Annotated in this window: 50 protein-coding genes, 3 pseudogenes and 1 riboswitch (1 of these 54 running past the window's edge); of the genes and pseudogenes, 17 read left to right on the top strand and 36 right to left on the bottom strand. The window is 71.5% G+C overall.

Going from position 1 to position 56,043, the window contains the following annotated elements:
* Nucleotides 1-974, bottom strand: partial view of a PLP-dependent aminotransferase family protein gene (locus tag ACFY1J_RS19975; protein ID WP_390712494.1) — the 5' portion only. 535 nt of this gene lie to the left of the window's left edge; 974 of the gene's 1,509 nt are visible here — the first part of the coding sequence; the start codon lies at nt 972-974; its stop codon lies beyond the left edge, outside the window.
* 64 nt (nt 975-1,038) lie between these two features.
* Here ACFY1J_RS19975 and ACFY1J_RS19970 point away from each other — a divergent pair, with 64 nt between their 5' ends.
* From ACFY1J_RS19970 to ACFY1J_RS19955, 4 genes are all read left to right on the top strand, one after another.
* Nucleotides 1,039-1,731 carry a YitT family protein gene (locus tag ACFY1J_RS19970; protein WP_390731594.1) on the top strand — a complete coding sequence of 231 codons (693 nt, stop codon included), beginning with the start codon at nt 1,039-1,041 and terminating at the stop codon, nt 1,729-1,731.
* Entirely contained in the window at nt 1,728-2,495 is a 768-nt protein-coding gene (locus ACFY1J_RS19965; RefSeq protein ID WP_390731593.1) for a glycerophosphodiester phosphodiesterase, read from the top strand. Before ACFY1J_RS19970 ends, ACFY1J_RS19965 begins: the two co-directional genes overlap by 4 nt.
* Before the next feature lie 60 nt (nt 2,496-2,555).
* On the top strand, nt 2,556-3,929 hold the full coding sequence (locus ACFY1J_RS19960; protein WP_390731592.1) for an MFS transporter: 1,374 nt from the start codon (nt 2,556-2,558) through the stop codon (nt 3,927-3,929).
* 278 nt (nt 3,930-4,207) lie between these two features.
* Nucleotides 4,208-4,582, top strand: a complete 375-nt coding sequence (locus tag ACFY1J_RS19955; RefSeq protein ID WP_003977404.1) for an RNA polymerase-binding protein RbpA — start codon at nt 4,208-4,210, stop codon at nt 4,580-4,582.
* Between the two features lie 214 nt (nt 4,583-4,796).
* Here ACFY1J_RS19955 and fxsA read toward each other — a convergent pair whose 3' ends face one another.
* From fxsA to ACFY1J_RS19935, 4 genes are all read right to left on the bottom strand, one after another.
* Complete coding sequence (gene fxsA / locus ACFY1J_RS19950; RefSeq protein WP_390731591.1) at nt 4,797-5,360, bottom strand: FxsA family membrane protein; 564 nt, start codon at nt 5,358-5,360, stop codon at nt 4,797-4,799.
* A gap of 78 nt (nt 5,361-5,438) precedes the next feature.
* Nucleotides 5,439-6,233 carry a polyprenol monophosphomannose synthase gene (locus ACFY1J_RS19945; protein WP_390712490.1) on the bottom strand — a complete coding sequence of 265 codons (795 nt, stop codon included), beginning with the start codon at nt 6,231-6,233 and terminating at the stop codon, nt 5,439-5,441.
* A gap of 534 nt (nt 6,234-6,767) precedes the next feature.
* Nucleotides 6,768-8,381, bottom strand: a complete 1,614-nt coding sequence (locus ACFY1J_RS19940) for an amidohydrolase (RefSeq protein ID WP_390731590.1) — start codon at nt 8,379-8,381, stop codon at nt 6,768-6,770.
* A 50-nt stretch (nt 8,382-8,431) separates the two neighbouring features.
* Nucleotides 8,432-8,872 carry an Lrp/AsnC family transcriptional regulator gene (locus ACFY1J_RS19935; RefSeq protein WP_263206489.1) on the bottom strand — a complete coding sequence of 147 codons (441 nt, stop codon included), beginning with the start codon at nt 8,870-8,872 and terminating at the stop codon, nt 8,432-8,434.
* A gap of 268 nt (nt 8,873-9,140) precedes the next feature.
* Here ACFY1J_RS19935 and ACFY1J_RS19930 point away from each other — a divergent pair, with 268 nt between their 5' ends.
* Nucleotides 9,141-9,581 (top strand): hypothetical protein, encoded by a 441-nt coding sequence (locus ACFY1J_RS19930; RefSeq protein ID WP_390712488.1) that lies wholly within the window; start codon nt 9,141-9,143, stop codon nt 9,579-9,581.
* Between the two features lie 27 nt (nt 9,582-9,608).
* On the opposite strand, the pseudogene ACFY1J_RS19925 reads toward ACFY1J_RS19930, so the two are convergent.
* The 3 genes and pseudogenes from ACFY1J_RS19925 to ACFY1J_RS19915 form a co-directional block, all read right to left on the bottom strand.
* A pseudogene (locus ACFY1J_RS19925) lies at nt 9,609-10,639 on the bottom strand (phosphotransferase family protein).
* Nucleotides 10,640-10,650: 11 nt separating this feature from the next.
* A pseudogene (locus tag ACFY1J_RS19920) lies at nt 10,651-11,790 on the bottom strand (hypothetical protein).
* A 395-nt stretch (nt 11,791-12,185) separates the two neighbouring features.
* Nucleotides 12,186-13,358: an acyl-CoA dehydrogenase gene (locus ACFY1J_RS19915; protein ID WP_390731589.1), complete on the bottom strand. Its 1,173-nt coding sequence runs from the start codon at nt 13,356-13,358 to the stop codon at nt 12,186-12,188.
* Between the two features lie 335 nt (nt 13,359-13,693).
* Here ACFY1J_RS19915 and ACFY1J_RS19910 point away from each other — a divergent pair, with 335 nt between their 5' ends.
* Nucleotides 13,694-14,920 (top strand): glycoside hydrolase family 18 protein, encoded by a 1,227-nt coding sequence (locus tag ACFY1J_RS19910; protein WP_390731588.1) that lies wholly within the window; start codon nt 13,694-13,696, stop codon nt 14,918-14,920.
* A 56-nt stretch (nt 14,921-14,976) separates the two neighbouring features.
* On the opposite strand, the gene ACFY1J_RS19905 is transcribed toward ACFY1J_RS19910, so the two are convergent.
* The 5 genes from ACFY1J_RS19905 to ACFY1J_RS19885 form a co-directional block, all read right to left on the bottom strand.
* Nucleotides 14,977-15,636 carry a TetR/AcrR family transcriptional regulator gene (locus ACFY1J_RS19905; protein WP_390712484.1) on the bottom strand — a complete coding sequence of 220 codons (660 nt, stop codon included), beginning with the start codon at nt 15,634-15,636 and terminating at the stop codon, nt 14,977-14,979.
* Between the two features lie 77 nt (nt 15,637-15,713).
* Nucleotides 15,714-15,854 carry an SCO1431 family membrane protein gene (locus ACFY1J_RS19900; protein ID WP_390712483.1) on the bottom strand — a complete coding sequence of 47 codons (141 nt, stop codon included), beginning with the start codon at nt 15,852-15,854 and terminating at the stop codon, nt 15,714-15,716.
* 100 nt (nt 15,855-15,954) lie between these two features.
* The gene (locus ACFY1J_RS19895) at nt 15,955-17,316 is read right to left on the bottom strand and encodes a peptidase C39 family protein (protein WP_390731587.1); all 1,362 of its coding nucleotides are present in this window, start codon (nt 17,314-17,316) and stop codon (nt 15,955-15,957) included.
* Nucleotides 17,317-17,502: 186 nt separating this feature from the next.
* Entirely contained in the window at nt 17,503-19,044 is a 1,542-nt protein-coding gene (locus tag ACFY1J_RS19890) for an amino acid permease (RefSeq protein WP_390712481.1), read from the bottom strand.
* A gap of 37 nt (nt 19,045-19,081) precedes the next feature.
* Nucleotides 19,082-20,038: a hypothetical protein gene (locus tag ACFY1J_RS19885; protein WP_390712480.1), complete on the bottom strand. Its 957-nt coding sequence runs from the start codon at nt 20,036-20,038 to the stop codon at nt 19,082-19,084.
* A gap of 251 nt (nt 20,039-20,289) precedes the next feature.
* Here ACFY1J_RS19885 and ACFY1J_RS19880 point away from each other — a divergent pair, with 251 nt between their 5' ends.
* From ACFY1J_RS19880 to ACFY1J_RS19870, 3 genes and pseudogenes are all read left to right on the top strand, one after another.
* Nucleotides 20,290-20,910, top strand: a complete 621-nt coding sequence (locus ACFY1J_RS19880) for a uridine kinase (RefSeq protein WP_390712527.1) — start codon at nt 20,290-20,292, stop codon at nt 20,908-20,910.
* Between the two features lie 429 nt (nt 20,911-21,339).
* Nucleotides 21,340-23,202 carry an AAA family ATPase gene (locus ACFY1J_RS19875; RefSeq protein ID WP_390712526.1) on the top strand — a complete coding sequence of 621 codons (1,863 nt, stop codon included), beginning with the start codon at nt 21,340-21,342 and terminating at the stop codon, nt 23,200-23,202.
* Nucleotides 23,203-23,349: 147 nt separating this feature from the next.
* A pseudogene (locus ACFY1J_RS19870) lies at nt 23,350-23,524 on the top strand (IS5/IS1182 family transposase); the annotation flags it as partial.
* 397 nt (nt 23,525-23,921) lie between these two features.
* Here ACFY1J_RS19870 and ACFY1J_RS19865 read toward each other — a convergent pair.
* From ACFY1J_RS19865 to ACFY1J_RS19825, 9 genes are all read right to left on the bottom strand, one after another.
* Nucleotides 23,922-25,007: a hemolysin family protein gene (locus ACFY1J_RS19865; RefSeq protein WP_390712479.1), complete on the bottom strand. Its 1,086-nt coding sequence runs from the start codon at nt 25,005-25,007 to the stop codon at nt 23,922-23,924.
* The gene (locus tag ACFY1J_RS19860) at nt 25,004-26,338 is read right to left on the bottom strand and encodes a hemolysin family protein (RefSeq protein WP_390712478.1); all 1,335 of its coding nucleotides are present in this window, start codon (nt 26,336-26,338) and stop codon (nt 25,004-25,006) included. The genes ACFY1J_RS19865 and ACFY1J_RS19860 overlap by 4 nt, the downstream gene beginning before the upstream one ends.
* A gap of 204 nt (nt 26,339-26,542) precedes the next feature.
* Nucleotides 26,543-27,007: a PH domain-containing protein gene (locus ACFY1J_RS19855; protein WP_390712477.1), complete on the bottom strand. Its 465-nt coding sequence runs from the start codon at nt 27,005-27,007 to the stop codon at nt 26,543-26,545.
* Nucleotides 27,008-27,027: 20 nt separating this feature from the next.
* Nucleotides 27,028-27,876 carry an ATP phosphoribosyltransferase gene (hisG, locus tag ACFY1J_RS19850; RefSeq protein WP_390712476.1) on the bottom strand — a complete coding sequence of 283 codons (849 nt, stop codon included), beginning with the start codon at nt 27,874-27,876 and terminating at the stop codon, nt 27,028-27,030.
* A 51-nt stretch (nt 27,877-27,927) separates the two neighbouring features.
* On the bottom strand, nt 27,928-28,200 hold the full coding sequence (locus ACFY1J_RS19845) for a phosphoribosyl-ATP diphosphatase (protein WP_007491392.1): 273 nt from the start codon (nt 28,198-28,200) through the stop codon (nt 27,928-27,930).
* Nucleotides 28,201-28,233: 33 nt separating this feature from the next.
* Nucleotides 28,234-28,719 (bottom strand): 6,7-dimethyl-8-ribityllumazine synthase, encoded by a 486-nt coding sequence (gene ribH / locus ACFY1J_RS19840; protein WP_363296886.1) that lies wholly within the window; start codon nt 28,717-28,719, stop codon nt 28,234-28,236.
* A 20-nt stretch (nt 28,720-28,739) separates the two neighbouring features.
* The gene (locus tag ACFY1J_RS19835; protein ID WP_390712475.1) at nt 28,740-30,116 is read right to left on the bottom strand and encodes a bifunctional 3,4-dihydroxy-2-butanone-4-phosphate synthase/GTP cyclohydrolase II; all 1,377 of its coding nucleotides are present in this window, start codon (nt 30,114-30,116) and stop codon (nt 28,740-28,742) included.
* A complete protein-coding gene (gene pnuC / locus ACFY1J_RS19830; protein ID WP_363296884.1) occupies nt 30,113-30,763 on the bottom strand; it encodes a nicotinamide riboside transporter PnuC in 651 nt (216 codons plus the stop codon). Before pnuC ends, ACFY1J_RS19835 begins: the two co-directional genes overlap by 4 nt.
* A complete protein-coding gene (locus tag ACFY1J_RS19825) occupies nt 30,760-31,365 on the bottom strand; it encodes a riboflavin synthase (RefSeq protein ID WP_390712474.1) in 606 nt (201 codons plus the stop codon). The genes pnuC and ACFY1J_RS19825 overlap by 4 nt, the downstream gene beginning before the upstream one ends.
* 162 nt (nt 31,366-31,527) lie before the next feature.
* Nucleotides 31,528-31,658, bottom strand: a riboswitch (FMN riboswitch).
* Nucleotides 31,659-31,912: 254 nt separating this feature from the next.
* Here ACFY1J_RS19825 and ACFY1J_RS19820 point away from each other — a divergent pair.
* Both ACFY1J_RS19820 and ACFY1J_RS19815 read left to right on the top strand, forming a co-directional pair.
* Nucleotides 31,913-32,803: an RNA polymerase sigma-70 factor gene (locus tag ACFY1J_RS19820; RefSeq protein ID WP_390712473.1), complete on the top strand. Its 891-nt coding sequence runs from the start codon at nt 31,913-31,915 to the stop codon at nt 32,801-32,803.
* Between the two features lie 101 nt (nt 32,804-32,904).
* A complete protein-coding gene (locus tag ACFY1J_RS19815; RefSeq protein ID WP_390712472.1) occupies nt 32,905-33,657 on the top strand; it encodes an SDR family oxidoreductase in 753 nt (250 codons plus the stop codon).
* A gap of 17 nt (nt 33,658-33,674) precedes the next feature.
* On the opposite strand, the gene ACFY1J_RS19810 is transcribed toward ACFY1J_RS19815, so the two are convergent.
* Nucleotides 33,675-35,186 (bottom strand): ROK family transcriptional regulator, encoded by a 1,512-nt coding sequence (locus tag ACFY1J_RS19810; protein WP_390712471.1) that lies wholly within the window; start codon nt 35,184-35,186, stop codon nt 33,675-33,677.
* A 122-nt stretch (nt 35,187-35,308) separates the two neighbouring features.
* Here ACFY1J_RS19810 and ACFY1J_RS19805 point away from each other — a divergent pair, with 122 nt between their 5' ends.
* Nucleotides 35,309-36,523, top strand: coding sequence for an MFS transporter (locus ACFY1J_RS19805; protein WP_390731586.1), 1,215 nt, complete (start codon nt 35,309-35,311; stop codon nt 36,521-36,523).
* On the opposite strand, the gene ACFY1J_RS19800 is transcribed toward ACFY1J_RS19805, so the two are convergent.
* Both ACFY1J_RS19800 and ACFY1J_RS19795 read right to left on the bottom strand, forming a co-directional pair.
* Nucleotides 36,483-36,941 carry an acyl-CoA thioesterase gene (locus ACFY1J_RS19800; protein ID WP_390731585.1) on the bottom strand — a complete coding sequence of 153 codons (459 nt, stop codon included), beginning with the start codon at nt 36,939-36,941 and terminating at the stop codon, nt 36,483-36,485. The two genes, ACFY1J_RS19805 and ACFY1J_RS19800, sit on opposite strands and share 41 nt — an antisense overlap.
* An 89-nt stretch (nt 36,942-37,030) precedes the next feature.
* Entirely contained in the window at nt 37,031-38,296 is a 1,266-nt protein-coding gene (locus tag ACFY1J_RS19795) for an alginate lyase family protein (RefSeq protein WP_390712468.1), read from the bottom strand.
* A gap of 122 nt (nt 38,297-38,418) precedes the next feature.
* Between ACFY1J_RS19795 and ACFY1J_RS19790 the strand changes: the two genes are divergently transcribed.
* Complete coding sequence (locus ACFY1J_RS19790; RefSeq protein WP_390731584.1) at nt 38,419-39,810, top strand: uracil-xanthine permease family protein; 1,392 nt, start codon at nt 38,419-38,421, stop codon at nt 39,808-39,810.
* On the opposite strand, the gene ACFY1J_RS19785 is transcribed toward ACFY1J_RS19790, so the two are convergent.
* Nucleotides 39,777-40,907: a glycoside hydrolase family 6 protein gene (locus ACFY1J_RS19785; protein ID WP_390731602.1), complete on the bottom strand. Its 1,131-nt coding sequence runs from the start codon at nt 40,905-40,907 to the stop codon at nt 39,777-39,779. The two genes, ACFY1J_RS19790 and ACFY1J_RS19785, sit on opposite strands and share 34 nt — an antisense overlap.
* Before the next feature lie 184 nt (nt 40,908-41,091).
* Here ACFY1J_RS19785 and ACFY1J_RS19780 point away from each other — a divergent pair, with 184 nt between their 5' ends.
* Complete coding sequence (locus ACFY1J_RS19780; protein WP_390712466.1) at nt 41,092-41,778, top strand: DUF5995 family protein; 687 nt, start codon at nt 41,092-41,094, stop codon at nt 41,776-41,778.
* 98 nt (nt 41,779-41,876) lie between these two features.
* Nucleotides 41,877-42,806 carry an LLM class F420-dependent oxidoreductase gene (locus tag ACFY1J_RS19775; RefSeq protein WP_390731583.1) on the top strand — a complete coding sequence of 310 codons (930 nt, stop codon included), beginning with the start codon at nt 41,877-41,879 and terminating at the stop codon, nt 42,804-42,806.
* Between the two features lie 19 nt (nt 42,807-42,825).
* Here the strand turns inward: ACFY1J_RS19775 and ACFY1J_RS19770 are convergent, their stop codons facing one another.
* The 10 genes from ACFY1J_RS19770 to ACFY1J_RS19725 all read right to left on the bottom strand — a co-directional run bounded on the left by ACFY1J_RS19770 (nt 42,826) and on the right by ACFY1J_RS19725 (nt 54,533).
* Nucleotides 42,826-44,538 (bottom strand): flavin monoamine oxidase family protein, encoded by a 1,713-nt coding sequence (locus tag ACFY1J_RS19770; RefSeq protein ID WP_390712464.1) that lies wholly within the window; start codon nt 44,536-44,538, stop codon nt 42,826-42,828.
* Nucleotides 44,539-44,617: 79 nt separating this feature from the next.
* A complete protein-coding gene (locus ACFY1J_RS19765) occupies nt 44,618-45,406 on the bottom strand; it encodes a carbon-nitrogen hydrolase family protein (protein WP_390712463.1) in 789 nt (262 codons plus the stop codon).
* A 245-nt stretch (nt 45,407-45,651) separates the two neighbouring features.
* A complete protein-coding gene (locus ACFY1J_RS19760) occupies nt 45,652-46,032 on the bottom strand; it encodes a DUF742 domain-containing protein (protein ID WP_390712462.1) in 381 nt (126 codons plus the stop codon).
* 7 nt (nt 46,033-46,039) lie between these two features.
* On the bottom strand, nt 46,040-46,486 hold the full coding sequence (locus tag ACFY1J_RS19755; protein WP_390712461.1) for a roadblock/LC7 domain-containing protein: 447 nt from the start codon (nt 46,484-46,486) through the stop codon (nt 46,040-46,042).
* Nucleotides 46,476-48,932, bottom strand: a complete 2,457-nt coding sequence (locus tag ACFY1J_RS19750) for a nitrate- and nitrite sensing domain-containing protein (protein WP_390731582.1) — start codon at nt 48,930-48,932, stop codon at nt 46,476-46,478. The genes ACFY1J_RS19755 and ACFY1J_RS19750 overlap by 11 nt, the downstream gene beginning before the upstream one ends.
* 138 nt (nt 48,933-49,070) lie before the next feature.
* Nucleotides 49,071-50,534, bottom strand: coding sequence for an HAD-IA family hydrolase (locus tag ACFY1J_RS19745; RefSeq protein ID WP_390731581.1), 1,464 nt, complete (start codon nt 50,532-50,534; stop codon nt 49,071-49,073).
* Nucleotides 50,535-50,592: 58 nt separating this feature from the next.
* Nucleotides 50,593-51,672: an ABC transporter ATP-binding protein gene (locus tag ACFY1J_RS19740; protein ID WP_390712458.1), complete on the bottom strand. Its 1,080-nt coding sequence runs from the start codon at nt 51,670-51,672 to the stop codon at nt 50,593-50,595.
* Nucleotides 51,673-51,676: 4 nt separating this feature from the next.
* Complete coding sequence (locus tag ACFY1J_RS19735; RefSeq protein ID WP_390731580.1) at nt 51,677-52,495, bottom strand: ABC transporter permease; 819 nt, start codon at nt 52,493-52,495, stop codon at nt 51,677-51,679.
* A complete protein-coding gene (locus tag ACFY1J_RS19730) occupies nt 52,480-53,379 on the bottom strand; it encodes an ABC transporter permease (protein WP_390712456.1) in 900 nt (299 codons plus the stop codon). Before ACFY1J_RS19730 ends, ACFY1J_RS19735 begins: the two co-directional genes overlap by 16 nt.
* Complete coding sequence (locus ACFY1J_RS19725; protein ID WP_390712455.1) at nt 53,376-54,533, bottom strand: ABC transporter substrate-binding protein; 1,158 nt, start codon at nt 54,531-54,533, stop codon at nt 53,376-53,378. Before ACFY1J_RS19725 ends, ACFY1J_RS19730 begins: the two co-directional genes overlap by 4 nt.
* 215 nt (nt 54,534-54,748) lie before the next feature.
* Between ACFY1J_RS19725 and ACFY1J_RS19720 the strand changes: the two genes are divergently transcribed.
* Nucleotides 54,749-55,504, top strand: coding sequence for a GntR family transcriptional regulator (locus ACFY1J_RS19720; RefSeq protein ID WP_390731579.1), 756 nt, complete (start codon nt 54,749-54,751; stop codon nt 55,502-55,504).
* Nucleotides 55,501-55,962 carry a hypothetical protein gene (locus ACFY1J_RS19715; RefSeq protein WP_390712453.1) on the top strand — a complete coding sequence of 154 codons (462 nt, stop codon included), beginning with the start codon at nt 55,501-55,503 and terminating at the stop codon, nt 55,960-55,962. The genes ACFY1J_RS19720 and ACFY1J_RS19715 overlap by 4 nt, the downstream gene beginning before the upstream one ends.
* Nucleotides 55,963-56,043: the final 81 nt, after the last annotated feature.

Genomic DNA, 56,043 nt, shown 5'->3' with positions numbered 1-56,043 from the left:
ACCGTGGAGCCCGCCGGGTCGAAGCTGCACACCGGGCGCGGCATCGGTCCGCTCGCGAACTCCTCGTCCAGCCACAGCTCGCTCATCGTCTCGTCGGCGACGAGCACCGTGCCCGCCGAGCGGGCCGCGTCCACCAGCCGGCGCCGCTGGTCCTCGTCCGCCAGCGCCCCGGTGGGGTTGTGGAAGTCGGCGACGACATAGGCGATCCGGGGCGCGGCGTCCCGCAGCACCTGCCGCCAGCGGTCCATGTCCCAGCCGGACAGCCCCTCGGCCATCGCGACCGGCACCAGCCGGGCGCCCGCCTCCCTCATCAGCTGGAGGATGTTGGCGTAGGAAGGGGACTCGACGGCGATGCGCTCGCCGCGGCCGGCGAAGAGATGGCAGATCGCGTCGATGGCGCCCATCGCCCCGGTCGTCACCATGATCTGCTCGGGCATGGTGGAGATCCCGCGCGCGGTGTAGCGCTCGGCGATCATCGCGCGGAGGGCCGGCAGTCCGGCCGGGTAGTCGCCATGGGTGTGGGCGTACGGCGGCAGCTCCTCCAGCGCGCCCTGCACGGCCCGGGTGAGCCAGGGCTCGGGGGCGGGCAGCGCGGCACAGCCCAGGTCGATGACGGAGCCCAGCGCCTCGGGCGGCAGCGGCTCAAGGCCCCGCGCGGGCAGCGGGTTCCCGGCGGGTACGGCCGTCCAGCTGCCGGCGCCGCGCCGTGACTCCAGGAAGCCCTCGGTGCGCAGCGCCTCGTAGGCCGCCGCGACCGTGGTGCGGCTCACGGAGAGAGCGAGCGCCAGTTCCCGCTCGGCGGGCAGCCGGGCGGCCACCGGTACCCGGCCCTCCAGCACGAGCAGCCGGATGCCGTCGGCGAGCGCGCGGTAGGCGGGCGGGCGGCGAGTGCCCGGGCCCGCCGGGCGCTCCTGCTGAGAGGTGAGCAACCGGCCGAGCTGCGCGGCACCCACCGCCGAGGTCCACTGCGCCATGAAGATCAGTCCACCTTCCCCGAATTGGCCATGGATGCCGTTCCTTCGCAAGCCACAGGGTGTCATGCGTCAGGCCACTACCACCACACCAGGGGGGCACGTCTTGTCCACGCAGGGCCGTCTCGGGCGACGGTTGATCCAGTTGTACGGGGGGCTCGCGCTGTACGGCGCGAGTTCCGCCCTTCTCGTCGAGGCGGGCCTGGGCCTGGAGCCCTGGAACGTGCTGCACCAGGGGCTCGCCGAGCTCACGGGGCTGACCATCGGCGTCGTGTCGATCGTCGTGGGCGCGGCGGTGCTGCTCCTGTGGATCCCGCTGCGCCAGCGCCCGGGGATCGGCACCGTCTCCAATGTCTTCGTCGTCGGCATCGCCATGGACGGCACGCTCGCCCTGCTCCCCGAGGCGCACTCCCTAACGGTGCGGATTCCCCTGCTGCTCACCGGAGTCGTGCTCAACGGCGCGGCGACCGGCCTCTACATCTCGGCCGGCCTCGGCCCGGGCCCGCGCGACGGTCTGATGACGGGGCTGCACCGCCGTACGGGCCGTTCCGTACGGCTGATGCGGACCGGGATCGAGGTGGCGGTCGTGGTCACCGGCTTCGCGCTCGGCGGGAACGTCAATGTCGGCACGCTGCTGTACGCGCTGTCCATAGGCCCGCTGGCCCAGCTGTTCCTGCGGGTCTTCGTGGTCCCGTCGGCATCGGAAGGCAGCGCGGTCGTTGCCAGCGGTACACCCGAAAGGGTGATACTGCGTCCGTGACCGCGCTCATACGCCACCCGTACCTCGACCATCCCGGCCCCATTCCCTTCGCCCATCGGGGCGGGGCCGCCGACGGCCTGGAGAACACCGTGGCGCAGTTCCGGCGCGCGGTCGAACTCGGCTACCGGTACATCGAGACCGATGTGCACGCCACCGCCGACGGCAAGCTGGTCGCCTTCCACGACGACACCCTCGACCGGGTCACCGACGGAGCGGGCCGGATCGGTGACCTCCCCTGGGACGACATACGGCACGCGCGCGTGGCGGGGCGCGAGCCGGTGCCGCTCTTCGAGGAGCTGCTGGAGACCTTCCCGGACGTGCGCTGGAACGTGGACGCCAAGGCGGAGCCGGCCCTGCGGCCCCTGCTGGAGCTGATCGAGCGCACCGACGCCTGGGACCGGGTGTGCGTGGGCTCCTTCTCCGAGGCGCGTGTGCTGCGCGCCCAGCGGCTGGCCGGGCCGCGCCTCGCCACGTCGTTCGGCGTCCGCGGGGTGCTCGGCCTGCGGCTGCGCTCCTGGGGGCTGCCCGCCGCGGTGCGCCGGTCGGCGGTCGCCGCACAGGTGCCCGAGTCGCAGTCGGGCGTCCCGGTGGTCGACCACCGCTTCGTACGCGCCGCCCATGCACTCGGGCTGCAGGTCCATGTGTGGACGATCAACGAACCCGAGCGGATGCACCGGCTGCTCGACCTGGGAGTCGATGGCATCATGACCGATCACATCGACACGTTGCGCAAGGTCATGGAGGACCGGGGCGTCTGGGTCTGAGCGCCCCGGGGCACGGCACGAGCCTTCGCACGGCACTTCTGCGGGGAAGCGAGGGCACGGGTGAGCACCGAGACCGTGCGGGTGGGGGCGTCCGACGAGGCCGTCGAACGGCGGCGCGAGCAGCGCGGCTGGTATTTCTACGACTGGGCGTGCTCCGTCTACTCGACGAGCGTGCTGACCGTGTTCCTCGGCCCCTACCTCACATCGGTGGCCGAATCGGCGGCGGACGCGGACGGCTTTGTACATCCGCTGGGCATCCCGGTCCGGGCGGGTTCCTTCTTCGCCTATTCGGTGTCCCTGTCGGTGATCCTGGCGGTCGTGGTGATGCCCCTGGTGGGCAGCGCGGCGGACCGCAGCGGCCGTAAGAAGCCGCTGCTCGCGGCGGCCGCGTACACCGGCGCCGCGGCGACGACCGGCATGTTCTTCCTCGACGGCGACCGGTATCTGCTGGGCGGGCTGTTGCTGATCGTCGCGAACGCGGCGCAGTCCGTGGCGATGATGCTCTACAACGCCTACCTGCCGCAGATCGCCCCGCCCGAGGAGCGCGACGCGGTCTCCTCGCGGGGCTGGGCCTTCGGCTACGCGGCGGGCTCACTGGTCCTGGTCGCCAACCTCGTCCTGTACTCGGCGCACGACAGCTTCGGCGTCTCCGAGACGACGGCGGTCCGCATCTGCCTGGCCGCGGCCGGCCTGTGGTGGGGCGCCTTCACGCTCGTACCACTGCGACGGCTGCGCGACCGCCGGTCGAAGGCGGCGGGGGCGGCAGGAGCGGGTGCGGAGGCGGGGGCCACCTCCGCCGGGCTGCGGCAGCTCGTCGCGACCGTCCGCGACATGCGCCGGCATCCGCTGACACTCGCCTTCCTGCTCGCGTACCTCATCTACAACGACGGCATCCAGACGGTGATCTCCCAGGCATCGGTCTACGGCTCCGAGGAGCTGGGGCTCGGGCAGTCGACGCTCATCGGGGCCGTGCTCCTGGTGCAGGTGCTCGCGGTGGCGGGCGCGCTGACGATGGGGCGGCTGGCCCGGGCCTATGGCGCGAAGCGCACGATCCTCGGATCGCTGGTCGCCTGGACGGTCACGCTGGGGGCCGGGTACTTCCTGCCCGCCGGGGCCCCGGTCTGGTTCTTCGTGCTGGCCGCCGGGATCGGGCTGGTGCTGGGCGGCAGCCAGGCGTTGTCCCGGTCACTCTTCTCCCATCTGGTCCCGCCCGGCAAGGAAGCCGAGTACTTCTCCGCTTACGAGATGAGCGATCGGGGCATGAGCTGGCTGGGCCCGCTTCTGTTCGGGGTGACGTACCAGCTGACCGGCAGCTATCGCTCTGCGATCATCTCGCTGGTGGCCTTCTTCGTCATCGGGTTCGCGCTGCTCGCGCGGGTTCCGGTACGGCGGGCGATCGAGGGCGCGGGCAACCCGGTTCCGGAAAGGATCTAGTACTGATTTAGCGCTCAACACGAAAGGGCGGTAGTGTACGCGTTTGGCCTGCCAGGCGTACCGTTACTGCGCGTCAAAGGTGCCGAAACGCTGGGTGACATCTGCTAGCAGATGTGACAAACCGGGCGCCGGTGGGTACAACAAGGGGCGGCTACGACGGCGACGCACGACCCGGAACGGGACACGGAACGGGAATCTTTACCGCCGACCGGACGTTGACCGGATGACGACGACAGCGACACCTGTCCTGTGGGCGACAAGCCCGGGAGGCACGATTCATGAGTGAGCGAGCTCTTCGCGGTACGCGCCTCGTGGTGACCAGCTACGAGACGGACCGCGGCATCGACCTGGCCCCGCGCCAGGCCGTGGAGTACGCATGCGAGAAGGGGCACCGCTTCGAGATGCCCTTCTCGGTCGAGGCGGAGATTCCGCCGGAGTGGGAGTGCAAGGTCTGCGGTGCCCAGGCACTCCTTGTGGACGGCGACGGCCCTGAGGAGAAGAAGGCCAAGCCCGCGCGTACGCATTGGGACATGCTGATGGAGCGGCGGACCCGCGAGGAACTCGAAGAGGTCCTCGAGGAGCGCCTTGCCGTGCTCCGCTCCGGGGCGATGAACATCGCGGTTCATCCTCGGGACAGCCGCAAGAGCGCGTAGTCCCTGCGGGGCTTGGGCCGCGACAACAGCGCACGTGAGCAACCGCGGGCGCCGTACGTGAAGTCGACGTACGGCGCCCGCGGTTTCGTTCTTTCCTGCGGCTGTGTGGTGGGTGGCCGGCCCTGGGGGCTGCGCCGCCAGACCCCGCTTCGGCCTGAACGGCCTCGTCCTCAAGCATCGGACGGGCTGGATTTGCCGACCGGAGCCGGAAAGGTCAGCTCGTCAGCGGTGGGCGCTGCTCCCATGCTGTGTCGCCCGGCTCGTCCCCGTCGTTCCTGATGACCTCGCCCTGGACGATCTTGCCGTCGGGGCGGTGGATGCGGGCCTGCTGGAAGGCGTCGCCCAGCGAGCCGGGGGCGGCTCGGCGGAGCCTGCGGTCGAAGGTGCGCTCCGCGTAGCTGCTCAGCCCCTTCTGCACCGGGGGGATCAGAAGCAGCAGGCCGGCCGCGTCGGAGATCAGGCCGGGGATCATCAGCAGCAGGCCACCGAGCATCATGAAGCCGTTGCCGCCGCCGCGCTCCGGGGAGCCGCCGCGCTGCAGCGCCTCGTTGAGGCTCTTGAAGGCGCGTCGGCCGGCCCGTTTGATGACCACGGAGCCGGCGACGACGCTCGCGAGCAGGAGCAGGAGCACCGTGAGGCCGCCCGCCGCGTTCGCGACCAGGGTCAGCAGCCAGATCTCCAGCACCAGCCACGCGGCCACGCCCAGCGGCAGGAACCTGCGCAGCCGCGAGCGCCGGGGCCGGGTGGAGGGCGAAGAGGTCGGAGCACCAGTCGTCATGCTCCCAGTGTGCCTGGGCCCGGCTCAGTGCGGGATAAGGGGGCGATCGGCGGGGCCTGTGAGGTCCCGGGGACCGGGCTATGCCTGCTTGCCCTTGCCCTTGATCCTGCCGACCCGCTCCCCCAGGCCCCACGCCGTGACCCGCCACAGGGCCTCGACGACGATGTCACGGCTCATCTTGGAGTCACCGAGTTCCCGCTCCACGAACGTGATCGGCACCTCGACGACGTGGTATCCGGCCCTGACCGCGCGCCGGGCCAGGTCGACCTGGAAGCAGTACCCCTGCGAGGCCACCTTGTCGAGCCCGAGCCCCTCCAGGGTCTCGCGACGGAAGGCGCGGTAGCCGCCGGTCACATCGCGGATCGGCACGTCGAGCATGATGCGCGAGTAGGTGCTGCCGCCGCGCGAGAGGAACTCGCGGGACCTGGGCCAGTTCACGACCCGGCCGCCGGGCACCCAGCGCGAGCCGAGCACGAGGTCGGCGCCCTTGAGCGCGGTGAGCAGGCGCGGCAGTTCCTCGGGCTGGTGGGAGCCGTCGGCGTCCATCTCGACGAGGACGCCGTAGCCGTTGTCGAGGCCCCAGCGGAAGCCCGCGAGGTAGGCGGCGCCGAGGCCCTCCTTGCCCTTGCGGTGCAGCACCTGGACGTGGTCGTCCTCGGCGGCCAGCTCGTCGGCGAGCTTGCCGGTGCCGTCGGGGCTGTTGTCGTCCGCCACGAGAACGTGCGCCTCGGGGACGGCCTTGCGGACCCGGCCGACGATGGACTTGATGTTCTCCGCCTCGTTGTAGGTCGGGATGATCACCAAGGCCGTGCCGAGCGGGCCGAACTGCCTCCCCTGGGCCTGTGCCGCGAGGGTCCCGTCGCCGTCGTTCACTGCTGCCCCTTCATGTCGTACGCAGGGGTCCCACCATAGTGGCCGCGGCCTGCGCCGACGTGACAGCTCGTTCGTATGGTGGTGTCGATTCCACAAGAGCGGGGTAAGAAGGCTCTTTTCGGCTACTGTGCGCGCTGCGGATGGGGGCCCGGCACCCTTCGGGCCGACCTGGGACCCGCCGGCTGCGGGTCGACCTGAAGCCGTTGTCTACTGAGCGTCCGGGCCCCATCCGGGTCACACCTCCCCGACCGGCCGGAACGTTCCCTCGTCGGCGCGGGCGCTGAGCCTGGCTCCCAGTGACGATGCCCCGGTGCGGCACACCGTCCCTGACCCAGCGGCGCTGCGACGAGTGCGCGGAGGTTCCCGGTCGGGCGTCCGGTGGTGGACTCGGCCGAACCTACCGGCCGCCTGCGGCTGGCTGTCAACACTCGTTTGACCTGCGAAAACACCCCTGAAGACCCGGTCGGTGCGGAGGATGCGCAGGTCGCGCGACGGGGCGGCGGCGGCCGATCCCGACCGCGCCACCCCGGGAGATCACTCGCCCGGCCGTACAAACACGGTCCGTCCGCCCACCACGGTGCTGAGGCAGACCGGGAGGTCGTTGCCCGGCGTCAGATCGGGGAGGCCAGGTGTACCCGAACGAGGGTCGGTCGACCAGCGGGCGACGCGGTCGTCGGGGGCCTGGACGACCAGTTCGTCGGTGCGCCACACGGCATAGTCGGCGGGCGCTCCGGGCACCAGGACGCCCGCGTCGTCGCGGCCGACGGCCCGCCAGCCGCCGCGCGTGTGCGCGGTGAAGGCGGCGCGTACGGAGACGCGGTGCTCCGGTGTCCGGTGGAAGGCGGCCGCACGGACCGTGCCCCACGGGTCGAGGGGCGTGACCGGGCTGTCGGAACCGAAGGCGAGCGGGACGCCGGCCCGCAGCAGCTCCGCGAAGGGGTTCAGCAGCCGCGCCCGCTCCGCGCCCAGGCGCTGGGCGTACATGCCGTCCTCGCCGCCCCACAGTGCGTCGAAGGCGGGCTGCACGGAAGCCGTCAGACCGAGCTCGGCGAAGGCGGCGATGGTCTCGGGGGTGAGCATCTCGGCGTGCTCGACACGGTGCCGGGCGGCGCGGACACGGGCCGAGCCGAGCTTGTCGGCGGCGGCGCGCACGCCCTCGACCACGGCGGTCACGGCGGCGTCGCCGATCGCGTGGAAGCCCGCCTGAAGGCCCGCCTCGGTGCAGGCCACGACATGCGCGGCGACGGCGTCCGCGTCGAGGTAGGCGGTGCCGGTGTGGCCGGCGTCGGCGTACGGCTGGTGCAGACAGGCGGTGTGCGAGCCGAGGGCGCCGTCGACGAACAGGTCTCCCGCGGCGCCGAGCGCGCCCAGTTCCCGTGCCCTGGCGACGCCCTCGTCGCCCTGCTCGGCCCAGTAGCCGACGACCCTGGGGCCTGGCATCTCGGCGGCGAGCCGCAGCAGGCTCGTGAAGTCGTCCTCGGACGAGATCTTGGGGCCGCCGCACTCGTGGACGGACCCGATACCCAGGGAGGCGGCGTGCGCGAGGGCGGTCCGCTGGGCCTCGGCGCGCTGGGCCGGTGCGAGGGCGCCGAGCGCGGCGGCGCGCACGGCGTGGTGGTCGTCGCTGGTGAGCGGGGCGTCGTCGCGGACGACGAGGCCGGGGACCAGGTCCAGCAGGGCCGTCGTGACGACCGCCGAGTGGACGTCGATACGGGAGAGGTACAGCGGGCGTCCGCCGGTGGCCTCGTCGAGCTCCGCGCGCGTCGGCGGGCGGCCTCCGGGCCAGCGGGCGGCGTCCCAGCCGTGACCGAGCAGGACACGGTCGTCGGGGCGGGCGGCGGCGAAGTCCCGTACGAGGGCCAGGGCCGCATCCAGGGACGGCGCGCCGGAGAGGTCGAGACCGGTCAGGGCCAGGCCGGTGGACGTGGTGTGGATGTGCGCGTCGCTGAAGGCCGGGGTGACGAGGGCACCGTCCAGGTCGACGACCTCGTCGGCACCGTCCGCGAAGGCGTCGGCAGCCCCCTCGGAACCGACCCACGCCACCTGGCCGCGCTCCACGACCATCGCGGTGGCGAAGGGGTCCGCGGGACTGTGGACCTCCCCGCGGCGCAGCAGAACGGTCTTCGGGTCGGCGGGGCGCTCACTCATGCCGAACAGTGTCTCGCGCGAGGCGACGCGCACCGCACTCGGGGCGCCTCTCAGATCATCGGCGGCCGAGCCTCGTACGGCGTGGAGAGCACCACCGTCGTGCGCGTCGACACGCCCGCCAGCGAGCGCAGCCGGGCGAGCAGTTCCTCCAGTTCGTGCGGGGTGGCCACGCGGACCTTGAGGATGTAGTTCTCGTCGCCCGCGACGCTGTGGCAGGCCTCGATCTCGGGGACGTCGGCGAGGCGGTCCGCGATGTCGTCGGGGGCGCTGGGGTCGAACGGCTTCACCGAGATGAAGGCGGTCATGGGCAGCCCGACCGCCTCGGGGTCGACGACGGCGGCATAGCCGCGGATGACGCCACGCTGTTCCAGCCGGCGCACCCGCTGGTGCACGGCCGACGTGGACAGCCCCGTGGCCTTGCCCAGGTCTGTGTAGCTCATCCGCCCGTCCTTGACGAGCAGCTGCACGATCTGACGGTCCAGCTCCTCCATGGCGCAAGAACCTACAGTGCGCCTGACCTCCTCGGATACCCGAGCAGCCCAGGTCATGGCCGGTTCGTGATGTCCTGGAGCGCAGGCTGTGCGCCGTCCGAGGGACAAACCCGCCGCACCGGGCACCTGCAATAGGCATGTGACGAACACCACAGCGCTTGAGCGCGCTCCGTGATGCACTCGTGATTACCGCCCAGAGGGGACGGGAAGTGCTTGCTGTGGTCGAGGCCGCAGTGCCTTCACGGCCCAGCCCGAGGGGGAGAATCCCATGCAGAATCCCAAGCGCCCTGGTCGTACCGCGCCCAAGCGCCCGCAGTTGGTCGTCGAGCCCGAGCCGGAGGGCGTCGAACCCGACGCCTACGACACCGAGGACGCCGACGACTACGACACCTTCGAGATGTACCGGGTGATCTGCCCGGACTGCGCGCAGCCCATCGCCCTGCTGGCGGACGAGGACGTCCTGCCGGAGCACGCGCTGTGCGCCTCGCCGTGGAACCCGTTCGGGCTGACGGTGTGTGCCGGCACGGGCCGTGCCGCGGCCGACGCCCGCCCCGCGGAGGAGTCCCTCGGGCAGCAGGAGCAGGGCACCGCCGTCGTGCTGACGCTTCCCCAGGGCCTGAACTGGCGGACGCAGCCCTTCTCGCACGTCGGCGGCCCGGGCTCGCGCCCGATGCGCGTACAGGCGATGCGCCGCCAGGCCGCCGCCTGAGCCGTCCGGCTCCGCGCACGGCCTCGCTCAGTCCCAGTAGCTGCCCTGCACCATGGCACGCAGGCTGCCGTGGTGCAGGATCAGTGTGTCCGGGTCCGCCGGGACGGCGACCTCATACAAGTACGCCTGGCGGTAGGCGACCCGCAGCATGACGATCGCGTGCCGCAGGGCGGCGTACAGGGTGTAGAAGTCCATGTCCCGCGGGGTGTGGCCGGTCAGCCGCGCGTACCGTTCCTCGACGCGTTCGCGGCGCAGGAGGCCGGGCAGTCCGCACTGGCAGGAGGCGACCGTGAGGTCGTGGAAGAAGCGGTGCGGATAGACGGTCCAGCCGAGGTCCACCTCGCGCGGGGCGAGTGCCGCCATCTCCCAGTCGAGGACGGCCACGGGGTCGAAGCCGTCGTGGACGACGTTCCCGATGCGCGCGTCGCCCCAGTTGAGCACGGGTTCGCCGGGCTCGTGCGGCCACAGTTCGGCCAGCCGGTCGAAGGCGGCCTCGATGAGCGGTGAGCGGGGCAGGCCGCCAACGACCCATTCGTAGTAGGCGCGTTGGGACGCGACGGGTTTGTCGAGTGCGTCGCCGTCGCCGGGCAGGGCGAGGAACGCGGCTTCCCCGGCCGGGACCTGGTCGTGCAGTCGGGCCAGGAGCGCGACAGCGGCCGCCTCCAGTGCTCGCGCTCGGCGTCGGTCGCCGCGTGCAGCCAACTGCCCTCGTACGTATAGGGCATGACGTCGGGTGGCACACGTCCCTCGACCCGCTCCATGACGAAGAACGGCGCGCCGAGCGGTCCGGGGTCCGCCTCCAGCCAGAGCGCCGCGAGCCGCAACGCGCAGGCACCGCTGGGGGTGCCGCCCGCTCGAGCGAAGCCGAGAGTGGGGGAGGGTGGTTCGGGGTGCTCGATGTCGAAGAGCAGGGTCTCGCTGGGCATCCCGTTGGAGGCCGGGACGGTCACCCCGACGGCCTTGGCGCCGGGCGGCCGGGTGCCGAGCCAGCTGGTGAGACGGCGGGCAAGCTCCTCGGCGTCGCGGGTGGTGGTGCGGGGTCGGGGTGCCGTGGCCATCTCCGCCTCCCTCAGGGCGCGACCGAGTCGAATCCGGTGAAGCCGCTCGGGTCGTGCCGCCCGAACGAGCCGTGTTCGAAGATGCCGTGGCCCACTTGGCCGTCGAGCGTGAAGCGGGCCGCGTGGTCCGTGACGCCGAAGGACGCGAGCCGATGGGCGGTGGGGTCCGAGAGGTCGTAGGTACGGCGATCCGACCAGCCGCGGCCACGCCAGGTGCCGTGCTGCCAGTCGTCGGCGGGTGGATAGCCGGCGCCGAGGGCGAGCGGGGACGTCGTCAGGATCTCCGCCTTGAGCTCCAGGGGCCCTCGCGGGTCGCCGAGATGGATGAGCGCGCGCTCCGGGATGGGGGTCCCCCCTGCTCGAACGGAGTTGAGAGCTTGGGGGAGGGTGCCGGAGCGATGGCCGATCTCCGCCTGGGGCCAGCCGAGTCGGCGTCGCGATGGCCGGGGACGACGAGTGTCGCGTCGTTCAGGGTGCGGTAGCCGTCGGCGTCCTCCTGCACGACGACCATCAGGAATTGGTCCTCGAAGCGGACGGGGCACCAGATCCAGTGGAAGCCCTCGGGCGGGTGGTCCTCGGCGAGCCGTCCGCCCTCCTCCCCCGGGATCGGCCGCACTCCCCAGCTGCGGTCGCGGGTGCCGGTCCGTTCCTCGGCGGTGACGCGGAACTCCTCGTCCCCCGCTCGGACGACGCCCTCCGCCCGGCCCGCCTGGACGAAGCGGCGCCCCTCCAGGCTCAGCCGCCCGCCCGGCGCTGGAAGTGGTGGGGTTCCCACAGGGCCGGGAAGCCGGCGGTCCAGGTGAGGTCGTACGAGAGGGAGTCCTCGCAGGTCGGACGGAACCGTCGCAGGGGCTCGTCGACCTCGATGCGCGGCGGGCCGACGGCGAGCCGCATCCGGTCGTCGCCGAGCGCGTCCGAGGCCCGTACGGCGTGCAGGGTGTCCCCGGTGCGCAGGGTCGCGTACGCGTCGATCACACCGGCGTCGGGTAGACCCCGAGGCCGAGGGTGAGCAGGGCACGTCCCTCGTGGTCGAGGACAGGGAAGACGCAGCGGTCGTAGGCGTTCCGGTCACCGGTCGCCACATGTCTCATGGACAGCGGGACCTGGTGCACCGGGTATTCGTCGAGCGGTACGGGACGGTCGTCAACCACCGGCGGACCCCCTCGATGAAGTGCGCCTGACGGTACGTCAGGCCGCTGGGGGTGGCCAGAGGTGCGACCGGACGTCCGTGAACTCACGCACGATTCGGTGCACCGGTGACCTGTCCGGCCACCCCGGCGTTGCCCAGGCATGACCGTCACGTACTCGGGGACCGGGCGTCAGCGCCTTCTCTTCGTGCCCCCGCCTGCAGGATCGGTTCCGCCGCCCCAGCCCCAGGACCCGCCCATCTACCGCGCGCTGATGCGTGCCTGGGCCGACCGGGGACGCACCCTGCCGGGCCGCCACGATCCGGAGTGGATCAAACTGGCGGCCCCCACGGTCATGCAGGGGTATTTCAGCGAACTCATGGACCGCTGAGCCACCCCCGCGGCGTCGCCCGACCGGTTCAGCGGCTCTCGGGGCCTGCCAGATGGCGGGCGATGACCATCCGCTGGATCTGGTTCGTGCCCTCGACGATCTGCAGGACCTTGGCCTCGCGCATATAGCGCTCGACGGGGAAGTCGGCGGTGTAGCCGTACCCGCCGAGTATCTGCACGGCGTCCGTCGTCACCTTCATCGCCGTGTCCGTGCAGTGCAGCTTGGCCATCGCCGCCTGCTTGGCGAACGGCCGGCCCGCGTCGCGCAGCCGCGCCGCCGCGAGGTACAGCGCCCGGCCCGCCTCGATCTGGGTGGCCATGTCGGCGAGCATGAACCGCAGGCCCTGGAAGTCGGAGATCGGGTGCCCGAACTGGCGCCGCTCGGTGGCATAGGCGATCGCCTCGTCCAGCGCCGACTGGGCCAGGCCGATCGCGCAGGCCGCGATGCCGAGCCGGCCGGAGTCGAGCGCGGACAGGGCGATGGCGAAGCCCTGGCCCTCCTCGCCGATGAGCCGGTCGTCGGGGACGCGTACGCCGTCGAAGTGGACCTGGGCGGTGGGCGAGCCCTTCATGCCCATCTTCTTCTCGGGCAGCGCGCCGCTCAGCCCCTCGGCGTCCCCGGGCACCAGGAACGCGGAGATGCCGCGGGAGCCGTCCTCGCCGGTGCGGGCCATCACGGTGTAGAAGTCGGCGATCCCGCCGTGGGTGATCCAGGCCTTGGTACCGCTGATCACCCAGTCGTCGCCGTCCCGGACCGCCTTGGTCCGCAGGGACGCGGCGTCGGAGCCGGAGGCCGGCTCGGAGAGGCAGTACGCGCCGAGCAGTCCGCCGCCCAGCATCGCGGGCAGGTGCTCGACCTGCTGCTGCTTGGTTCCGTAGGCGGCGAGCGCGTAGCAGGACAGGGTGTGCACGCTGACGCCGAGGCCGACGGTGAGCCGGGCCGTGGCGAGCTCTTCGAGGACCTGGAGGTAGACCTCGTACGGCTGGTCGCCGCCGCCGTACTCGGAGTCGTACGGCAGGCCGAGCAGGCCGGAGTCCGAAAGGAGGCTGAAGACCTCGCGGGGGAAGCGTCCGGCGTCCTCCTCCTCTGCCGCCCTCGGGGCGATCTCTCGCTGCGCGATGTCGCGGACGAGTGAGATCAGGTCCCTGGCCTCGTCGGTGGGCAGCTGACGCTCCACCGGCTGCGGGGCGCGGTCGGACATGGCGACGGTCTCCTCCCTGTTCGGGCACATCGGCGACGTGCGCCTGGGGTCCGGCGGCGCCGCCTGGTCTTCCACGGGTTCGGCCGCTGCGCGCGCTTCCGGGTCTCGGAGGCTGCTGACCAGCGGCTCTGCGCTGTGAGTATGCCCGATCAGCGACCTCCAGTCACCAGTTAACGACCGCTTACTTCAAGAAGTCCACCCCGGACTTCCACGGACCCGAAATTGGTCCGAACCATTGACCAAGTGGTCTAGTCCTCCTAATCTCTCGAACCAACGCTTCACCGCGTTCATGCCAATCGGCGCGCGTTCCCCTCTCCCCCACGAGGAGACACCCGATGCACCCTCCCCGCACCCGATTCCGGGCGCTCGTGTCCGCCGCGTGCTGCGCCGTCCTCGGCGCCGGACTGCTGGCCGGCGCGGGCACCGCCACCGCCGCGGCCCCCGCCGCCCCGAAGGCCGCAGGCTCGAAAGTCGTCGGCTACTTCACCGAATGGGGCACCTACGACCGCAAGTACTACGTCAAGAACATCGAGACGTCCGGTTCGGCCACCCGGCTGACCCACATCAACTACGCCTTCGGCAATGTCACCGGCGGCAAGTGCGCGATGGGCGACTCCTACGCGGCGACCGACCGCGCCTACACCGCGGCCGAGTCGGTGGACGGTGTCGCCGACACCTGGGACCAGCCGCTGCGCGGCAACTTCAATCAGCTCCTCGAGCTGAAGAAGAAGCACCCTGGACTCAAGATCCTGTGGTCCTTCGGCGGCTGGACCTGGTCCAGCGGCTTCGGCGAGGCCGCGCGCAACCCCGCCGCGTTCGCCCAGTCCTGCTACGACCTGGTGAAGAACTCCAAGTGGGCGGGTGTCTTCGACGGCATCGACATCGACTGGGAGTACCCGAACGCCTGCGGCAACACCTGTGACACCAGCGGCCGGGCGGCCTTCCGGAACCTGATGGCGGCGCTGCGCTCCAAGTTCGGCGGCAGCGCGCTGGTCACCGCGGCGATCACCGCCGACGCCACCAGCGGCGGCAAGATCGACGCGGCGGACTACGCGGGGGCGGCGCAGTACGTCAACTGGTACAACCCGATGACGTACGACTACTTCGGCGCGTGGGCCCCGACGGGCCCGACGGCCCCGCACTCGCCGCTGAACTCCTACTCCGGCATCCCGAAGGCGAACTACTACACGTCGGCGACCATCGCGAAGCTGAAGGGCCTGGGCATCCCGGCCTCGAAGCTGCTGCTGGGCATCGGCTTCTACGGGCGCGGCTGGACCGGCGTCACCCAGGCGGCACCGGGCGGCACCGCGACCGGGCCGGCGGCCGGGACGTACGAGCAGGGCATCGACGACTACAAGGTGCTCAAGTCCAAGTGCCCGGCGACCGGCACCGTGGGCGGTACCGCATACGCCAAGTGCGGCAGCAACTGGTGGAGTTACGACACTCCGTCGACCATCGGGACGAAGATGACGTACAAGAACCAGCAGGGCCTGGGCGGCACCTTCTTCTGGGAGCTGAGTGGGGACACCGCGAACGGTGAGCTGATCAAGGCGATCGACTAGCCGGGCACCGGCGCCATCGGCTCGGGGCGGAGGCGGCGGCCTCCGCCCCGTCGGTGTCAGTCCTCCCGGCGGGCGGGCTGCGGAGCCGGGTAGGACGGGTCCAGCTCCTCGATGGCGCGCAGGGCTCCGCCCAGCGTCTTCACGAGCAGTTCGCGCATGGTGTCGCGGGAGAGTTCGGCGTGGTCCATCCAGTCGAGGGTGGCGCCCTCGACGCTGCACACCCAGGCGAGCAGACCCATCCGGGCCAGCGGCGCGATGTCGCTGCGGCCGTAGGCACCCTCGGCTATGGTGCCGACGATCGCCTCGCGCACACCGTCCCGGATGGCGTGCACCTCGGCGTCGAAGCCGACGCCGCCGCTGACGATGGTCCGGAAGGCGGCCTGGTTGTGCTCGGCGTAGCGCAGATAGCTGTCGATGGTGCGGTGGACGCGGTCCACGGCCGCCAGTTCGAGGCCGCTCGCGGCAAAGGTGACCAGGTCGGCGACGGAGTCGTGGATGATCGCCAGGTAGTAGCCGCGCTTGGACTGGAAGTAGTAGTAGATCAGCCCCTTGGCGACATGCGCCTGCCGGGCGATGTCGTCCATGGAGAGCGCGTCGTACGACGTGTCGGCGAACAACTTCCGCCCGATGCCGATGAGTTCTGCCCGACGCGCCACAGAGCGCTCGGTTCCGCGCGCCCGGGGGCGGACGACGGCAGGCTGTTGACTCATATTCAATTCAGACCCTGGTCTCAACGGGCGGCGGGACACCCGAAGTATGTCAGGTCGGCAATGTGTCAGGTCACAGCGTCAGGTCACAGCAGTCCGAGCCGGGTGACAAGCATGGCGACGACCGCGACCAGGACCCACCCCAGGATGTGCTCGACGATCTTCGGGCCGTCGTCCTTGGGCCCGCCGGTGCGGACGCGGGTGGCGGTGGCTGAGTGTGCGGTCATGGTGTCTCGCTGAGGTCGGACGTACAGGTGGATTCCCCCCACCGATCTATCCACCTTGCCACCCGCGACGGCTTTTGCGGCGGAGACGTTGGTCACACGGTCAGCGCACCCCCACCGCCGCGAGCGCCTTGCGCCGGCGCGGGCTCGGATGTGCCGGGAAGTACAGATAGCAGACGCCACCCGTGCCGGAGACGACCTTGCCGCCGGCGTTGTACCGCTTGGTCCGCAGCCAGATGTTCTCGAACTCCCTCCTCAGGTACACCCGCCGCACCGCCTCGTCGCTCGGCGAGGCCGGGTCGTTGGCGATCACATCACCCTCGGCGGTAAAGCCGATCACCGTCATCAGATGGCCCGAGGTGCCGTAACCGGCGCCCGTCAGCTCGGTCTTGAGGAAGGACTGGGACGTTATGGCCGGGATACCGGCCGCGATCAGCATCTCCAGGTCGGTGAGCGAGCCGAGCCGGGTGACCACGCCCTGGAGGCCGTCGAAGGTGGCCGCGTAGGCGGCGTTGAACGGCCAGTTGCCGCAGCCCGCGTACTGGTAGTCGTAGGTGTACCGGGCCGCGTGGCACACCTGCGGGTCGGCGTACGACGGATCGACCCAGGCGAGCTGCTCCGGGGTGAGCCGGCCGCCCCAGTACTCGATGATCATCTGCGAGGAGGTGGGGCTGCACCAGGCCTCGCCGCCGTTGTCGTACTCGGGGTACTGCCCCTTGTGGATCTCCTGCGAGTAGCGCGGGACGCTCAGTTCCTGGGCCAGCCCCGGCGTGGAGGCCGCGACGGTGAAGCGGTCGGGGATGTCGGAGCCCATGGCGCCGAGCCGCCAGACGGTGGGGGTGAGCTTGGTGCCCGGCCTGCGGTACAGGGTCAGCCGCAGCCGGTACGACACCAGGCGCAGGCCGGTGGAGGCGTCGTCGATGGCGAAGGTGTCCGTCCAGATGGTGCTCTTGCCGTCGGTCTGGTCGTCCACCGAGGTCCGCTTGACGTCCTGGTCGCCGGCCGCCCAGCGGCCCATCACGTACCAGGGCGTCGCCGTGCCGTCGGAGTAGGTGCCGGTCAGCTCGACCTGGAGCCAGGTGCCGGCCGGGGTGTGCGCGTTCCAGGAGGCGATCGCCTCGGTGGCGGGGACGCTCAGCCGGTGGAGCGGAGAGGTCCAGGTGGCGTACTCCCAGGCGGCCGTGGTGCCGGTGTGCGGGTCCGGGTAGTCCACGGTGCCCGCCGGGGCGGCGATGATCACGCCCGGGCGGCTGCCCGCGACGGCCCGGACGCCCTGGCAACTGCCGGAGCGCCAGTCGCTGTGGGTGGTCCAGGCACGGTTGTCGACAAGCCGGGTGGGGCCCGCGTCGTCGGTGTCGTGCGTGGAGGCGGTCACGGCGGCCGCGGGGCCCGTGCCACCGGCCACCGCGGCGGCGACCGCCGCGGCCAGAACGGTTCTGCGGGACGGCTGTTCGGCTCTGCTCATGGGCGGAAGACCCCCGGTGTCCGAGTGGCAGCAGTGCGCCAACTATGGCCGAGACGCCATGCCCCTGCCAGCACTTCGGCCCATGCCACGCCCATGAACATTGGTCTCACCCACTGGCAGAACCCGGGTGGGCCGCACGGTCCCGGCGCACGCTGGTGATGTGCGCCGGAATCCGTGGCGCGTGGGTCAGATGAGGTCCATCGCCGCGACCTCGTCCGGACGGCCGTAGCTGACCGGCCCCTGGAAGCGGCGGCGGGCGGTGGCGAACCACCACACCGTGGCCACGATCAGGACGACGGCGAGCGCGATCGGCGCGTAGTTGAAGGAGTCGACGGTGATCGGCGAGGCCTGCGGCAGCATGAAGAGGACGCTGCTGAGCACGATCCAGGTCACCGCCAGCCAGCCGATCGGCCGGCCCCAGCGGCCCAGGTGCCAGGGCCCGTGCTGGAACTCGTCGCCGAGCCGCAGCCGCAGGAAGATCGGCACGGCGTAGGCGAGGAAGAGCCCGACAACGTTGACACTGACGATGGCGGTGAACGCGGTGTGCGACCACCAGCCCGGCAGCACCAGGGCCAGGGAGCAGGCCACCGCGAGCCACACGGCCTTCACGGGGGTACGGGTGCGGGGCGAGACCGAGTGCCACAGGCGCGAGCCGGGCATGGCGCCGTCCCGGGAGAAGGCGAAGATCTGCCGGGTGTTGCTGGTGAGGTTGGCCAGGCCGCAGAAGAGCATCGCGCCGATCACGACCAGCAGCAGCGCCTTGGCCCAGCCCATGCCCAGCCCGTCGATGAGAATCTGCACGGGCGGCGCGGACGAGCCCGCGACCTTGTCGTAGTCGCTAATGCTGTAGACCAGTGCCAGCATCAGGATCAGTCCGGTGATCGCCGAATAACCTATCGAACGAGTGATCCCCTTCGGCGCGTTGACCGTCGCACGCACCGTTTCCTCCGACATGTGGAAGCTGCCGTCGAAGCCGGTGAACGTCCAGCTGGTGACCAGCAGGCCGAGCATGCCGCCGTAAAGCCCGTTGGTGAAACCGGTGTTGTTCACGAAATGCGTCACGAACGACGCCGACTGGTGGTGGTCCGGCATCACGATCAGTGTGCTCACGATCACCACGAGTCCGATCAGCAGCCACCACACGGAAATCCGGTTCAGGATGGCGACCAGCTGGACCGTGTAGGTGTTGGCGAGCCCCTGGAGCACGATGATCAGGGCCGTGATCAGGACCGTCTGATGCGCGGTCGGCACGTACGACGACCACTGCAGGGCGATGAAGGCCTGGATGAAGGTGGCTGCCGCGTATCCGGTGGCGGCGGTGCCGCCGATCTGGCCCACGAAGTTCAGCCAGCCCGTGTACCAGGACCAGGCGCCATTGTGCCGCTTGGCGAGTTTACCGGCGGAGAAATACAGCGCCCCGCTCGTCGGATAGGCCGACGCGACCTCCGCCATGGCGGCACCGATGAACAGCACCATGACGGAAACGCCGATCCAGCCGAAGACGAGAACACGCGGGCCACCCGCGTTCATACCGAAGCCGAAAGATGAGAAAATACCCGAGAGGATATTGATGATGGTGAAGGAGATCGCGAAATTGTCGAACGCCTGGAATCGGCGGGTGAGTTTCCGCGGATAACCCATCGCATGCAGGGTCGCATCGTCGTCGAGCACGATCGGGTCTTCTCCCCCACGAGCCCTGGCCCGTGGAGTCGATATCCGTTCTGACACTGATCGACCTTTCTCTCAGTAGGGGACGAGCGGGACGTCAGGCGGCACCCGGCACGGGCAGGCCGCATCCGCGCCGGGCCCGGGAGAGCTGTTCCTCGGGTTCGCCGAAGACGCTCCAGGGCATGCGCGAGGCGTACGGCCCCATCGCCGTGAAGACCGCCCGGGCCTCGAACTCGCACTGGGCCATGACCAGCGCGTGTGCGAGGTAAGCCAGGTCGAGCACCGGAGTGAAGCGGTAACCGGCCACCGTGGGAAGCCAGTTGTGGTAGATCGCGAGTGCGGTGGAGCGCCACTGGGGCTGCTCCCAGACCCGGTCGGCGAGCAGCTGGGTGGGGTTGTAGCTCTCCACCAGGGCAACCAGGGGAAGCAGCCGCAGCGGGGAGTCGGCGGGGGCCCGCTGGCTGAGGAAGGCGGCCACGTCCCAGGCCGCGTTCACCGAGCCGCCGTGGCGGGTGAAGAAGAAGGAGAGGAAGCGGTGGTGGGCCTCGCGGTTGAACGGGTCGAGCGTCAGGATGTGCGCGAACAGCCGCCACGGTCCGGGCGGGGCGGTGAGCAGGCCGTTGGGGGCGGGGTCGCGCAGGCGGTGCAGCCGGGTCATGGCCAGCTTGGCGACCCAGGGCGTGGGGTCGGCGGGGGCCATGACGGCGGCCCGGTCGCAGGCGGCCAGCGCGATCCGTTCCAGGGCCTCGGCCCGCTCGTCATGGGCGTCGGCGGCGCGGATCGCGCGCAGCACGGCCACCCGGGCCCACATCAGGGCCGCTTCGGGGGTCGTCTCCTCGGCGAGCCAGCGCTCGACGAGGTCGGTGCCGGCGGCCTCGGAGGCCACGACGAGGGAGCGGTGGGCGCGCAGGCCGAAGTCGGTGCGGGTCTCGGTCAGGGCTTCGTGGGCACTCAGATATCTTCCGGCGCGTACGTCGACGCATACGCTCGCGAGGACACGGTCGTCGGCCGCCGGATGCCACACATACTGCCCCTCGAATAACTCCGCGGCCATCTTCCCCTGTCCGTCCCCGTTACGTCGCTTCGCAGTCGCGCACCAGGCACCTTACTCAGCGCCGGGCACACCGGATACGGCGAATTCGACATATCGGTCAGCCGATTCAGAATATTAATGAAACGATTGGCGGCCGACTCGCGAGTAGTTCAACGTGATACGTTTTTCCACCCGGCGCCGCGGCCGCTATACGCCGCTACTAGAATGTTTCCGGAAAACACCCCACACCGCATCACACCTCGGGAATCGCCATTCACGACCTCGCCGCCCGCCTGAGCGAACTACCCCCGTCCTGCGGACCGGTCCGCCTGATCGCCGTCGACGGGCACGCCGGCTCCGGGAAGTCCACGTTCACCGGCCGCCTGGCCGCCGCGCTGGGCGGGGCGCCCGTGCTGCATCTCGACGACATCGCCAGCCACGACGAGCTCTTCGAGTGGACCGGGCGCCTGCTGGCGCAGGTGATCGAACCGCTCGGCCGCGGCGAGACCGCGTCATACGCACCCTACGACTGGCACGCCCGCGCCTTCGGCCCGCCCCGTGCGCTGCCGCCCGCACCCGTGATCCTGATCGAGGGCGTCGGCGCGGGCCGCCGGGCGCTGCGTCCGCATCTGGCGCGACTGCTGTGGATGGAAATGCCCCACGAGGACTCCTGGACACGCGGCCGTCTGCGGGACGGAGCCGAGCAGCGGGACTTCTGGGCCGGGTGGGTCCGGGCGGAACACCGGCACTTCGCCGAGGACCCCTCACGGCCGTACGCCGACCTTCTGGTACTGCAGTCACAGAAGGGGTACGAGGTACTGCCGGGCCCTGGAGAGACCAATGGACCGGACCAGGAAGTCACACACCGTGACGGACCGTCCGCTGTGTGCTGAACTTGTGAAGACCCTTCCTGGGAACTTGTTCGACTGTCTCAACTCGGCTTGACCCGGGGGCCGTACAGGACTTACGTTCTCAATGAGCGGTCATTGGAGCCGCCCCATAGTCGCGAAGCCCCCGGTTGTTCCCCCGTGATCGGGGGCTTCGTTCTGCCCGGAGCCCGTTTTCCGGAAGCCGCGCGCACCGATTCGCTCACCCTCGGTCACCGAACCCTGTGCGCCCCGTCTGCTCCCACCTCGTCAAACGGCCCGTGCGGCACCCTTCGGCGGGCACCCGGCCCGCAGGTACGATGCCCTCGGTGCGACCTTCGTACGGCTGCTTCGCGCACCTTCAACTCCGGTCCGCGGCACAGCGGTTCGACCACGGCGGCCGTCGGGCGACTGCCCGGTGGTGAACCTATGGGGGCGCGGTTTGTGGGGGACGTGATGGACTTCGGCACGCAGGGCCTCGAGGCCCCGGCCGACCTCGCCTGGCTGCGAGGCGTGGACGCCTACACGATGGGCGCCTATCCGCAGGCGGAGGAGGAGTTCCGCACCGCGGTGCGGATGGATCCCGGCATGGCCGACGGCTGGCTCGGGCTGCACGCGCTGCGCGTCGACACGACGACCGCGCTGCTCAGGATGTTCCGGCACCGGGACCGCTTCGGGGAGCAGCGCGCCCGCCACCGCCGCACGCTCAACTCCTGGTACTGGCTGGGCTGGTGGGTGCAGCCGGTGCTGGAGAGCCCGCGCGACCTGCTGCTCGCGCACGCCTCGCACTGGCTGGACGGCCGCCACGTCCCGGAGCTGGACCGGGCGCTCGCCGGACTCCCGCCCGTGGACACCGACCCGCAGGTCCGCTTTCTGCACGCCTGCCGGGCCTATCTGGTCAAGGACTGGGAACAGCTGGTCCGGCACACCGACACGCTGCTCGACGACGCGATGCTCGGCATCGAGGCGGGCCTGTTCGGCGGCATGGCACGGGTCCGGCTGGAGATGTACGGGCAGGCGGAGCCGCTGCTGTCGGCGGCCCTGATGCGGTGCCGCAGCGAACAGCCCCAGCGCAAGGAGCTGCGGTACTGGCTGGCCCGGGCCCACGAGGGCACGGGGCGCAGCGCGGCGGCGCTGCCGCTGTACCGGGCCGTGCACCGGGTCGACCCCGCGTTCATGGACACCTCGGCCCGGCTGGCCGCGATCGCCGAGGGCGACGGGTACGACGACGCGGCCGACCTCGCGGCGATCACGCTCACCGGCGCCGGGCAGGACAGCGTGGACGGTCCCGATGTGCTCGATCCGCTCTTCGGCACCGAGGCCCGCGACCTGCGGTTCCCCGAGCCGGAACTGCCGGCCGCCGGTCCGCTGTCGTCGGTGAGCGACCCGACGGTGCGGGAGAAGACCGTCGTACCCTCACCCCTGCCCGCCGGGCCCACCGACCCCGCGCTGCTGGAGGAGGCGCTCGCCGAGCTTGAGCGCATGGTGGGGCTGGAGCCCGTCAAACGCCAGGTCAAGGCGCTCTCCGCCCAGTTGAACATGGCGCGGCTGCGGGCCGGGCAGGGGCTGCCGGTGCAGCCGCCGAAGCGCCACTTCGTCTTCTCCGGCCCCTCGGGCACCGGCAAGACCACGGTCGCCCGCATCCTGGGACGTGTCTTCTACGCCCTCGGCCTGCTCGGCGGCGACCATCTGGTGGAGGCCCAGCGGGCCGACCTCGTCGGCGAGTATCTGGGCCAGACCGCGGTCAAGGCCAACGAGCTGATCGACTCCGCGATCGGCGGTGTGCTGTTCGTCGACGAGGCGTACTCGCTCTCCAACTCGGGCTACGGCAAGGGCGACGCGTACGGCGACGAGGCCCTGCAGGTGCTCCTCAAGCGGGCCGAGGACAACCGGGACCACCTGGTGGTGATCCTGGCCGGCTACCCGGAGGGCATGGACCGGCTGCTGGCCGCCAACCCGGGCCTGTCCTCCCGCTTCACGACTCGCGTCGACTTCCCCTCGTACCGGCCCCTGGAACTCACCTCGATCGGCGAGGTGCTCGCCGCGGAGAACGGCGACGTGTGGGACGAGGAGGCCCTGGACGAGCTGCGGTCCATCGCCGGGCACGTCGTCGACCAGGGGTGGATCGACGAGCTGGGGAACGGACGCTTCCTGCGAACCCTGTACGAGAAGAGCTGCGCCTACCGGGATCTGCGTCTGTCGACCTACCCCGGCGTGCTGTCCCGCGACGACCTGGCGACCCTCCGACTCCCGGACCTGATGCAGGCATACGGGGAGGTCCTGTCGGGCCGGGGCCCACAGGACCCGCCGGCCATGTGACACGACCCCGTGGTCCGCCCCTCCGCGGGCCACGGGGAGCCACGAGACCGGCGCGGCCCGCAGGCGCGGGGGCCCTGGGCCGGCCGGTGGCCGGCGGGCGCCGTCACAGGCGAGGTGGATCTTCGTGGCCGGTCCGCCCCGGGTCCCTGGTCGGCCGACGGCACCTGGGACCGGCCCGCCCCTGGACCGCGTCCAGCAGCACTCCGATGCCGTCGGGGCCGTGGACTGGTCGATCGTGTGCATCGACTCGGCCGCCTTGCGAACCCATCAGCACTCGGCCGGGGCACGAAAAAGGGCTGCGGCCACACGAAGCGACGGCGGGCCGGGTCACCGCCCACGCCTGATCAGTCGGCGCGTGCCGACGCGCCCCTATGCGGGCACGGCCCCAGGGGCCCAAGCAGCCGCGAACCGCACAGGCCCACGCCGGCACGCGCCGGCACGCTCCGGGAATCCCCGAAGCGACCGCACACGCGCCCGCCGACCCCACGGCCCACCAGCGCCCACCGACCCATCGGCCCGCACGCACCAGCACCCCAGGGCCCACGCGCATCCGCGAACCGCACAGGCCCACGGCCAGCACACGCCCGCCCCGGGAATCCACCGAGCAACCGCACACACGCGCCCACAGACCCATCGGCCCGCACGCACCCGAAAACCGGCGGCACCGCAAGTTCAGGCGGCCTCAGGCAACCGTGACCGTCAGGCCCCGCCGGGTGCCCTCAGCCGGCCAGAGCCTCCTCCGGTTCGTCGCTTGCTCGGGGTTCTGTCACCTTCGGTTCCGGGGTCGCGCGGTGGGCCGGGTCGCGGACCTCGCCGACCAGGAGCTCCAGGACGTCCTCCAGCGCGACCAGGCCGAGTACCTTGCCGGACGCGTCGGCCACCTGTGCCAGGTGCGTCGCGGCGCGCCGCATCACCGTGAGCGCGTCGTCGAGCGGCAGCTCGCACCGGAGGGTGGTCATGGGCCGCCAGACGTGCTGCGGCACGGCCCGGTCCGAGTCCTCCAGGTCCAGTACGTCCTTCACGTGCACGTACCCCATGAAGGCGCCCTTCTCCGCGGCCACGGGGAAGCGCGAGTACCCCGTCCGGGCGGTGAGCCGGACGATCTCCCCCGCGGTGACCGACGGAGTCACCGTCACCAGTGACTCACGCCTGAGCAGCACATCGGTGACCGGGCGCGAGCCCAGTTCCAGCGCGTCCTCCAGACGCTCCTGCTCCTCGGGGGCGAGGAGGCCGGCCTGGCCGGAGTCCTCCAGCAGCCGGTTGAGCTGCTCGCTGGTGACGACGGCCTCCACCTCGTCCTTCGGCTCGACGCGGAAGAGCCGCAGGATGCCCCGGGCGCAGGCGCCGAGGGCCACCGTGATCGGCCGGCAGACGCGGGCGAAGGCGACCAGCCCCGGGCTGAGCCACAGCGCGGCCTTCTCCGGCGCCGCCATCGCAAGGTTCTTCGGCACCATCTCGCCGATGACCAGGTGGAAGAAGACCACGGCGGCGAGGGCGATGACATACCCGAGCGGGTGAATCATGCCGTCGGGCAGATGAACCGCCTCGAACACGGGTTCAAGCAGATGGGCCACCGTGGGCTCGGCGACCGCGCCCAGGGTCAGCGAGCAGACGGTGATGCCGAACTGGGCGGCGGCCATCATCTGCGGCAGTCGCTCCAGGCCGTACAGCACCTGGCGGGCCCGTGCGGTGCCGAGCGGTTCGATCTGGCTGCGGCGCACGGACACGAGCGCGAACTCGGCGCCGACGAAGAAGCCGTTGGCGAGCACGAGCAGCATGGCGAAGACCAGTTGGAGCACGCTCATCGCATGGCCTCCATGACGTTCACCGTCGCGGCCGTCCGGACCAGCCGGACCCGCTCCGCGCGGTAGTGCCCGACCTGGCGCACCGACAGCCGCCAGCCGGGCAGTTCCGCCTTGTCGCCGGGCGCCGGGATACGGCCGAGCAGATCGGCCACCAGGCCGGCGACGGTCTCGTAGGGGCCCTCGGGCACGTCGAGGCCTATGCGCTGCAGGATGTCGACCCGGACGCTGCCGTCGACGTCCCAGGCGGGCCTGCCGTCCTGCGGCGGGGCCGCGGAGAGTTCGGGCGCGTCCGGCCGGTCGTGCTCGTCGCGGACCTCGCCGACGAGTTCCTCGACGATGTCCTCCAGGGTGACCACGCCCGCCGTGCCGCCGTACTCGTCGACGACGACCGCGATGGGCTGCTCGCTGCGCAGCCGCGCGAGCAGTGGCTGCACCGGAAGCGTCTCGGGGACGAGCAGCGCCTTGCTCGCGATACGGCCGACCGGGGTACGCAGCCGGTCGCCCGACGCGATCGCCAGGGCGTCCTTGAGGTGGACCATCCCGACGATCTCGTCGATCTTCTCCCGGTAGACGGGGAAGCGGGACAGGCCGGTGGCCCGGGTCAGATTGACCACGTCCTCGGCGGTGGCCGAGTCCTGGAGTGCGCTGACCTTCACGCGCGGGGTCATGACGTGCTGCGCGGTCAGGTCGCCGAGGGACAGCGTCCGTACGAAGAGGTCGGCCGTGTCCTGCTCCAGGGCGCCGGCCTGGGCGGAGTGCCGGGCCAGCGAGACCAGCTCGCCGGGGGTGCGGGCGGAGGCCAGCTCCTCGGTGGGTTCCACGCCCAGGGCGCGCACGAGCCGGTTGGCGACCGTGTTCAGGCCGGAGATCACCGGGCGGAACAGCCGGGAGAAGCGGTGCTGCGGGCCGGCGACGAACCGCGCGACCTGCAGGGGCTTGGACACCGCCCAGTTCTTGGGTACGAGTTCGCCGATCACCATCTGGATCGCCGAGGCGAGCAGCATGCCGACGACCACGGCGACGCCGGACACCGCCCCGTCCGGGACGCCGATCGCGGCGAACGGGCCGCTCAGGAGCCCCGCGAGGGCCGGTTCGGCGAGCATGCCGACGACGAGGGAGGTGATGGTGATGCCGAGCTGGGTGCCGGAGAGCTGGAAGGACAGCTCCTTGAGGGCCTCGACGACCGTACGGGCGCGTTTGTCGCCCTCGGCGGCGGCCTTCTCGGCTTCCGGGCGCTCGACCGTCACCAGGCCGAACTCGGCCGCCACGAAGAATCCGTTGGCCAGGATCAGCAGGAACGCCGCTCCGAGGAGCAGCAGGGGGATGGTCATGATGCCGCCGCCTCCGCGCTATGTCGGTAGGGGGCGGCGCAGGTACTACAGGACGATCCGTCCATCGCTGGAGGGAGTCACTCCTCGGGTAGCAGGAACCCCTGCGCGCCGGTCGGCGCCACAGGGGCGGAAGCGCAACGTAAACGCCTCCGCCACCAGATTAATCAAGACACGGGCCGATGCGGCAGGGTGGACGACCCCGAGTCAGCCCCGATCTTGCCCGGGATCGTGTATGGCGCGGGCCTCGGCGAGCGCCCGCAGCGTACGCGCGTCGGCGATGGCGCGCTGCTTGGCGACGCCCGGCTGGATGCCGAGCGCGGGCAGGCTGGTGCCGTCGCTGAGGTTCAGGAACACCCAGGGGTCGCCGGGGCGGAGGTTCACCTGAAGGATTTCCGCCCATTCCAGGTGCCGTTTGCTGGCGATGTTCACCACAGTGACGCCGGACTCGTCGGCGACGACCTTCACCCGCGCGAGCAGGGCCAGCACCCAGAAGATGAGGCCGCCGGTGAGGATGAAGCTGAGCCGCTCCCCCGGGCCGAGCTGCTCCAGCAGCAGGGCGACGCCCGAGATGACCATGAAGATCGCGATGCCGGCTGTGAGCAGAATCGCACGGGTGCGGCCCGGCCGGAAGGTGACGGGGAGGGCGGGAAGGGGGGTCTGTTCGGACATCGGTGCGCGGCCTCCCGGGATCAGAGGCGGCAGGCGTGGATGGCCGTGGTCAGGATGGCCCGGGCGCCGATGGCGTACAGGTCGTCCATGATCCGCTGGGCGTCCTTGGCGGGGACCATGGCGCGGACGGCGACCCAGCCCTCGTTGTGCAGGGGGGAGATGGTGGGGGACTCCAGGCCCGGGGTGAGGGCGACGGCCTTCTCCAGCTGTTCGACGCGGCAGTCGTAGTCCATCATCACGTACGTCCGGGCCACCAGGACGCCCTGGAGGCGGCGCAGGAACTGCTGGACCTTGGATTCCTCGGCGTCGGCACCGGTGCGGCGGACCACCACCGCCTCGGACGTCATGATCGGCTCGCCGAAGACCTCCAGGCCCGCGTTGCGCAGCGAGGTGCCGGTCTCCACGACGTCCGCGATGATCTCGGCGACCCCCAGCTCGATGGCGGTCTCGACGGCGCCGTCGAGGTGGACGACGGAGGCGTCGACGCCGTTGTCGGCGAGGTGCTTGGCGACGATGCCCTCGTAGGAGGTGGCGACCGTCAGGCCGTTCAGGTCCTCGACGCTCTTGGCCGTGCCGGGCTTGGTGGCGTAGCGGAAGGTGGAGCGGGCGAAGCCGAGCGGCAGGATCTCCTCGGCGTTGGCGCCGGAGTCCACGAGCAGATCGCGGCCGGTGATGCCGATGTCGAGCCGGCCGGAGGACACGTAGATCGCGATGTCGCGGGGGCGGAGGTAGAAGAACTCGACCTCGTTCGCCGGGTCGACGATCCGCAGTTCCTTGGACTCCCGGCGCTGCCGGTAGCCGGCCTCATGCAGCATCTCCGCCGCAGGGCCGGACAGTGAACCCTTGTTGGGGACGGCGATGCGCAGCATGAGGTCGGCTTCCTTTGTTCGTGCGTACGGTGTGCGACGTGCTCTTACGGCTCAGAGGTGGGCGTAGACGTCGTCCAGGGAGATCCCGCGGGCGACCATCATCACCTGGACGTGGTACAGCAGCTGCGAGATCTCCTCGGCGGCCGCCTCCTTGCCCTCGTACTCGGCGGCCATCCAGACCTCGGCGGCCTCCTCGACGACCTTCTTGCCGATGGCATGGACGCCCTTTCCGACCAGTTCGGCGGTGCGGGACGTGGCGGGATCGCCGTGGGCGGCCTTGTGCTGGAGCTCGGTGAAGAGCTCCTCGAACGTCTTCTTGGACATGATGGCCCCACCCTACGCGGTTCGGGCGATCCCCTAGTGCCAGGGTTCAGATACTGAGCGGAGGGTGATCGCGGTCGCCACCGCCGCCGTCACCGCCTCGTGCCCCTTGTCCTCGTTGGAGCCCTCCAGACCGGCCCGGTCCAGGGCCTGCTCCTCGTTGTCACAGGTGAGCAGGCCGAAGCCGACGGGGACGCCGGTCTGCACGGAGACCTGGGTCAGGCCCTGGGTGACGCCCTGGCACACGTAGTCGAAGTGGGGGGTGCCGCCGCGGATGACGACGCCGAGCGCGACGACCGCGTCGTAGCCGCGGCCCGCGAGGGCCTTGGCGGCGACCGGGAGCTCCCAGCTGCCGGGGACCCGCAGCAGGGTCGGCTCGTCGATCCCCAGGTCGCGCAGGGCGCGCAGGGCGCCGTCCACCAGACCGTCCATCACCTTCTCGTGCCACTGCGCCGCGATGACGGCGACCCGCAGATCGCTCGCGTTGCGTACGGACAGTTCCGGTGCACCCTTGCCGCTCACGTCTCTCCTCAGTGCTGTTCTTACTGGTTGCCACAGGTGGCCGCGGACGCGGCCACAGAAGCTGCCACGGGCGGTGTGTCCAGCCAGGGCAGGTCGTGACCCATCCGGTCCCGCTTGGTGCGCAGGTAGCGGAGGTTGTGCTCGCCCGCCTGTACGGGCATCGGCTCGCGCCCGGTGACCTTGAGTCCGTGGCGCAGCAGCGCTTCGGTCTTGTCGGGGTTGTTGGTCATCAGCCGCAGGCTGCGGACGCCGAGGTCCGCCAGGATCTGCGCGCCCGCGCCGTAGTCGCGGGCGTCGGCGGGCAGGCCGAGTTCGAGGTTGGCGTCGAGGGTGTCGTGGCCCTGTTCCTGCAGTTCGTAGGCGCGCAGCTTGGACAGCAGTCCGATGCCGCGGCCCTCGTGCCCGCGCAGGTAGACCACCACGCCCCGGCCCTCCTCCTGGATGCGCTCCAGCGAGCCGTCCAGCTGGGGACCGCAGTCGCAGCGCGCGGAGCCGAAGACGTCGCCGGTGAGGCATTCGGAGTGGACGCGGACGAGGACGTCCTCGCCGTCGCCGATCTCACCGTGGACCAGGGCGACGTGCTCGACGCCGTCGGCGGTGGCGCGGTAGCCGTACGCCGTGAACGCGCCGTGCCTGGTGGGCAGATGGACCTCGGCCTCACGGCGCACGGTGGGCTCGGCGCCGCGGCGGTAGGCGATCAGATCCTCGATGGAGATGATCGTCAGGCCGTGCTTGCGGGCGAACGGGATCAGCTCGGGCAGGCGCAGCATGCGGCCGTCCTCGCCGGCGATCTCGACGATCGCGCCGGCCGGGCGCAGGCCCGCGAGGCGGGCGAGGTCGACGGCCGCCTCCGTGTGGCCGTTGCGGACCAGGACCCCACCGGGCCGGGCGCGCAGCGGGAAGACATGGCCGGGGCGCACGAAGTCGGTGGGCTCCGCCGTGCCGCTCGCCAGCAGTTGGAGCGTGGTCGCGCGGTCCGCGGCCGAGATGCCGGTGCTCACACCGTGGGCGGCGGAGGCGTCCACGGAGACGGTGAACGCGGTCTTCATCGACTCGGTGTTGTCCTCAACCATCTGCGGCAGCCGCAGCCGGTCCAGTTCCTCGCCCTCCATGGGCGCGCAGATCAGTCCGCGGCACTCGCTCATCATGAAGGCGATGATCTCGGGGGTCGCCTTCTCGGCGGCGATGACGAGGTCGCCCTCGTTCTCCCGGTCCTCGTCGTCGACGACCACGATCGGGCGGCCGGCGGCGATGTCGGCGATGGCCTGCTCGACGGAGTCGAGCCTGAAGTCCTCGATGTGCTCGGGGGAGTCGGTGCTGTAGAGCAGCGGCGGGATCGAAGGGGTGGCGCGCAGCGCCCCGTTCAGGGTGGTGGTGGGTGACGGGCGGGCAGTCATGCCGGCGCTCCTTCCAGGACGGGCCGCGCGTCCTTGCGGGAGCGCAGCCACCAGTCGCGCATGCCCCACAGGACGAGTGCGCCGTATATGACGTAGACGAAGCCGGAGAAGGCGTAGCCGTTGGCGAAGTTCAGTGGCACGCCGACGAGGTCGACGAGCAGCCAGGCGATCCAGAACTCGACCATGCCGCGGGCCTGCGCGTACATGGCGACGACGGTGCCGACGAAGATGTAGGCGTCCGGCCAAGGGTCCCAGGACAGGGTCGGGTACGCCTTGAAGAGCAGGGCCACCGCGACGGTGCCGACGGCCGCGGCGGCGGCCATCGCGGCGCGCTCGCGCCAGGTGGCGAACCGCGGGGTGATGTGGCCGTCGCCGCCGTCCTCGGTCCGGCCCTTGTTGCGGTTCCACTGCCACCAGCCGTAGAGCGCGACGGCCATGACGACGACCTGCTTGCCGGCGCTGCCCGCGAGGTGGCCGTAGAAGGCCGCGAAGAGGACGAGGCCGGAGAGGAACTGCACCGGCCAGGTCAGCAGGGAGCGGCGCCAGCCGAGGGCGAGCGTGATGAGGCCGAGGATGTTGCCGGCCATGTCCGACCAGATGATGTGCTGGCCGAACAGGACGAACGCCTCCGAGTTCAGCCAGCTCACCGCTCTGCCCCCTGACCGGCCGCGAGGAGCCGCTCGACGTACTTGGCGATGACGTCGACCTCGAGGTTGACCGGGTCGCCGGGCTGCTTGAGGCCGAGCGTGGTCAGGGCGAGGGTGGTGGGGATGAGGCTGATGGTGAAGTAGTCCGGGCCGGCCTCGACGACGGTGAGGCTGATGCCGTCGACGGTGATGGAGCCCTTCTCTACGACGTAGCGGGCGAGGTCCGCGGGCAGCGAGACCTTCACGATCTCCCAGTTCTCGGAAGGCTTGCGCTCCAGTACCCGGCCGGTGCCGTCCACGTGCCCCTGCACGATGTGCCCGCCGAGGCGCGCGCCGACGGCGGTGGGGCGCTCCAGGTTGACGCGGGAGCCGACGGTGAGGACGCCCAGGCTGGAGCGGTCCAGGGTCTCGGCCATGACATCGGCGGTGAACTCGTCGCCCTCGTGCTCCACGACGGTGAGACAGACCCCGTTCACGGCGATGGAGTCGCCGTGCTGCGCGCCCTCGGTCACTACGGGGCCACGCAGTCGGAAGCGGGAGGCGTCGCCGAGGTTCTCGACGGCGGTGACTTCACCCAGCTCTTCGACGATTCCGGTGAACACTTCCCGGGTCCTCCTGCCACATTGGGGCACGGACTCCGGGGCCTGTCGATGACGACAGAATGTACGGGTGAGCAAGACCGTCAGCTCGCCGACGCCGAAAGGGACCCGTCCAACCGCGGACGAGCCCAGATACGGCGGCGCGCACAGGTGCATGCCCGCCCGCCGCGCACTGCCTCCCATCCGGACTTTAACCGTCGGTCCAGGAATTTCACCTGGTCAACCGGCCGCTGGAAGCGACCGGGTCGCGGACTGTAACCGCCGGTTCGGACTTTCACCGACCCCGGAGTGCGCTGCTTCTGGTACAGGGCCAGTGTGCCACGCCCGATCGTCATCCATACAGACGAGGCGTGTGGGGTGGCTCACAGACCGTATCCCTGGACTTCCACGGCCCGCTGACGATCCGTCGGTTCCCGGTGCGCAACCCATTGACTGAATGGTCTAGTCCTTTTAGTGTTCGGGCGGGCCCGGCGGCGGTGACGACGGCCCTTGCCCGCCGCCGGGTCGCCGCGCGCTGCGGCCGTTGCGGCCGCTCTGGCAGGGTGAGCGCATGACGACGACGCCGATCGCCGAGGAATTCGAGGCCCACCGACCACGCCTGTTCGGTCTGGCCTATCGGATGCTCGGCTCCGCCGAGGAGGCCGAGGACACGGTCCAGGACGCGTTCGTGCGTTTCGACGGCGCGGACCGCGCGGACATCGAGCATCCGTCGGCCTGGCTGGCCAGAACGGTCACCAACCTCTGCCTCAACCGGCTGACCTCGGCCCGCGCCCGGCGCGAGCAGTACGTCGGGGACTGGCTGCCGGAGCCGGTACTCACCTCCGACGGCACCCTCGGGCCCCTGGAGTCGGCGGAGCAGCGGGACGCGGTGTCGATGGCGATGCTGGTCCTGCTGGAGCGGCTGACGCCGACCGAGCGGGCGGTGTACGTGCTGCGGGAGGCGTTCGGCTACGGGCACCGGGAGATCGCCGGCCTGCTGGACCTGGGCGAGGCCAACTGCCGTCAGCTGTACCGGCGGGCGGTGCAGCGGGTGGCGGCACCGCAGGGGCGCTTCGATCCGGCTCCCGAACAGCAGGAGAAGCTCGTCGCCTCGTTCATCACGGCGTCCCGCGACGGCGATCTGGCCGGCCTGGAGAAACTGCTCGCGGCCGAGGTGACCTGGTGGAGCGACGGCGGCGGCAAGGTCTCGGCGGCCCGGCGGCCGATCGAGGGCCGCGACAAGGTCCTGCGCTTCCTGGCGGGCGGGGCCGTGCGGTTCGCGGCGGGCTATTCCTACACGGCGGCCGAGGTCAACGGCGCGAGCGCGCTCGTCGTGTGGGACGGCGACGCACTGGTCGGTGTCGTCTGCTTCGAGACGCGCGACGGGCTGATCGCGCACGCGCGGGCCGTGGTGAACCCGGACAAGCTGGACTTCGTACGGCGTCAGCTGGCACGTTCCTGAAAATGTTCCGCGGGACTGTCACATCTCGCGGGGACTGTCCGGTCTCAGCTGACGAAGGGCGCTCCACCCCGGGGCGCCCGGCGTCCGAAAGGCTCAACAGCATGACCACGATCCTGGTGACCGGCGGCACCGGAACCCTCGGCCGGCTCGTCGTCGAGCGGCTGCGCGCCGGCGGGCTCGAGGTGCGGGTGCTCAGCCGGAGCGCCCGGCCCTACGCCGTCGACCTGCGCAAGGGCGGGGCCGGCCTGGACCCGGCCGTCGCGGGCGTGGACACCGTCGTGCACTGCGCGAGCTCGCCGAAGGGCGACGAGGGAGCGGCACGGAACCTGATCGCGGCGGCGCGGCGGGCGGGTGTCCGCCATCTCCTCTACATCTCGATCGTCGGCATCGACCGGGTGCCGCTCGGCTACTACAAGTCCAAGCTCGCCGTGGAGAGGCTGGTCGAGGAGTCGGGGCTCGGCTGGACGGTGCTGCGGGCCACGCAGTTCCACGATCTGCCGGCGCAGCTGTTCCAGGCACTGGCCAAGCCGCCCGTGATGCTGCTTCCGGCCGGGATCTCGGACCAGCCGATCGAGGTGGCCGAAGTTGCGGACCGGCTGGCCGAGTTGGCGGCCGGGGCGCCCGCCGGACGGGTCGCGGACATGGGCGGACCCGAGGTACGGACGCTCGACTCCCTGGCCCGCGCCTATCTGAAGGCGACCGGTCGGCGCCGCCCGGTGGTGTCGCTCCCCCTGCCCGGCAGAACGGCCCGGGCCTTCCGGAACGGCGGCCATCTCACGCCCGAGCGGGCGGTGGGCAAGGGGACGTTCGAGGAGTATCTGGCGGGCCGGTTCGGGGACGTCAGCGGCAGGTGAGGGCAACGAGCCCGGGGCTACCGCTCCGGCGGTGCGAAGAGCTCGTCCTGGGCCCGCTCGCGCGCTGTCAGCAGGGCGCCGCGCAGTACGGCCGAGCCACCGAGGCCACTCGCCCGCACCTCGGTGACCAGCGGCGACATCCGACGGATCCGCTCCTCCACCCGTCTGGCGAGCACCCCTTTCCCGGCCTTCCCGACCTCCCCGCCGAGGACCACGCACCCCGGATCCAGGATGGCGACGACGGAGGCCACCCCGAGGGCAATCCGCTCGGCAAGGTCATCGAGAAAACGAGCGGCGACCACACGGTCCACAGCCACGGAGGGGACACCACAGCCTCCGTCACCGACCTCACCACCCTCGCCACGGCTTACGGCCTCACGGCCCACACCACCGCTCCCGTCACCCACGCCACCAACGCCGGAAGCCCCGCGACCCGCATCACCGGCCTCACCACCCTCACCGCAGGCCGAGACGCCGAGACCCCCGCCACCACCGCCGCCGCGATCACCTGCAGAGCGCGCCGAGACCAGGCGCTCTGCGCCGCCGTCCTCGCGGCCGGAGGTCGCGTGGCCCTCACCGCCATTCGTGCCCGCACCGTCGGCGCCACGGCCGGCGGCATCCCCGACCACTTCCACCAACCCCCGCACCAAGCCCGCCACCGCGCCCGGCTCGGACGGGTCCGCGGTGCTGTCCCACAGCCCGTGGTCGGTCGCCAGTTGGGCGATTGCCGTCGATCCGACCAGTGAGTGGTAGCCGCCCTCGCAGTCCGTGGCGGAGGGGAGGGCCGGGGTGCCCGGGACCGGCAGGAAGCCGATCTCGCCCGTGCCGCCGGAGGCCCCGCGTCGGAGGCTGCCGTCGAGGACGACGGCCGCGCCCGGGCTGTGGCCCAGCCAGAGGAGGACGAAGGTGTCGCGGTCCCGGGCCACGCCCTCCTCCTGCTCGGCCAGGGCGGCGAGGTTGGTCTCGTTCTCGACGCTGACGCGGGCCTCGGGGAAGCGTTCCTGGAGCGCGGCGACCAGCCGGCGGTGCCAGGCGGGCAGGCCCGCCGAGTCGCGGAGCTCCCCGGTGGCGGGGTCGATGAGCCCCGGCGCGCCGATCCCCACGGTGTGCACGTGTTCGACCTCGGCTTCCTTCACCGCCCGTTCCACCAGCGCCGTCGCCTGCTCCAGCGCGGGCCCGGTCCCGGTGTCCCCGCCGATCGGCCCGGCGGCCTCGGCGAGCACCCGGCCGAGCAGGTCGGACACCAGTACGGAGACGCTCGCGGTGCGGACGTCGAGCGCGGCCAGGTGGGCCCGGTCGGCGACGATGCCGTACAGCCGGGCGTTCGGGCCGCGGCGCTGCTCACCCGCCTCCCCGACCACCGTGATCAGGCCGGACGCGGTGAGGCGTTCGACGAGGTCGGCGACCGTGGGCCGGGACAGTCCGGTCAGCTGTTTCAACTGGCCTGCCGTCAGTGGGCCTTCGCGCTGCAACAGCCGCAGGGCGAGCCGGTCGTTGATGGCCCGGGCAGTGCTCGGTGATGCGGGCATGACGGGAATCCTCCCAGACCGGCGCTCCGTGCCCGGCCGCATAGTGCCTATCTATCAGGAAGGGTCCCTGATAGTTTACGGCGGGACAGCGGGGTGTCACCCGTCCGGGGAGGGGCTGCAACATGAGTGACGTGGTCTACGACCAGCGTGAGGTGAGGCGCGCCCGGTACGCCGTGGCGGCCGTGTTCGCCGTGCACGGCGCCGTCACCGGCTCGTTCGCGACCCGCGTGCCATGGATCCAGGACCACGCCTCACTCGGGGCGGGGCAGCTCGGGTTCGCGCTGGCCTTCACGGCGTTCGGCGCCTCGTGCTCGATGCCGCTGGCGGGCCGGATCAGTCACCGCTTCGGCAGCCGGACGGCCCTGCGCGGGCTGATCGTCCTGTGGACGCTGTCCCTGGTCCTTCCGTCGCTGGCGCCGAACCTGTACACGCTGTGCCTCGCCATGTTCGTCTACGGGGCGAGCGCGGGCATGGCCGACGTGGCCATGAACGCGCTCGGCGTCGAGGTGGAGCGGCTGCTCGACAGGTCGGTCATGTCGGGGCTGCACGGCATGTGGAGCGCGGGCGCGCTGATCGGCTCCGCGGCCGGCACCCTCGCCGCCCATCTGGGCTCCGACGCGCGCCTGCACTTCGCCCTCGCGGCGGCCACGCTCACGGCGCTCGGCATCCTGGCCGCCGGCCGGGTCCTGGACGTTCAGCCCGCCGAGGACGAGGAGCCGCCGCCGAGGTTCGCGCTGCCGCCCAGGTCGGCACTGCTGATCGGCGCGGTCGGCTTCTGCGCGGTGTTCGCCGAGGGGGCCAGCCTGGACTGGTCGGCGGTGTTCCTGCGCGACCGGCTGGACAGTTCGGCCGGCCTGGCGGCGGTGGCGACGACCGGATTCATGCTGACCATGGCGGTGGCCCGGATCGCCGGGGACGCGGTGGTGAACCGCTTCGGCGCGGTCCGCACCGTCCGTACCGGGGGCGTTCTCACCGTCGTCGGCGGGCTGCTGATCGTCGTTGCGGGCCAACCCGCCGTGGCGATGGCCGGGTTCGCGCTGATGGGCCTCGGGATCGCGGTCGTCGTACCGCTGTGCTTCGCGGCGGCCGGGCACAGCGGACCGAACCCCAGTCAGGCCATAGCGGGCGTGGCGACCATCACCTACACCTCGGGCCTGATCGCGCCCGGCCTGATCGGCGGGGTGGCGCAGGCGACGAGCCTGGTGGTGTCGTTCGCCCTGGTCACCGCGCTGGCCTGCGGACTCGTGGTCTTCGCGGGCGTGCTGCGGGTCGGCGGGCGCGGCGGCAGGACCGAGGTCAGTGCGCGGGCCGCAGCAATTCCCGACCCGCGGCCCTGAAGCCCTCGCTCCACGGTGCCGGGCGCAGCGTCGCCGCGTCCAGCCGCACCAGGACCCGGGTGCCGTGGGCGTAGGTCACCGCTCCGTCGGTCGAGCAGAAGCGGAAGCCGTAGGTCAGGCCGGTGTTGCCGAGCCGCTCCAGCCACAGGTGGACGGCGTAGGCGCCCGGCCTGGTCACCGGTGCCTCGTAGCCGATCCGCAGCTCCTTGACCGCGTTGCAGGCGTCGCCGGCTGCCTCCCAGTCGCCGTCGAAGCGGATGCCGTACTCGTTCCACAGCTCGGTCCAGGCGCGCTCGACCATCAGCGGATAGCGGGCGTTGTGCAGCAGTCCGAGCGCGTCGAGGTCGTCGAAGTGGACGGTGACGGGTATCAGCCGGCCGTACGACAGGGCGGGGGCGATCGGGGCTTCGGCGGTCACGGGAGGGACTCCTGAGCGTGCGGGTGGGACGGTGGGAACACTCCATCCTAAGCGAGCGCTCAGAAGTCCCGGTCAGGAAGGCCCCCTGGTCAGCCCGCGATCGAGTCCAGCTGCTCCGCGGCCGGCCGCAGCGGCCAGAGGTCGCCGCCGGGTGGCGTCTCCAGCTTCGGGACGGCCTTCTTCGCCGCCGAGTCGCCCGCGTCGGCGGCCGCGTGGACGACGTCGCTCGCCGCGTACCGGTGGAACTCCAGCTCCGGGTGCGGCCAGGCGGCGGCCCCGGTGGCCGCGGGCAGCAGATAGTCCAGGGCCTTGAACAGGCTCTGGCCGTCCGGCCCCCGGTAGGCCCAGAGGCTCACGCCCACATGCCGTCCGATGGCGGCGAGCCGGGTGTACGCGACCAGGTCGAAGGTCGAGTAGTGCCAGCTCCGGGTGCGCGCCAGCTCCTGCGGCTGACTGCCGTCGGCCGCGATCTGCGGATCGATGCGTTTGGCGCGCGCGTCGAGCACCGTGCGCCGGGCGAGGGCCTTGTCGCCGGTCGCGTACGCGAGGGCGGCGAGCTGCATGTCGTAGAACGTGCCGTGATTGTTGCCGGCCGCGCCCTCCTGCCTGCCGAAGTCGCTGTTCTTCAGCCAGCCGAGGAAGTCGGAGTTCCACCGTGCCATGCCGGTGCGGTCGGCGGCCGTCCAGCCGGGGGCGCCGGTGGCGAGTACGGCGAGCGCGTCGACGACGCTGGTGTACGACTGCGAGAAGTCGATGATGCCGATGGCCCTGCCGTCGTACTTGCACGGTATGAACTGCGCATGGTTCAGATTGGGGTTCATCCGGGTCGCCGGGTCGAGGAACCAGGTGCGCAGGACCTGCCCGGCCTTCTCGGCGTACTCCCGCCTGCCCGTGTAGTACCAGGCGAGCGAGAGGTCGTACGTGGAGTCGAAGACCTTCTCGACGTCCTGGCGGTCGGTGCCGCTGTCCACCTCGGGATTGCGCTGCCCGTCGCGCTGGACGTACGGGCAGCCCCATGGGTTGTCGGCGGTCGGCGTGCGGGTGGGCCACCAGTAGGGAGCCTGGCTCAGATAGTCGTGGACGTCGCCGCCGGGGGCGGGCCTGGGTTTGTCGACCACCGTCCAGGGGCCCTGGCCGAGCCAGGCGTCGGCGCGGGCGGTCAGCTTCTCCAGCGCGGCGCGCAGCCGGGGGTCGCCGTGGTCCAGCCGGGTCCGGGCCTCCTGGAGCCGGGCGCCGTCGAGGACGGCGGTGTCCGGGGTCTTCGGGACCGCGCGTGCGGAGGCGGAGGGGACGGCCATGGCCGCGAAAGCCGCCACGGCGGCCATGATCAGGGCAACACGGGGTCTTCCACTCATCAAGACACTCCGATCATGAATGTGAACGCCGTTCATGAATAGGACCGTGTGAGCGTAGAACCACCAGGTACCCCTGACAATGGTCCGGACCGTCTTCACGTACAGAGAAAGCGAAGTCCCACATGAACCTCGGCGTCCGCTGGAAGCTGCACGGCGACGGGCGCACGCCCGAGCCCGGAGCGGTGGTACGCCCCGACGAACGGCTCTCCTGGCCGCGCACGGCGGGACTCGGCGCCCAGCACGTGGTGGCCATGTTCGGCGCGTCCTTCGTGGCCCCCGTCCTGATGGGACTGGACCCCAATCTCGCGATCATGATGTCCGGCGTCGCGACCGTGATCTTCCTGCTCGCCACCCGCGGCCGGATTCCCAGCTATCTGGGCTGCTCGCTCTCCTTCGTGGGCGTGGCCGCGGTGATCCGCGCGCAGGGCGGCACGAGCGCGACCGTGACCGGCGCGGTCTTCGTCGTCGGCGTCGCGCTGTTCCTGGCCGGACTCGCGGTGCAGCGCTTCGGAGCGCGGATCATCCATGCCACGATGCCGCCGATCGTCACCGGCGCGGTCGTGATGCTGATCGGCTTCAACCTCGCTCCGGTGACCGCGTCCACGTACTGGCCGCAGGACCAGTGGACGGCGCTGCTGGTGATGCTGTTCACCGGTCTGGCGGTCGTCTGCCTGCGTGGATTCTGGTCCCGTATCGCGATCTTCCTGGGCCTGCTCTTCGGGTACGGCATCTCATGGGCCTTCGACCAGATCTTCGGGAAGATCCACTCGGTGGACGCGAGCGGCAGGCTCACCGACCACTGGCGGCTCGACCTCTCCGGTGTCGGCAGGGCCGACTGGGTCGGGCTGCCGTCCTTCCACGGCCCGTCCTTCCAGTGGTCGGCGGTCCTGGTCGCGCTCCCGGTCGTCATCGCCCTGGTCGCGGAGAACGCCGGACACGTCAAGGCGGTCGGCGAGATGACCGGCGAGCGCCTCGACGACAGGCTCGGCACGGCGATCTCGGCCGACGGCGTGGCGTCGATGCTGTCCACCGCGGTGGGCGGGCCGCCCAACACCACGTACTCCGAGAACATCGGCGTGATGGCCGCGACCCGCGTCTACTCGACCGCCGCGTACTGGGCCGCCGCCGGCTTCGCGCTCCTGTTCGGCCTCTGCCCCAAGTTCGGCGCGGTCGTCGCCGCGATCCCGGGCGGTGTCCTCGGCGGCATCACCGTCATCCTGTACGGCATGATCGGCCTGCTCGGAGCGCAGATCTGGACCAACGCCCGGGTCGATCTGCGCAACCCGCTGAACCTCGTACCGGCCGCCGCGGGCATCGTCATCGGCGTCGGCAACGTCACCATGAAGTTCACCGCCAACTTCTCCCTCAGCGGTATCGCGCTGGGCACGCTGGTGGTCATCACCGGCTACCACGCACTGCGCCTCATGGCACCCGCCCACCTCAAGGTCCAGGAGCCCCTGCTGGACGAGGGCACGTCGTCCTACGACGAGGAGACCGACCGCGCCAGTTCGTAGGCGTACGACGGGGTGAACGTCCCGGCCGCCGCCCTGCAGCCGTCCGACTCCCCCGGCGGCTTCACCCACAGGTAGGCGTCGATGCGCCGCTCGCCGGTGTTCAGGGTGGGGGTGCGGCCGAGCCTGCGGCCCGCCGGGTCGCACCACTCGCCGTCGGCCGGGGCGCCGTTGCCGTTGCGGCTCGTGTCGATCACCGCGCCGAAGCCGGCGGGACCGCCAAGGGTGTCGAGGACCTGCCGGTCGTAGGCGATCTCGTCGGCCGTGGTGCGGAAGTTGGAGACGTTGCTGAAGATGCCGTCGGAGGACGCCGGTGACGCGGCGCCCGCCTGCCTCAGCAGGGCCGCCTGCCGGTCGGCCGGGTTCCAGCCCGAGTGGCCGGCGTCGTAGTAGACCCGCGCCCCGGGGTCGGCGGCCTTCAGGACCCGGCCCGCGCGGGCCAGCGAGGCGAACCGGTCGGCGCGGTCCGCGGCCGGGAGGCAGTCGGACTGGGCGATCGAGTCCGGCTCCAGCACGACGACGACCTCGCCGGAGCCCAGCCCCTGGGCGAAGGCGTCGATCCAGGCGTCGTACGCGGCGAGATCGGGCGCCCCGCCCTGGGAGGCGCCGCCGCAGTCGCAGTCCGGGATCGCGTACGGCACGAGCACCGGCACCCGGCCCCGCGCCGCCGCTGCCGAGGTCACCGCGCGCACCCGCGAGGCGATGGTCGCCGGGGTGTGGTCGGTGAACCACACGGCGGCCGGCTGGTTGGCAATACGGGACTCGATGAGCGCGGCGCGGGGGTCGTCGGGGTGGGCCCGGACCCAGTCGAGCACCTGGGAGTCCGGGTGCCGGTAGAGGCGGTGGGGCAGGACGGCGGTCCGTTCCCTGCGTTCACTGCGGGTGGGGGAAGGTCCGGGCCTCGTCGACTCCTTCTTCACGGACGGGGAGACGGTGGGAGTGGGCGGCGCGGATGCCGACGGCACCGGGGGCAACGGCGCCGGGCTCGTCGTGTGCGTGAACTCGGGCCGGGCTCGGTCGGAGCCGTGCCCGTCGTCGAGCGCCGAGAGCATCCCGGTCGCGGTGCCGACGGCGGTCACGACCGAGGCCAACGCCACCATCGCGCCGCGCCGGAGGGCACGCCTGCGTGCGGCCCTGCGTGCGGCCAGGCGGCGGGCACGTAAACCGGACACAGTGCCCCTCCCCTCCCCCACCTTGCGCTCGCGCAACGGGGCGTTCCCCCGTTGTGGGGAAGCACCGGGCCCGTCGGCACGCCGGTCGGCCCAGGGCTGGGACCCTTCCCCCATGCCGCAGTTGGAACACTTCACCGCTTGCGTCGACACCGTCGTCGCCCGGATGCGCGCCCTGGACTCGGCCCTGCCCGAGCGGGACGGGGTCGCGGTGTTCAACCGCGTCTACCTGGCCGTCACCGAGGAGGTGGAACGGCGCCTGGACGCCGGGCAGTTCACGGACCCGCGGGCGGCGACCGCGCTGGACGTACGGTTCGCGGAGCGGTATCTCGCCGCCGTGGACGCGGTCGCGGACGACCGCCGTCCGCCTGCCTGCTGGCGCCCGCTGTTCCAGCTCCGCCGCCATCCCGGTGTACGACCCCTGCAGTTCGCCCTCGCGGGCATCAACGCGCACATCGGCCACGATCTGGCGCTCGCCGTCGTGGACACCTGTCGTACGCTCGGCTGCGAACCGGCCGATCTGGAGGACGAGTTCGACCGCGTGGGCGACCTCCTCGTATCGCTGGAGGAACGCATCCGCGAGGATCTGATGCCCGGCCCCGATCTGCTCCAGATCGCCGACCCGCTCACCCATCTGCTCGGCTCGTGGAGCCTGGAGCGCGCCCGGGAGGCCACCTGGTCGGCGGCGCGGGCCCTGTGGGCGCTGCGCCGGTTCGAGGACGTCGCCGAGGAGCTCACCGAGCGCCTCGACGCGGCCGTGGGCTTCGCCGGGCGCATGCTGCTGACCCCGCTCGCCGACTGACGCGACCCGATCCGGCCATCCCCGCCACGCCTCACCGGAACTCCGCGGCGATCACTGTAGGTTGCAGCCGAAACCGATCGCGAAGGAGCACTCGGCACATGGCGACCAGGCTCGGACTCAGCCTTCCGCAGAATCGGCAGTACGCCCTCGGCAAGGACGTGCCCGATGTGGCACGCACCGCCGAGGGGATCGGATACGACAGCCTGTGGGTGTACGAGCGGGCCCTCTTCCCGGAGCCCGCGACCCAGGGCCTGTACGGCATCGAGGGCATGCCCTGGCCGGACTCCTACCGCGGTGTGGCCGAGCCGCTGGTCACGCTGACGCTCGCCGCCGCGGCGACCGAGCGGGTCCGGCTGGGTTCGAGCGTGCTGGTCGCGCCCCTGCACCAGCCGTTCCAGCTGGCCAAGTCCCTCGCCACACTGGACGCGGCGAGCGGCGGCCGGGTGATCGCCGGCTTCGGCACGGGCTGGTCGCTGGACGAGTACGCGGCCGCCGGCATCCGGCCGATCGCGGAGCGCGGCAAGGTGCTCGACGAGACCATCGAGGTCTGCCGCGCGGTGTGGGGCCCCGACCCGGTGCGCTACGACGGCCGGCTCACCAAGATCGAGTCGGCCGTGGTCGGGCCCAAGCCCGCCCGGCCGATCCCCATCCTGCTGGCCGCGAGCAACAAGCGGGCGCTGACCCGGCTCGTCGACCACGCCGACGGCTGGCTGCCGGTGGGCATGGGCGTCGAGCAGATCGCCGCCCAGTGGGCCCAACTGCAGGACCTGGCGTCCGAGCGCGGGCGCAAGGAGCCGGTCCAGACGGTCCTGCGGGTGAACGCCGCCTACTCGGCCAAGCCCTACGACGGCCCCGACCGCCGCCCCTTCCAGGGCAACGCGGACCAGATCGTGGAGGACCTGGTCGCGCACGCGGCAATCGGCCTGGAGGAGATCCTCGTCGACCTCCAGGACTCCGCGCGGGACGCCCAGGAGCTCAAGGACATCGCCTCGGAGGTCTACGAGAAGGCCCGCGCGGCCGGGGTGTAGGACAGGGCCTGGTCCTGGCCTAGTCCTCGGGGAGCTCGACCGGCGCGATCTCGTCGTAGACGTCACCCGGGCCCGGGTTGGCCGCGTCGGTCGTGCCGCCGAAGTGGTGCATGACGCCCCAGACCGCGTTCAGCGCGGTCTGGACGGCACCCTCGGCCCAGCCGGCCGTCCAGGAGATGTCGTCGCCGGCCAGGAAGATGCCCCGCTTGTCCTCGGGCAGCCGGTCCTGCATGAAGTGGGTGTACAGGCGGCGCTGGTAGCGGTAGTGGCCGGGCAGGTTGGCCTTGAACGCGCCCATGAAGTAGGGCTCGTTCTCCCAGGAGACGGTCACCGGGTTGCCGATGATGTGCTTCCTGATGTCGACCTTGGGGTAGATCTCGCCGAGCGACTTCAGCATGACCTCCATCCGCTCGTTCGCGGACAGCGGCAGCCACTTCAGGCTGTCGTCGCACCAGGTGTAGGAGAGGCAGATGACGGCGGGCTTGTCCGGACCGTCGTCCAGGAGGTAGGTGCCGCGCGTCATACGGTCGGTGAGCGTCATCGACATGACGTCCCGGCCGGTCGGATTTCCCCCGTCGTCGACGGCCTTGTCCAGCCAGAACGGCCGGTCCACCGGCACGAAGAGCTTCGAGGACTCCATGTAGTGGGTCCGCTCGATGGCCGTCCAGTGGTCGATCGGGAAGAGCGAGTCGTCGCAGGCGATCTTGGACAGCAGCATCCAGGACTGGGCGGTGAAGATGGCCGCCTTGAAGGTGCGGATGTCGCCGTTCGCGTCGGTCACCGTGATCTGGTTGCCCGCGGTGCGGTGCAGCCGGGTCACGGCCGGGCGCGGCTCGCCGTTCTCGTGCAGGGTCTTCAGCGAGGTGCCGTACGGCCAGTGGACGATCTTCTCCGGCTCGCGCTCCCACAGCCGCACCGGCAGCTGCTGGGAGCCGCCGACGATGCCGCGGTGGTGGTCGTCGGCCTCGGTGTAGACGACGCGCAGGATCTCCAGGATGGAGTTCGGGAAGTCGGTGTCCCAGCCGCCGGTGCCGAAGCCGACCTGGCCGAAGATCTCGCGGTGCCGGAAGGACTTGAAGGCCTCGGACTCGCAGAGGAAGCCGTAGAAGGTCTGGTTGTCGAGCTTCTCGACCAGCTTCGCCCAGATCTCACGGATGCGCGGCACGTCCCGCTCGCGCATGGCGCGGTTCATGTCGGAGAAGTCGGCGCCCTCGTCGAGGCACTTGTTCCAGGCCTCGGCGACGTCACGGTAGACCTGCGGCAGGTCGTCGATGGTCTCGGCGTAGTGCGACTCACCCTTGAGGTCGACGACGGTCGAAGGCGTCGCCTCGGCAAGGGGGTTGGGGAAGGCCTTGGTCTCCAGGCCGACCAGGTCGATGTAGTGCTGGAGGGCGGTGGAGGACGGCGGGAAGCGCATCGCGCCCAGCTCGCAGTTGAGCGACTCGTCGCAGCCCTCGAAGCCGACGGTGCGCAGCCGGCCGCCGAGCTGGTCGGCCTCGTAGACGACGGGCTTGAGGCCCATCTTCATCAGCTCGTAGGCGGCCACGATGCCGGACAGACCGCCGCCGACGACCGCGACCTCGGTGCCGTGCTCGGTCGCGGGGACCTGGCCGAGGCCCGCCGGGTGGGCGAGGAAGTCGTCGTACGCGTACGGGAAGTCCGGGCCGAACATGGTGATCGGCGGCTGCTGCTCGTCGGCGTGCTGGACGGCGTTGGGCACCGTGGACGTCATGGGGTACGGACTCCTTGCGCGGGAAGAACTCGGGGGAAGTTCTGGGGAGGGGTTCGGGGGGGCGGGCAGATCGGGAGGTTCAGACGAGCGACCCGTAGAGGCCGGGGCGGCGGTCCTTCAGATACGGGTTCGCCTCGCGGGAGGCGGCCAGGAAGGCGGGGTCGACGTCGGCGAGGACGAGTTCCTCGGCGCGGCCGGCCCGGGTGCGGGCGACTCCGTCGGGACCGGCGAGGACGGACAGTCCGACGAATTCGAACTCGCCCTCCGGACCGACCCGGTTGACGTACGCCACGTACATCTGGTTCTCCCAGGCCCGCACCGGGACGAGGGACTCGGCGACGAACTGGAACGGATGCATCTGCGCAGTCGGCACGACGAGGAGGTCGGTGCCGGCCAGGGCGTGGGCGCGGACGTTCTCCGGGAACTCGACGTCGTAGCAGATCATCAGGCCGACGGTCAGGCCGTTCAGCTCGGCCTGGACGACGGGCTGGTCGCCCGGGGTGAAGTGGTCGCGCTCGAAGCAGCCGAAGAGGTGGGTCTTGCGGTAGTTCGCGAGACGGGTGCCGTCCGCGGAGATCAGCTGGACGGAGTTGTGGACCGTGTCGCCGTCGCGCTCCGGGTAGCCGTAGGCGATGGCCAGACCGTGCCGGCCGGCGAGCTCGGCGATCGCGTCGGCCGAGTCGCCGTCGGCGGGCTCGGCCAGGCGGCCGATGTCGTCGCCGATCGCGTACCCGGTGAGGAACATCTCCGGCGTGGAGAGCAGCGCGGCGCCCGCGGCGGCGGCGCGGCCCGCGGCCTCGTCGAGGACCTTGAGGTTCTCGACGGTCGAGCCGGGGCGGCCGGAGCTCTGGAGCAGGGCGGTGCGCATGCGTGTTCCTCACCGGTACGGAGGGGTTTGGGGGCCAGTTAGAAGGTACGTTCGGCGGACTCGGCCGGACAAGGAGGAGCCGTTGCGCGCCGGTGAGCGGTTCGTTGCGTGCACCCGGCACCGAGCGGCGATTCGTTGCGTACCCTCGGGCCACGGATCCGGGCGATCGTGGCCCACCGGAGCCGGCCCGGCGGCCTGACCTGCGCATACGCCCCGAAGTTGGTGCTGCACGAACGCCGTCGGTGTCAGAGTTCGCGCAGTCGCTCGACGATCTCCTGGAGCAGCTCCGGGTCGGCCGCGGGGCCGGAGACCGGCAGACGGCGCGGCTCGTCGATGCGCACCAGCCCGGCCTCGGCCAGATCGCCGAGCAGCACGCGTACGACGGTCAGGGGCAGGTCGGCGTCCGCGGCGAGCTCGACGACCGGGCGCGGGCCGCGGCGCACCAGGTCGAGCAGGGCGGTGCGGGCGTGGTCGACGCCCGGCCGCGCCGTGTCCGTCTCCAGGGCGGTGACCCGGGACATCAGGTCGATGGTGTGCCGCTCCGAGGGCCGGGTGCGGCCCCGGGTGACGGTGTAGGGGCGCACCATCGACCCGGTCTCGTCCTCGTACCAGTGGTCGTCGCGCACGGCCGGATCAGGTGGCCGAGCGTGCGGCGGCGTCCAGGTGGCGGCCGAGGCGGCGGACGAGCAGCGCCATCTCGTGGGCCAGCTGTCCTACGTCGGTCTGCACCTCGCTGAGCACGGCCAGGCGGCTGCCGTCGCCGGCCGGGGTGATGAAGAGGTAGGCGTCGTCGAGCATCACCATCGTCTGCCGTACCTCTCCGGCCTCGAACCGCTCCCCCGCCGAGCGGGCCAGGCTGTGGAAGCCGGAGCAGACGGCGGCGAGGTGCTCGATGTCCCGTCTGCGCATGCCCTCCGAGGCGCTCAGCGGCAGGCCGTCCGCGGTGAGGAGCACGGCCTGACGGACGTGCTCGGTCCTGGCCACCAGGTCGTCGAGCAGCCAGCCGAGGCCGGCGTCGGGTGCTCCGGCCCGGTGCTCATGGGTCTGTGCGTCACCGTGTGTCGTCTCGTCACCGTGCATCGTCGGCGTCCGTCCCTTCGTCGGCGTCTGTGGTCGTGGGCAGGCCCTTGCGGCCCCGTTCGAGGCCGCGCTGGAAGGCGCCGAAGACCGCCCGCATCTCCTCGGCGTCGACCTCACGCTCCGGGGCGGCATCTCGGGGCGGCGGGTCGTCGCGCAGCGGTGCGGCGAGCGAGGCCTGCCGAACGCGGGTGGGCAGCGCGGGAGCGTCCATGTCGGGAGCGGGAGCGTCCGCGTCGGGAGCAGGGCCGACGCCCTCCCTCGGCCCGCTCACCTGGCCGCCCTCCGTCACCAGGCGCACCACCCGACCGGGCTCGGCCGTCAGGTCCTGCACCCGGCCGTGCTCGGCGAGCGAAACCCGCGTCCGGCCGTCCTCCGCCCGGTCGGTGTCCGCCGAGTGGCCGTCGGCTCGACCGTGCTGGGGCGCCGGGGCCGTTGCCCGTGGCCGCTCCGCGCGGCCGGGGGCGCCGGAGCCGCGCCGTGACGGCAGGCTGCGTACCGGCGTGTCCGGGTCCGCGCTCCCGTCGCCTGCCTCGGGCTCCAGCTCCGCCAGGAGCGTCGACGGCAGCAGTACCACCGCGGTCGTACCGCCGTACGGCGAGTCCCGCAGGGTGACCTGGATGCCGTGGCGGGCGGCCAGGCGGCCCACAACGTACAGGCCGAGCCGGTCGTGCCGGGTCGGGTCGAAGGCGTCGGGGTCGGTGAGGGTGCGATGGGCGTCGGCGAGCTGGTCGGGGTCGAGGCCGAGGCCCCGGTCGTCCAGCTCCAGGACGAAGCCGCCGGACGCCCGGCCGGTGCGCAGGGTGACCTGCGTGTGCGGCGGCGAGAACACCGTGGCGTTCTCCAGGAGCTCGGCGATCAGATGCACAACGTCGGCCACGGCGTCCGCCGCGACCCCGACCTCGGCCATCGGCGGGACCACCACGCGCGTGTAGTCCTCGATCTCGCCCACCGCGGCCGACACCACGTCCGCGACCGGCACCGGACGTCGCCATCTGCGCCCGGGCACCGCGCCGGACAGGATGATCAGGCTCTCCGCGTGCCGGCGCATACGCGTGGTCAGATGGTCGATGCGGAACAGCTGGCGCAGGATGTCCGGATCCTCGGTGCGCCGCTCCAGCGTGTCGACGAGCTTCAGCTGGCGATGGACGAGCGCCTGGTTGCGGCGGGCGATGTTGAGGAGCACCGCGAACAGCCCGCGCCGCAGGGTGGCCTGCTTGACGGCCGCTTCGACGGCGGCCAGGCGCGCGGCGTTGAAGGACCGGCCGACCTGGCCGATCTCGTCGGCCCGTACCTCGTCGGCGGCCAGCGGCGGCGCCTCCGCGACCGCGTCCACGTCCTCACCGGCACTCAGCCGTCGCATCACGTCCGGCAGTTGCCGGGTGGTCAGCACGTCGGCGGCGTCCCGCAGCGTCTCCAGGCGGCGGGAGATCCGCCGGGCGCCGCGCACCGCGAACCACAGGGACACTCCCACGGCGGCCAGCCCGGCCACCGCGACGACGACCGCCTTTGTCAGCTCCTGGTAGGCGAACGCCCGCCCGCGCGCGGCCGAGTTCTCGGCGGAGCGGGTGCACAGCTGCATATAGCGCTTGACGGCCCGGTCGCTGGTCGTCCGCCAGGTGCCGGCCGCGACGGCCTCACCGGCGTGTGCCGGACCGGCCCGCAGCAGCGCGTCCTCGCCCCGCACCAGCGAGCGGTGCAGGTCGCCGCGCTGGAACTCCTCGAACAGGGCGCGCGAGTCGGACGGCAGGTCCGGCACATACGTCCGCTCGAAGACCCGCCGGTCCTCGATCGTCGCGGTCAGGGTGTCGTACTGCCGGTCGGACAGCGTCCCCGCGGCCCGTGCCCCGGCGACCAGGGCGTCCTCGCGGGAGACGAACTCCCGTACCCGCACCAGCTCGATGACGACCTGCGCCTCCCGGGCGAGCTGCCCGGCCTGCAGGGCGGTGAGCGTGGACTGGACGTCGAAGCCGGGCTCGACGAGTGCGCCGTACTCGGTGACGGCCCGGTCCCAGGAGATCCGCCGGGCCAGCACGCGGTCCCGCAGCTCGTCCAGTCCGTCGGTGGCGTGGAGCATCGCGTCGAGCGTGTCCCGCTGCCGGTCGCTGAGCCGGCTGCGGTCGCCGTCCCGGATCGCGTCGCGCATGGCACTCACGGCGCGGTCGGTGCGGCGCTGCTGGGCCAGCAGGTTCCCGGCGGCGGCCGTGTCGTGGCCCGCGCCCAGGTAGGTGGCCGAGAGCCGCCGTTCGATCTGGATCTGGCCGATGGCCGTGTCCACGGGGGTGCCGAAGTCCTCGTACACCCCCTGGAGCCGGATCAGCGCCCGCAGTTCGCCGGTGACGGACACCATGGCGAAGCTCCACAGTGCCATCAGGGCGACGACCGGAGCGAGTGCGAGTGCCACGATCCGGGTGCGGACGGTGGTGGGACGGCCGACGGGCCAGCGCATGGAATACCTGCCGGTGTTACCAGTCAGTAGAAAGTCCGGCACAACCTACGGGATCGCCACCTGCACCGCAATGGTTGCCCCGGGTAACCCCGGGGCAGTTCCCGGGTGACCGCGGCTGAGTTCCCCGGTGACCCCGGCTCAGTTCCCGGGCACCGAGAACCTGGTGACCACCGCGGCGTGGTCCGAGGGCCAGTCGTTGCCCGCGACGTCGGGCCAGGGGCGCGGGATTCCGCTGACCACCGTCCGGGAGTCGAGCACCGTCAGACCCCGGTGCAGGACGTAGTCGATCCGGTCCTGCGGCTCGGGCCGGCCGCTGCCGTCCTCGTGCACCGGATGGATCGGGGACCAGGTGTGGCCGGGGGCCGTGTCCGGGTCAGGGTGGGCCTCCCGGTAGGAGTCGCGCAGCCCCGCCCGCTCCGCCGCCTTCGTCACCGGCCACTCGACGTCGGGCCAGTCCAGGTGGGAGGGGCAGTTGAAGTCGCCGACGAGGACGACGGGCACCCCGTCGCCGTTCGACTCGGCGATCCGGTCCAGGGCGTCCTGCATCTGCGCGAGCCGGACCTCCTCGTGGGCGACGAGCACGTCCGACGGGAGAGCGTCGAAGGCGGACTCGTAGGGCCCGTACGGCGTGTAGTGGAGGTGGGCGGTCCAGACGTCGACCTCGCGGCCCGGGGCGATCTCGATCCGGACCCCGGCGGCGCCGTAGAAGCCGACGTCCGGGTCACCGAAGCGGGCGGTGACCGGGTGGCGGCTGATGACGCCCAGGTTCTCCCCGGCCCGGTGGTGGTGCCAGCCCAGTGCGTCGGCGAGCTCCTGGGCCGCGGTGCCGCCGGTCTCCTGGAGACCCACCACGTCGACGCCGCTCTCCAGGATCGCCTTGAGCTGCTTGGCACGGTGGTCGTCGACCGGGCTGCCGCCGAGCCACAGGTTCCAGGTCATGACGCGCAGTTCGTATCCGACCATGTCTCGCAGATCCTCCGGGGTGACGGCGACGAGGCTGTCGCGTACGGTCCGGCCGGGCGCCGCCTCGATCGGCGCGAGGGACGGCACGGCGAGGACGGCGCACCCGGCCGCCTCCGCCGAACTGACACCGGTACCGGTGTCCTCGACCGCCACGCAGGCCGCCGGGTCGACACCGAGCGCACGGCAGGCGGCGAGGTAGGGATCCGGGGCGGGCTTGGTGCGGCCGGTGTCGTCGGCGGTGACGGAGGCGGCGAAGCGGCCGGCGCCGAGGGCTTCGAGCACGGTGTCGGCGACCGCGCGTGGGGACGCGGTCACCAGGGCGGTGGGCACGCCGTCGCGGGCGAGGGCGTCCAGCAGGTCGAGCGCGCCGGGGCGTGGCACGGTGCCGGTGCGGACCCGGGCGACGAACTCCCGGTGCAGCTCCCGCGCGATGCCGTCGGCCGGCCTGCCGGTGGCCGCGCCGAGCCACTCGGCGGTGTCCTCGACGGCACGGCCGAGCACCTCCGGCTGGTCCGCCTCGGTCAGCGGGCGTCCGGCGACCTGCTCCACCGCCTCCCACCACAGTCGCTCGGTGTCGACGAGCGTGCCGTCCATGTCGAACAGGACGGCCTGGAGCGGGAGTCGGGGGTGGGGGGTCACGTTTCTCTCTTTCTTCACTGACAGAACTGACAACTGCGCCGACCGGTCGGTGCGTCCGCTACCGGTCGCTTCGCTCGGCCACGAGCACCGGGCGCTCGGGCAGCGACACGCTCACCGCGGCTCCGGCGCCGAGTCCGGCCGCCTCGTGCGCGGGCAGGTCGGCCTTGGCCTCGGTGCCGTCGGCGAGCCTGACGGTCACCCGGACGACCGCGCCCAGGAAGGCCGTGGCGACGACGCGCGCGGTGCCCTCGTCGTCCGCGGCCACGCGGACGGCCTCGGGCCGCACCAGCACGTCGACCTCGGTCACGGCAGGCCCCTCGCCGTCTACCGGCAGCCGCTGCCCGAGCACCTCGACCGAGCCGTCCTTCAGGACGCCCGGGATCCGGCTCATCGTGCCGACGAACTCGGCGACGAAGGCGGTGGCGGGCCGGCCGTACAGCTCGGCGGGGGCGGCGCACTGTTCGAGCCGTCCGGCGCGCATGACGGCGACCCGGTCGGCGACGGACAGCGCCTCCTCCTGATCGTGCGTCACGAAGAGCGTGGTGATGCCGAGTTCCTGCTGCAGTCTGCGGATCTCCTCGCGCAGGGTCAGCCGTACCTTGGCGTCGAGCGCCGACAGCGGCTCGTCGAGCAGCAGCACGCGCGGGCGCAGGGCAAGCGCGCGGGCCAGCGCGATGCGCTGCTGCTGGCCGCCGGAGAGCTGGTGCGGGAACCGCTCCCCCTTGTCGCCCAGGCCGACCAGCTCCAGCAACTCGGCGGCGCGCGAACGCCGTTCGGCCGTGCGCACCTTGCGCATGCGCAGCCCGAAGGCGACGTTGTCGACCGCGTTGAGATGCGGGAAGAGGCTGTACGACTGGAAGACCATCCCGGCGTCACGGCGGTGGGCCGGGACGTGGGTGACGTCCTCGCCGTCCACCAGCACGGCGCCGGAGTCCGGGTGTTCGAACCCGGCGAGCATGCGCAGCGCGGTGGTCTTGCCGCAACCGGACGGGCCGAGCAGCGCGAGGAACTCGCCCGGCCGCACGGCGAGGTCGAGTCCGTCGAGGGCGACGGTGGACCCGAACTCCCGGCGAAGGCCGCGGAATTCGACCGTGGCGGCCTTCTCCGTGACGGTCGTGTCGAGCGTGGTGGCGGTCATTGGTTCATCCCCGGGACGAAGCGGTTCGGGTACGCCCGCCGGCACCGGCGAGCGCGAGGAGCAGGGCCCATGTGACGAGCAGGCTCAGCACGGACACGGCGACGGACATCTGGGCCTGCGAGCCGCCGACGTTGTAGATCCACACGGCGAAGGGCTGGAAGCCCAGCAGCCGGGCCACGGTGAACTCGCCGAGCACCAGCGCCAGCGTGAGGAAGGCCGCGTTCAGCAGCGCCCCGCGCAGATTGGGCAGGACGGCCCGGACCAGGGCCTGCGGCCAGGAGGCGCCGCAGCTGCGGGCGGCCTCGACGAGGGTGCGGACGTCGATCGCGCGCAGCCCGGAGTCCAGCGCCCGGTACACGAAGGGCAGCGCCATCACGACGTACGCGAGGACCAGCACGACCGGGAAGCTCGGGTTCTGGATCGCCACGAACGTCTGGAACAGCGGGGTCCGGGACAGGTGGTCGGGACCCCACTTCAGGACGGTCGCGATCCCGGCGACGAACGCGATCGGCGGCACGACCAGCGGCAGTGAGCACACCACCTCGACGACCGGCCGCAGCCGGGGCGCGCCGAGCCGCAGCGCGACCACGGCGGGCACCATCAGCAGCAGGACGACGGCGATGGTGGCCGCGGCCAGCTCCAGCGAGAGCAGCAGGCTGGAGACGAACCCGTCGGCGGAGACGATCTGCGTGTAGGCGTCGAAGGTGACACCCTGCCCGGGCACGTCCACCGTGAAGATCACGGAGGCGCCCAGCGGGACCAGGAAGTAGAGCGCGGCCAGGCCGAGGACGGCCCACCGCCAGGGGGTCAGGCGTCGAGCCATCGGGCGCTCCGTCGTTGCAGGGGCAGATACACGGCCATCACCACACCCGCGACCAGGACCATGTCGAGGCTGAGGGCGAGTGCCACGTTCTCCTGCCCGACCAGCACATTGCCGGAGATGGCGTCGGCGATCTGCAGGGTGACCAGCGGGACCGCGCTGCCGACCATCGCGGCGGCGGTGGCGTAGGCGGCGAAGGCGCTGCCGAAGAGCAGGACGAGGCCCCCGAGCAGGGAGGGCGCGAGCACCGGCAGGGCGACGTGCCGCCAGTACTGGACGGTGGTGGCGCCGTTGTTCCGGGCGGCCTCGCGCCACTGGGAGCGCAGGCCGTCCAGGGCCGGGGTGATGGTCAGGACCATCAGCGGGATCAGGAAGTAGAGGTAGACCAGCACCAGCCCCCAGAAGCTGTAGAGGTCCCAGCCCTTGTCCGCAAGGCCCAGGTGCACGGTCAGCACACCGGCGTTGCCGAGGGTCGCGACGAAGGCGAAGGCCAATGGGACACCGCCGAAGTTGGCGAGGACGCCGGATGCGGTGAGCACGGATTCGCGCAGCGCGCGCGACCGCGAGGTCACGACGGCCTGGGCGAGCGGCAGCCCGAGCAGCGTGGCGAGGGCGGCGGAGACGGCGGACAGCTTGACGCTGCCGACCAGGGCGGTGAGGTACGGCCCCTGCAGCGAGGTGGTCAGGTTCTCGGCGGTGTACGAACTGGCGCCCGTCGTCTGGTCCTTGACGGTGAAGGCGCCGTTCAGCATGGCGAGGGCGGGGATCCCGAAGGCGATCGCGGTGAACACGAGCAGCGGGAGGACGGCGAGCCAGCCGGGGGCACGGCGCCGCCGCTTCTGTGAAGCGAGCGGCGCCGTGTCCACCCTCGTGAGAGCGGTGGTCATCCGGCGACGGCCTTCGACCAGCCCTGCGCGATGACCGTCTTGGCCTTGCTCTGCTGGGCCTCGGTCGGGAAGGTGGGCGTACCGGAGACCTTCGGGAGCTTGGCGGCGGCCGTCTTGTCGAGGGTGCCGGCCTTGTCCAGGGAGGTCATCAGGGCCGGGCGGGCGTAGCCCTTGAGCCACAGGTTCTGGCCCTCGGCGCTGTAGAGGTACTCCTGCCACAGGCGGGCGGCCGCCGGGTGCGGGGCGTCCTTGTTGATGGCCTGGGAGTAGAACTGGGAGAACTGGCCGTCGGTGGGCACCGCGACCTTCCAGTCCACGCCCTTGGACTTGAACTCGTCGGCGTAGCCGGCGTTCAGGTAGTCCCAGTCGATGCTGATCGGCGTCTCGCCCTTCTCGACGGTGGCCGGGGTCGACTCGACGGGCGTGTAGTTGCCGTTCTTCTTGAGCTTGCCGAAGAAGTCGAGGCCGGGCTGGATGTCGTCGAACGAACCGCCGTTCGCGAGGGCGGCCGCGTAGACGCCACCGAAGGCCGAACCGGACTTGGTGGGGTTGCCGTTGAGGGCGACCTGGCCCTTGTACTCCGGCTTGAGCAGATCCTTGAAGGTGGTCGGGCAGTTCTTGACGCGCTTGGCGTCGCAGCCGATGGAGATGTAGCCGCCGTAGTCGTTGTACCAGCGGGCCTGCGCGTCCTTCTGCGCGGCCGGGATGTCGCCGTAGGAGGCCACCTTGTACGGCGCGAGCAGGCCCTGCTGGGCGGCGCTGAGCGCGAAGGAGCTGCCGAGGTCGAGCACGTCGGGGGCCCGGTCCTGGCCCTTGCGGGAGGTCACGGCGTTGATCTCGTCCTGGCTGGAGCCGTCGGGGCTCTCGACCTCGATCTTGATGCCGTACTTCTTCTGGAAGCCGTCGATCAGGGCGCCGTAGTTGGCCCAGTCGCGGGGCAGGGCGATGGCGTGGAGGGCGCCTTCCTTCTTGGCGGCCTTGACCAGCGCGTCCATGCCGCCGAGGTCGGCGGCGGAGGTGGCGGTTGCGGCGTTCTTGCCGTCGGCGGTGGTCGACGCGTTGTCGGGGGCGGCGCCGCAGGCGCTGAGGGCGAGGGCGGCGGCTACGGCGAGGCCACCGGTGAGAACGGCGGTTCGCGGCAGGAACACTGTCACGGTCACTCCAGGGGTGCACACGAGCGGGGAGGTGAGACGACGACAACTTGTCTGAACAAGTTGCGTCACAGTACGCCCGCTCCGGGTGTCCTGTCTGTAAACCACGGAGAAACTTTGACCGCTTGTTGTGTGCATAATCCAGACCGTTTCAGATCACGCTCAGGTCTCGATTAGGCTGGTCACGCTGTGCACAGCGATCTACTCAGAGGGGAAGCATGACTGCGCGACACGAGGAGATCGCCGATGAACTGCGACGGGCGATCGACCGCGAGGAGTACACAGTCGGCAGTCGGCTGCCCTCGGAGACGGAACTCGCCGCGCAGTACGGCGTCTCACGCGGCACCCTGCGCCAGGCCGTCGCGACCCTCACCACCGAGGGACTCATCGGTTCCCGCCAGGGCGCCCGCAGGGTGGTGCTGGCCAGCCGTCGCAGCCAGAGCTTCGAGGAACTGCGCAGCTTCGCGCAGTGGGCGCGGGCGATGGGCCGCGAGGCGACGGGTCATGTCGTGGCGCAGGAGCACCGCCCGGCGACCAAGGAGGACGCCGTCCGCCTCCAACTGCGCGCCGGGACGCCCGTGTTGCACGTCCTGCGGGTGCGCGGTCTGGACGGCGAGCCGGTCCTGCTGGAGCGGACCGTGTACGCCGACTGGATCGCACCGGCCGTCGAGGCCATCGAGCCGGACTGCCCGTCCGTCACCCAGCGGCTCTTCGAGGACACGGGCCTGGTCTTCGCCTACGGCGAGCACGTCATCGACGCGGTGGCGGCGGGCGCCCAGGACGCCGAGCTGCTCGGCATCCGCCGCACCAGCCCCCTGCTGCGGGTCCGCAGGGTGACGACGACCCGTGAAGGGCGCCCGGTGGAGTGGTCGGACGACCGCTACCGCTCGGACGCCGTGAGCTTCAGCGTGCACAATTCGATCGGGAGCAACGCCCTGGCCCGCAAGACGGCCGACTGGGGGGAGCCCGAATGAAGCCCGCCGCGATCGCCGCACTGCCGTTCGTCGACGAGCACACGACCCTCGTCGCGGCGCGGCCCGACGCCGTCTGGCGCGGTCTCGGCGACGTCCTGGACCGCTCGTTCACCCGCCCGCGCGCAACCGGCTACGCGCGCCTGGTCGGCGCCGCCGACCACGCGGTGTCCGGGCCGCGCCGCCCACCGGCCGAGGGCTCGGTGTTCGCCGGGTTCCGGGTGGTCTCCGCGCAACCGGGCCGCGAACTGGTCCTCGCCGGACGCCACCGCTTCTCGACCTACGCCCTGCTCTTCCACCTGGACGCGGCCGGCCCCGGCCACACCCTGCTACGGGCCGAGACCCGGGCCCGGTTCCCCGGCCCCCTCGGCACCCTCTACCGCCTCGCCGTCATCGACACCGGCACCCACGCCCTCGCCGTACGCCGCCTCCTCACCTCGGTCGGCCGCCGCTACGCATAGCGGGACGCAGAGCGGCGAAACCAAGGCGAGCGCCGCAGCGGCAAGAGCGCCGGCACCGCCGGCCGAGGGCACGGTGTTCGC

This window comes from Streptomyces sp. NPDC001406 (genome assembly GCF_042895285.1).
Classification (GTDB): Bacteria; Actinomycetota; Actinomycetes; order Streptomycetales; family Streptomycetaceae; genus Streptomyces.
The sequence above is the reverse complement of the archived record's forward strand: the minus strand, read 5'-3'. Positions and strand labels throughout refer to the sequence as shown.

Coding starts and splice junctions, on each gene's coding strand:
- ACFY1J_RS19910 (WP_390731588.1), top strand. CDS start 13,694: ATGCACCCTCCCCGCACCCGATTCCGGGCGCTCGTGTCCGCCGCGTGC.
- ACFY1J_RS19785 (WP_390731602.1), bottom strand. CDS start 40,907: ATGGTGGCGTTGGCCTCGGTCGTGACCGCCGTCGGCACCGCGACCGGG.
- ACFY1J_RS19835 (WP_390712475.1), bottom strand. CDS start 30,116: ATGACTGCCCGCCCGTCACCCACCACCACCCTGAACGGGGCGCTGCGC.
- ACFY1J_RS19915 (WP_390731589.1), bottom strand. CDS start 13,358: ATGTCCGACCGCGCCCCGCAGCCGGTGGAGCGTCAGCTGCCCACCGAC.
- ACFY1J_RS19805 (WP_390731586.1), top strand. CDS start 35,309: ATGAGTGACGTGGTCTACGACCAGCGTGAGGTGAGGCGCGCCCGGTAC.
- ACFY1J_RS19865 (WP_390712479.1), bottom strand. CDS start 25,007: ATGAGCGTGCTCCAACTGGTCTTCGCCATGCTGCTCGTGCTCGCCAAC.
- ACFY1J_RS19875 (WP_390712526.1), top strand. CDS start 21,340: ATGGACTTCGGCACGCAGGGCCTCGAGGCCCCGGCCGACCTCGCCTGG.
- ACFY1J_RS19715 (WP_390712453.1), top strand. CDS start 55,501: ATGAAGCCCGCCGCGATCGCCGCACTGCCGTTCGTCGACGAGCACACG.
- ACFY1J_RS19750 (WP_390731582.1), bottom strand. CDS start 48,932: ATGCGCTGGCCCGTCGGCCGTCCCACCACCGTCCGCACCCGGATCGTG.
- ACFY1J_RS19810 (WP_390712471.1), bottom strand. CDS start 35,186: ATGCCCGCATCACCGAGCACTGCCCGGGCCATCAACGACCGGCTCGCC.
- ACFY1J_RS19780 (WP_390712466.1), top strand. CDS start 41,092: ATGCCGCAGTTGGAACACTTCACCGCTTGCGTCGACACCGTCGTCGCC.
- ACFY1J_RS19930 (WP_390712488.1), top strand. CDS start 9,141: ATGCAGAATCCCAAGCGCCCTGGTCGTACCGCGCCCAAGCGCCCGCAG.
- ACFY1J_RS19900 (WP_390712483.1), bottom strand. CDS start 15,854: ATGACCGCACACTCAGCCACCGCCACCCGCGTCCGCACCGGCGGGCCC.
- ACFY1J_RS19765 (WP_390712463.1), bottom strand. CDS start 45,406: ATGCGCACCGCCCTGCTCCAGAGCTCCGGCCGCCCCGGCTCGACCGTC.
- ACFY1J_RS19730 (WP_390712456.1), bottom strand. CDS start 53,379: ATGACCACCGCTCTCACGAGGGTGGACACGGCGCCGCTCGCTTCACAG.
- ACFY1J_RS19885 (WP_390712480.1), bottom strand. CDS start 20,038: ATGGCCGCGGAGTTATTCGAGGGGCAGTATGTGTGGCATCCGGCGGCC.
- ACFY1J_RS19735 (WP_390731580.1), bottom strand. CDS start 52,495: ATGGCTCGACGCCTGACCCCCTGGCGGTGGGCCGTCCTCGGCCTGGCC.
- ACFY1J_RS19845 (WP_007491392.1), bottom strand. CDS start 28,200: ATGTCCAAGAAGACGTTCGAGGAGCTCTTCACCGAGCTCCAGCACAAG.
- ACFY1J_RS19940 (WP_390731590.1), bottom strand. CDS start 8,381: ATGAGTGAGCGCCCCGCCGACCCGAAGACCGTTCTGCTGCGCCGCGGG.
- ACFY1J_RS19855 (WP_390712477.1), bottom strand. CDS start 27,007: ATGTCCGAACAGACCCCCCTTCCCGCCCTCCCCGTCACCTTCCGGCCG.
- ACFY1J_RS19860 (WP_390712478.1), bottom strand. CDS start 26,338: ATGACCATCCCCCTGCTGCTCCTCGGAGCGGCGTTCCTGCTGATCCTG.
- ACFY1J_RS19895 (WP_390731587.1), bottom strand. CDS start 17,316: ATGAGCAGAGCCGAACAGCCGTCCCGCAGAACCGTTCTGGCCGCGGCG.
- fxsA (WP_390731591.1), bottom strand. CDS start 5,360: ATGACGACTGGTGCTCCGACCTCTTCGCCCTCCACCCGGCCCCGGCGC.
- ACFY1J_RS19720 (WP_390731579.1), top strand. CDS start 54,749: ATGACTGCGCGACACGAGGAGATCGCCGATGAACTGCGACGGGCGATC.
- hisG (WP_390712476.1), bottom strand. CDS start 27,876: ATGCTGCGCATCGCCGTCCCCAACAAGGGTTCACTGTCCGGCCCTGCG.
- ACFY1J_RS19790 (WP_390731584.1), top strand. CDS start 38,419: ATGAACCTCGGCGTCCGCTGGAAGCTGCACGGCGACGGGCGCACGCCC.
- ACFY1J_RS19815 (WP_390712472.1), top strand. CDS start 32,905: ATGACCACGATCCTGGTGACCGGCGGCACCGGAACCCTCGGCCGGCTC.
- ACFY1J_RS19770 (WP_390712464.1), bottom strand. CDS start 44,538: ATGACGTCCACGGTGCCCAACGCCGTCCAGCACGCCGACGAGCAGCAG.
- ACFY1J_RS19955 (WP_003977404.1), top strand. CDS start 4,208: ATGAGTGAGCGAGCTCTTCGCGGTACGCGCCTCGTGGTGACCAGCTAC.
- ACFY1J_RS19755 (WP_390712461.1), bottom strand. CDS start 46,486: ATGCACGGTGACGAGACGACACACGGTGACGCACAGACCCATGAGCAC.
- ACFY1J_RS19775 (WP_390731583.1), top strand. CDS start 41,877: ATGGCGACCAGGCTCGGACTCAGCCTTCCGCAGAATCGGCAGTACGCC.
- ACFY1J_RS19935 (WP_263206489.1), bottom strand. CDS start 8,872: ATGGAGGAGCTGGACCGTCAGATCGTGCAGCTGCTCGTCAAGGACGGG.
- ACFY1J_RS19795 (WP_390712468.1), bottom strand. CDS start 38,296: ATGAGTGGAAGACCCCGTGTTGCCCTGATCATGGCCGCCGTGGCGGCT.
- ACFY1J_RS19820 (WP_390712473.1), top strand. CDS start 31,913: ATGACGACGACGCCGATCGCCGAGGAATTCGAGGCCCACCGACCACGC.
- ACFY1J_RS19970 (WP_390731594.1), top strand. CDS start 1,039: ATGCGTCAGGCCACTACCACCACACCAGGGGGGCACGTCTTGTCCACG.
- ACFY1J_RS19740 (WP_390712458.1), bottom strand. CDS start 51,672: ATGACCGCCACCACGCTCGACACGACCGTCACGGAGAAGGCCGCCACG.